General features: G+C 70.4%; 41 protein-coding genes, 1 tRNA gene and 3 pseudogenes (1 of these 45 cut by a window edge). 31 read left to right on the top strand and 14 right to left on the bottom strand.

Annotated features, from left to right (window positions below; genetic code table 11):
* Window positions 1–79: 79 nt before the first annotated feature.
* A complete protein-coding gene (locus ACFYZY_RS23330; RefSeq protein WP_388697292.1) occupies window positions 80–922 on the bottom strand; it encodes a helix-turn-helix domain-containing protein in 843 nt (280 codons plus the stop codon).
* A gap of 287 nt (window positions 923–1,209) precedes the next feature.
* Here ACFYZY_RS23330 and ACFYZY_RS23325 point away from each other — a divergent pair, with 287 nt between their 5' ends.
* The 15 genes from ACFYZY_RS23325 to ACFYZY_RS23255 all read left to right on the top strand — a co-directional run bounded on the left by ACFYZY_RS23325 (window position 1,210) and on the right by ACFYZY_RS23255 (window position 15,375).
* Window positions 1,210–1,695, top strand: a complete 486-nt coding sequence (locus tag ACFYZY_RS23325; protein ID WP_388697289.1) for an ATP-binding protein — start codon at window positions 1,210–1,212, stop codon at window positions 1,693–1,695.
* Between the two features lie 22 nt (window positions 1,696–1,717).
* Complete coding sequence (locus ACFYZY_RS23320; protein ID WP_388697287.1) at window positions 1,718–2,386, top strand: HAD family hydrolase; 669 nt, start codon at window positions 1,718–1,720, stop codon at window positions 2,384–2,386.
* Window positions 2,383–4,194 (top strand): hypothetical protein, encoded by a 1,812-nt coding sequence (locus ACFYZY_RS23315; RefSeq protein WP_388697284.1) that lies wholly within the window; start codon window positions 2,383–2,385, stop codon window positions 4,192–4,194. Before ACFYZY_RS23320 ends, ACFYZY_RS23315 begins: the two co-directional genes overlap by 4 nt.
* Complete coding sequence (locus tag ACFYZY_RS23310) at window positions 4,191–5,147, top strand: thymidylate synthase (RefSeq protein WP_388697281.1); 957 nt, start codon at window positions 4,191–4,193, stop codon at window positions 5,145–5,147. Before ACFYZY_RS23315 ends, ACFYZY_RS23310 begins: the two co-directional genes overlap by 4 nt.
* A gap of 8 nt (window positions 5,148–5,155) precedes the next feature.
* Window positions 5,156–6,874 carry a carbamoyltransferase gene (locus tag ACFYZY_RS23305; protein ID WP_388697278.1) on the top strand — a complete coding sequence of 573 codons (1,719 nt, stop codon included), beginning with the start codon at window positions 5,156–5,158 and terminating at the stop codon, window positions 6,872–6,874.
* Window positions 6,875–6,955: 81 nt separating this feature from the next.
* On the top strand, window positions 6,956–7,927 hold the full coding sequence (locus tag ACFYZY_RS23300) for a hypothetical protein (RefSeq protein WP_388697276.1): 972 nt from the start codon (window positions 6,956–6,958) through the stop codon (window positions 7,925–7,927).
* Between the two features lie 96 nt (window positions 7,928–8,023).
* Window positions 8,024–8,536 carry a topology modulation protein gene (locus ACFYZY_RS23295; protein ID WP_388697274.1) on the top strand — a complete coding sequence of 171 codons (513 nt, stop codon included), beginning with the start codon at window positions 8,024–8,026 and terminating at the stop codon, window positions 8,534–8,536.
* A 31-nt stretch (window positions 8,537–8,567) separates the two neighbouring features.
* Entirely contained in the window at window positions 8,568–9,413 is an 846-nt protein-coding gene (locus ACFYZY_RS23290) for a class I SAM-dependent methyltransferase (protein WP_388697271.1), read from the top strand.
* A complete protein-coding gene (locus ACFYZY_RS23285) occupies window positions 9,410–10,171 on the top strand; it encodes a phosphotransferase (protein WP_388697268.1) in 762 nt (253 codons plus the stop codon). Before ACFYZY_RS23290 ends, ACFYZY_RS23285 begins: the two co-directional genes overlap by 4 nt.
* Window positions 10,168–10,824, top strand: a complete 657-nt coding sequence (locus ACFYZY_RS23280) for a histidine phosphatase family protein (RefSeq protein ID WP_388697266.1) — start codon at window positions 10,168–10,170, stop codon at window positions 10,822–10,824. The genes ACFYZY_RS23285 and ACFYZY_RS23280 overlap by 4 nt, the downstream gene beginning before the upstream one ends.
* Entirely contained in the window at window positions 10,821–11,657 is an 837-nt protein-coding gene (locus ACFYZY_RS23275) for a phosphotransferase (RefSeq protein WP_388697263.1), read from the top strand. The genes ACFYZY_RS23280 and ACFYZY_RS23275 overlap by 4 nt, the downstream gene beginning before the upstream one ends.
* Window positions 11,658–11,710: 53 nt before the next feature.
* Entirely contained in the window at window positions 11,711–12,691 is a 981-nt protein-coding gene (locus ACFYZY_RS23270; protein ID WP_388697261.1) for an NAD-dependent epimerase/dehydratase family protein, read from the top strand.
* 54 nt (window positions 12,692–12,745) lie between these two features.
* Window positions 12,746–13,510: a 3-deoxy-manno-octulosonate cytidylyltransferase gene (locus ACFYZY_RS23265; protein ID WP_388697259.1), complete on the top strand. Its 765-nt coding sequence runs from the start codon at window positions 12,746–12,748 to the stop codon at window positions 13,508–13,510.
* A 60-nt stretch (window positions 13,511–13,570) separates the two neighbouring features.
* Window positions 13,571–14,149 (top strand): class I SAM-dependent methyltransferase, encoded by a 579-nt coding sequence (locus tag ACFYZY_RS23260; RefSeq protein WP_388697257.1) that lies wholly within the window; start codon window positions 13,571–13,573, stop codon window positions 14,147–14,149.
* A gap of 56 nt (window positions 14,150–14,205) precedes the next feature.
* Complete coding sequence (locus ACFYZY_RS23255) at window positions 14,206–15,375, top strand: NUDIX domain-containing protein (RefSeq protein ID WP_388697255.1); 1,170 nt, start codon at window positions 14,206–14,208, stop codon at window positions 15,373–15,375.
* A 64-nt stretch (window positions 15,376–15,439) separates the two neighbouring features.
* Here the strand turns inward: ACFYZY_RS23255 and ACFYZY_RS23250 are convergent, their stop codons facing one another.
* Both ACFYZY_RS23250 and ACFYZY_RS23245 read right to left on the bottom strand, forming a co-directional pair.
* Window positions 15,440–15,778, bottom strand: coding sequence for a hypothetical protein (locus ACFYZY_RS23250; RefSeq protein WP_388697253.1), 339 nt, complete (start codon window positions 15,776–15,778; stop codon window positions 15,440–15,442).
* Between the two features lie 22 nt (window positions 15,779–15,800).
* On the bottom strand, window positions 15,801–16,208 hold the full coding sequence (locus ACFYZY_RS23245; protein WP_388697250.1) for an IclR family transcriptional regulator C-terminal domain-containing protein: 408 nt from the start codon (window positions 16,206–16,208) through the stop codon (window positions 15,801–15,803).
* A 134-nt stretch (window positions 16,209–16,342) separates the two neighbouring features.
* Here ACFYZY_RS23245 and ACFYZY_RS23240 point away from each other — a divergent pair.
* Both ACFYZY_RS23240 and ACFYZY_RS23235 read left to right on the top strand, forming a co-directional pair.
* A pseudogene (locus tag ACFYZY_RS23240) lies at window positions 16,343–17,096 on the top strand (transposase family protein).
* Between the two features lie 16 nt (window positions 17,097–17,112).
* Window positions 17,113–17,760: pseudogene (locus ACFYZY_RS23235) on the top strand (tyrosine-type recombinase/integrase); the annotation flags it as partial.
* Window positions 17,761–17,859: 99 nt separating this feature from the next.
* Here the strand turns inward: ACFYZY_RS23235 and ACFYZY_RS23230 are convergent.
* Window positions 17,860–17,933 (bottom strand) — tRNA-Pro (locus ACFYZY_RS23230).
* Between the two features lie 571 nt (window positions 17,934–18,504).
* On the opposite strand from ACFYZY_RS23230, the gene ACFYZY_RS23225 reads away from it, so the two are divergent.
* Entirely contained in the window at window positions 18,505–19,713 is a 1,209-nt protein-coding gene (locus tag ACFYZY_RS23225; RefSeq protein ID WP_388697247.1) for an acyl-CoA dehydrogenase family protein, read from the top strand.
* A gap of 142 nt (window positions 19,714–19,855) precedes the next feature.
* Here the strand turns inward: ACFYZY_RS23225 and ACFYZY_RS23220 are convergent, their stop codons facing one another.
* The 7 genes from ACFYZY_RS23220 to ACFYZY_RS23190 all read right to left on the bottom strand — a co-directional run bounded on the left by ACFYZY_RS23220 (window position 19,856) and on the right by ACFYZY_RS23190 (window position 26,342).
* Window positions 19,856–20,428, bottom strand: a complete 573-nt coding sequence (locus tag ACFYZY_RS23220; RefSeq protein ID WP_388697244.1) for a GAF domain-containing protein — start codon at window positions 20,426–20,428, stop codon at window positions 19,856–19,858.
* Entirely contained in the window at window positions 20,425–21,048 is a 624-nt protein-coding gene (locus ACFYZY_RS23215) for an ATP/GTP-binding protein (RefSeq protein WP_388697242.1), read from the bottom strand. The genes ACFYZY_RS23220 and ACFYZY_RS23215 overlap by 4 nt, the downstream gene beginning before the upstream one ends.
* On the bottom strand, window positions 21,026–21,397 hold the full coding sequence (locus ACFYZY_RS23210; RefSeq protein ID WP_388697240.1) for a DUF742 domain-containing protein: 372 nt from the start codon (window positions 21,395–21,397) through the stop codon (window positions 21,026–21,028). Before ACFYZY_RS23210 ends, ACFYZY_RS23215 begins: the two co-directional genes overlap by 23 nt.
* A gap of 2 nt (window positions 21,398–21,399) precedes the next feature.
* Entirely contained in the window at window positions 21,400–21,834 is a 435-nt protein-coding gene (locus ACFYZY_RS23205; RefSeq protein WP_388697238.1) for a roadblock/LC7 domain-containing protein, read from the bottom strand.
* A gap of 7 nt (window positions 21,835–21,841) precedes the next feature.
* Window positions 21,842–23,761, bottom strand: a complete 1,920-nt coding sequence (locus ACFYZY_RS23200) for a sensor histidine kinase (protein WP_388697236.1) — start codon at window positions 23,759–23,761, stop codon at window positions 21,842–21,844.
* 760 nt (window positions 23,762–24,521) lie between these two features.
* On the bottom strand, window positions 24,522–25,772 hold the full coding sequence (locus ACFYZY_RS23195; protein ID WP_388697233.1) for a peptidoglycan recognition protein: 1,251 nt from the start codon (window positions 25,770–25,772) through the stop codon (window positions 24,522–24,524).
* A 231-nt stretch (window positions 25,773–26,003) separates the two neighbouring features.
* Window positions 26,004–26,342 (bottom strand): MmpS family transport accessory protein, encoded by a 339-nt coding sequence (locus tag ACFYZY_RS23190; protein WP_388697231.1) that lies wholly within the window; start codon window positions 26,340–26,342, stop codon window positions 26,004–26,006.
* A gap of 476 nt (window positions 26,343–26,818) precedes the next feature.
* Here ACFYZY_RS23190 and ACFYZY_RS23185 point away from each other — a divergent pair, with 476 nt between their 5' ends.
* The 5 genes from ACFYZY_RS23185 to ACFYZY_RS23165 all read left to right on the top strand — a co-directional run bounded on the left by ACFYZY_RS23185 (window position 26,819) and on the right by ACFYZY_RS23165 (window position 38,341).
* Entirely contained in the window at window positions 26,819–35,521 is an 8,703-nt protein-coding gene (locus ACFYZY_RS23185) for a DNRLRE domain-containing protein (protein ID WP_388697309.1), read from the top strand.
* Between the two features lie 30 nt (window positions 35,522–35,551).
* Window positions 35,552–36,130: a hypothetical protein gene (locus ACFYZY_RS23180; RefSeq protein WP_388697228.1), complete on the top strand. Its 579-nt coding sequence runs from the start codon at window positions 35,552–35,554 to the stop codon at window positions 36,128–36,130.
* 389 nt (window positions 36,131–36,519) lie between these two features.
* Window positions 36,520–36,984 carry a hypothetical protein gene (locus ACFYZY_RS23175; protein ID WP_388697226.1) on the top strand — a complete coding sequence of 155 codons (465 nt, stop codon included), beginning with the start codon at window positions 36,520–36,522 and terminating at the stop codon, window positions 36,982–36,984.
* Between the two features lie 47 nt (window positions 36,985–37,031).
* Window positions 37,032–37,577 carry an RNA polymerase sigma factor gene (locus ACFYZY_RS23170; protein ID WP_388697224.1) on the top strand — a complete coding sequence of 182 codons (546 nt, stop codon included), beginning with the start codon at window positions 37,032–37,034 and terminating at the stop codon, window positions 37,575–37,577.
* Window positions 37,574–38,341 carry a hypothetical protein gene (locus tag ACFYZY_RS23165; RefSeq protein WP_388697222.1) on the top strand — a complete coding sequence of 256 codons (768 nt, stop codon included), beginning with the start codon at window positions 37,574–37,576 and terminating at the stop codon, window positions 38,339–38,341. Before ACFYZY_RS23170 ends, ACFYZY_RS23165 begins: the two co-directional genes overlap by 4 nt.
* 219 nt (window positions 38,342–38,560) lie before the next feature.
* Here ACFYZY_RS23165 and ACFYZY_RS23160 read toward each other — a convergent pair.
* Window positions 38,561–39,163 (bottom strand): annotated as a pseudogene (locus tag ACFYZY_RS23160) (transcriptional regulator); the annotation flags it as partial.
* A gap of 342 nt (window positions 39,164–39,505) precedes the next feature.
* On the opposite strand from ACFYZY_RS23160, the gene ureA reads away from it, so the two are divergent.
* From ureA to ACFYZY_RS23125, 7 genes are all read left to right on the top strand, one after another.
* Window positions 39,506–39,892 carry an urease subunit gamma gene (gene ureA, locus ACFYZY_RS23155; protein WP_388697220.1) on the top strand — a complete coding sequence of 129 codons (387 nt, stop codon included), beginning with the start codon at window positions 39,506–39,508 and terminating at the stop codon, window positions 39,890–39,892.
* 10 nt (window positions 39,893–39,902) lie between these two features.
* Window positions 39,903–40,481, top strand: coding sequence for an urease subunit beta (locus ACFYZY_RS23150; protein WP_388697217.1), 579 nt, complete (start codon window positions 39,903–39,905; stop codon window positions 40,479–40,481).
* 33 nt (window positions 40,482–40,514) lie between these two features.
* Window positions 40,515–42,389 carry an urease subunit alpha gene (gene ureC / locus ACFYZY_RS23145; RefSeq protein ID WP_388697216.1) on the top strand — a complete coding sequence of 625 codons (1,875 nt, stop codon included), beginning with the start codon at window positions 40,515–40,517 and terminating at the stop codon, window positions 42,387–42,389.
* Window positions 42,390–42,397: 8 nt separating this feature from the next.
* Entirely contained in the window at window positions 42,398–43,051 is a 654-nt protein-coding gene (locus ACFYZY_RS23140) for an urease accessory protein UreF (protein WP_388697213.1), read from the top strand.
* 22 nt (window positions 43,052–43,073) lie between these two features.
* The gene (gene ureG, locus ACFYZY_RS23135; RefSeq protein WP_388697307.1) at window positions 43,074–43,817 is read left to right on the top strand and encodes an urease accessory protein UreG; all 744 of its coding nucleotides are present in this window, start codon (window positions 43,074–43,076) and stop codon (window positions 43,815–43,817) included.
* An 83-nt stretch (window positions 43,818–43,900) separates the two neighbouring features.
* Window positions 43,901–44,689 carry an urease accessory protein UreD gene (locus ACFYZY_RS23130; RefSeq protein ID WP_388697210.1) on the top strand — a complete coding sequence of 263 codons (789 nt, stop codon included), beginning with the start codon at window positions 43,901–43,903 and terminating at the stop codon, window positions 44,687–44,689.
* A gap of 47 nt (window positions 44,690–44,736) precedes the next feature.
* On the top strand, window positions 44,737–44,868 hold the full coding sequence (locus tag ACFYZY_RS23125; RefSeq protein WP_388697208.1) for a hypothetical protein: 132 nt from the start codon (window positions 44,737–44,739) through the stop codon (window positions 44,866–44,868).
* A gap of 95 nt (window positions 44,869–44,963) precedes the next feature.
* Here ACFYZY_RS23125 and ACFYZY_RS23120 read toward each other — a convergent pair whose 3' ends face one another.
* Entirely contained in the window at window positions 44,964–46,163 is a 1,200-nt protein-coding gene (locus ACFYZY_RS23120; protein ID WP_388697206.1) for an MBL fold metallo-hydrolase, read from the bottom strand.
* A gap of 205 nt (window positions 46,164–46,368) precedes the next feature.
* Window positions 46,369–47,145 (bottom strand): SIMPL domain-containing protein, encoded by a 777-nt coding sequence (locus ACFYZY_RS23115; protein ID WP_388697204.1) that lies wholly within the window; start codon window positions 47,143–47,145, stop codon window positions 46,369–46,371.
* A gap of 251 nt (window positions 47,146–47,396) precedes the next feature.
* Between ACFYZY_RS23115 and ACFYZY_RS23110 the strand changes: the two genes are divergently transcribed.
* Window positions 47,397–48,132, top strand: the 5' portion of a protein-coding gene (locus ACFYZY_RS23110) for an STM4015 family protein (protein ID WP_388697202.1). The gene runs 224 nt beyond the window's last position; the window shows 736 of its 960 coding nt (coding positions 1–736); it begins with the start codon at window positions 47,397–47,399; its stop codon lies beyond the right edge, outside the window.

The following is a 48,132-nucleotide window of genomic DNA, read 5'->3' as shown; positions in this document are numbered from 1 at the left end:
AGGGCACTGGCCTCATGGGTGAGCTGGTTCTCCATAGGGCCACAGCTTAGAAGTCGAGCAACGTCACTCTACGGACCCATCAGACAGGCCCTAGGTCGGAATCGCCAGTGATATGGGAGGCGTCGAGCGCCTTCGCCGTATGGCCGTACGCAGCGCGATCGTCACCGATGTCCTGGGCGAACCAGCCGGCCAGCTCCTCGTACCGCGTCTCCAGGGCCAGAAGGTCGGCCGCGTCAGCACCACGGGCTGCCCGACGCCGAGCGGCAAGCGCGACAAGCTGCTGCTCCAGCGCGGGCAGCACGTGCCGGGGCCCGATGAGGTTGTCGGCTTGGATCATCACGCGGCGAAGGCGTGCGAAGTGCTCGACGGGGGATCCCATGTCGGCGACCTCGGCCGCGGTCGCCACTGTCGGGGCCGGGAGCGCGGTTGCGGCAAGGCCGGCGAGCCCAGAAGCGAGAACGACACGACGAGGAACGGGCACGAAGAGGATCCTTCCGTGGATTCGGGCCGGGACGACGACCGTGTCCGTCTCGTCGTCGACTGAGCCTGCCTGCCCGAACGCGCCGAAGGCCAGGACCTCTGGGGCGCTGGCCCCATGGCTCCGTGCATTGGCCCCATGGACCTGTGTCACGGTTCTGGACACGGGGGCGGGACGCACCTGGGGCTGTGCGCCCTCGGCCCAGTCCCAGAGGCGGGCCAACGCCCCTGCAGCGTCGAGGGCCTCGTCGAGCGCAACTGCGGCTTGGCGGGGGACGGGGCGTTCGGCACGTTCAAACCGCCCCAGATGAGAGCGGTCGATCAGGGCCTTGCGGGCGAGTGCCTGCTGCGACAGGCCGCGAGCTTCCCGGAACTGGCGTAATTCGTAGCCCCATCGGTGCCACGGGCCGGCGTCCGGCGTCAGCTCGCTCGGCTGCTGCCCCATGCCTCCCCCTCGTGAACTCCTGCCCGCCTTGCGGGTACTTCCGACGGCTCCGCCTGCAGCTGGATGGGGCCAGAGGGGCCAGCGCACGGGGCCCCATGCGAAGTCTCCCGGCGAGGCCGCCCGGCCGTTTTCATCGTCGGTACGAGCTGATCACACCGTATCCGAACGACGCATGCCGAGGCCCTCATTCGCTCATTGCGGAGAAGCGGGCGGCTGGTTCGCGCGCTGCGACGCAACAACCGGGCGCTTCCCTCAAGGGCTGAGGTACGACCTGTGAGAAGGCGATCATGGAACGAATCGGAAACCTGGGCAGCGTGATCGACGCCCCCGAGCATCGGACGAGTCTCACGCTGCCCGCTGACGAGCTGGCGCCGAGTCGCGCCCGCTCCTTCACCCGCGCGGCCCTGATTGCCTGGGGAGTCGAAGACCTCCTGGACGAAATCGTGCTGATCGTCAGCGAGCTCACGACGAACGCCGAGCAGCACGGTCGCCGGCCTGCCGAACCTGACAACTGGCCGAGTGCGGCGGACAGGAACCTTGACGAGATCACGCTGACGCTCGCCTTCCAGGCGGACGTCGTGGGGATCGAGGTGGAGGACAACTCCCCCGAGCCCCCCGTCCCGCGGGTCGCCTCCCCCTTCGCGACTGGCGGACGCGGCCTGTTCCTCGTATCCGCCGTGGCCGACGCCTGGACCGCCTGTCCCAAGCAGGACGGCAGCGGCAAGCGGGTGATCGCCTTCGTGAAGCGTCCCGAGAGCTCCATCGCCCCCTGATCCCGTTCACCGGAGATACCTCATGTCCACCCTGCTCCCGCCTTCGCCTTTACCTCCGAACGCGCTGTTCCTCGACCTCGACGGCGTACTCCTCGACACCCGCCCGGTTATGGAGCGCGCATGGCATCAAGTCCTGACCGAGCACGGTCTCGACGTACCTTTCGAGGAGTACGAGCGCCACCTCGGCCGGCCTTTTGCCGACATCGTGGAACGGCTCGGACTCACCGAGTCCGAGCGGCTTCACCGCACGTACGAAGCGGCGTCGATCGCGGCGACTCACCTCGCCCGCGAGTTCGACGGCGCCGCTGAGGTCCTGCACGCCTTCGTCGCCGCCGGCTGGCTTCTCGGCATCGTCACGTCCAAGCCCCTGGAGCGGGCGGCCCCGCTCCTGACCAACCTCGGCTGCCCGTTCTCCACGGTGCGCACGCCGAACGGAAGTGGTCGCGGCAAGCCCGCGCCGGACCCGGTCCTGCTCGCCCTGACCGACCTGGGTGTCGATCCCGCCGACGCCGTGTACGTGGGCGACATGGCGGTCGACCAGGAAGCCGCCCGCCGCGCCGGAGTCCCGTACGTCCACGCCGGCTGGGGGTACGGCTGCCCGGATGCCCCCTCCCCCGTGGTCGCCGAGTCCCCGAAGGACCTGCTGAGGCTCCTCTCCCCGGGACCCTTCCTCGAAGGGAGCCTGCTGTGACCACGCCCTCCCGCCACGTCCACGGTCTGACGCGCGCCGACATCAACGGACAGCCCGCGTGGGCACTGGTCGGTGAAGGCGCGTTCGCGACTCTGGCATCCGACCGGATCACGGCCAGCGAGCTGGAGGCTCTGCCTCTGGATGCGCAGGAGCACGAAGCGCTCGTCGAGCGTGTCATGGACGCACTCCAGTGGTACGGGGCGTATCTCAGGACGACGCCGGGCGGGGCCGGGTGGCTGTACGTGCAGCACGTACCGGTCCGTCGCCTGGTGGCTCACGTCGTACGCAAGCTGATGGCCCTCAGCGCCTGGGAACCGTTCAGGAATGCGCCCGGCCCACTGAAGATCGCTCCGCACGAGGGACTCGTCGGGCTTCGCGAGAGCAGTTCCCGGGAGTACCGCGCCTACACCGTCACGTGGTCCGGCATCGCGTATCTGCTTGGGGCAACCGCCTTGTACAACCCGTTCCGTACCGCGCAGCTGAGCAACCTGCAGCCGGTGCGCGTCGACACCCGGGTGCCGAGCCCTGTCCCGTCGGCGCTGCCACGCACCGGCGTCGTCGCGCTCTCGTGGTCGTCCCGCCATGCGGCCACTCTGCTTCCGGTGCTCGAAGACCTGGCACGCAGTGGCCGGACGAGCCTCCTCGTCGATCTCGCCACGGACCCGGCGCAACGCTGCGACACCCCAGCCGTCGAGGGCATCAGGCTCGTTACGCCTCCTCCTGGCCTCTTCGCTCTGTCCGGAGCCGTGGAGCGCCTGCAGCTGCGGGACGACGAGCACGTCGTCCAGGTGGAGGAACACGTCGTCCGGCTCTCGCGTCTGGTCCGTCTCCTGGCCGTCCTGTTGGAGACGAGCGGGGGATGCACCCAGCCGTCCTGGCGCTCCGTGGTCCGTCTGGAGACGTGGCTGAGGGGTGTCCTGCAGGCGTCTCGCCCACGCACGCTGCTCGTCAGCAACGACACCAGCCCCGTCGGCGCGCTCGCCGTCCACCTGGCCGATCTCAACGGCGTGAACACGGTCCATGTGCAGCACGGGGCCTGGACTGCGGAGTCGGTCGCGTGGCCCGCGCTGCACAGCAGGGACATCGTCGTCATGGGCGATCGCGATGCCCCGCTCGCCAAGGCGTGGGCGCGGCGCCCGCAGGCCGAGGTCCACGTGCTGGGGCAGCCCCGCTTCGACATCCTCGCCGGCCTCGGGCGGGAAGCCCAGAGGCAGTACCTGGAGAAGCTGCTGGTCCCCGGATCCGGGCGGAGCCCGGACCGGATCATGGTCTGGGCCTGCCAGCCCTTCGGTCCCGTCCGGCTCAAGGCCCACGCCGACCTCCTCCTGGACGGGCTGTGGAAGGCCGAGGGCGAATGGGGACTGGTCATCGCCCCGCACCCGGCACAGAGCCCCGAAGTCTTCGCCTCACTCATGCAGCGGGACGGAAGGCCCCTCGTGGCCCTCGCCGATCCGCAGGTAGGGGCGCGGGGTTGTCTCGCCGGCGCCGACGTCGTCGCGAGCGCCTATTCGACGTGCGGCATCGAGGCCGCCCTCCTGGGCGTGCCGGTCCTGGAGATCGGCACCGCCAACGAACACACGCTCGGGCTCGCCGCTCACGGCCTCGCGCGACGCTGCACCACCGCCGGGGACGTCGCCGACGCGCTCTCCGCACCCCTCATGCCGCTCAAGGCTGCCGGACCCGCCTCGACCGACGCGGTGTGCCGCTGGGGCGGCGACAGCGCCGCCCTGGTCGCGCGACTCATCGTCAGCCGCGCATCCGGCACTCAGCTCGAACACCTCCGAAACGAAGGAGTCTCCGCCCGATGACATCCCTGACCGCCGACAGCATCGCCGAGCTCTTCGTCGGTGCCGCCGCCCTGGCCAAGTCCGGCGAGAGCGTCAGCCCGCGCGGCATGGCCACGCGTGAGGTCCTCGACGTCCACATGCGGCTCACCCGTCCGCGGGCCCGCCTGCTGTACGCGCCGCCGACCAGGATCCTCAATCCCGCGTTCGCGGTGGCCGAGACCGTCTGGATCCTCTCCGGCTCGGACGAGCCGTGGATCTTCGACTACAACGCGAAGCTCCGGCAGTACGCCGACGACGGAGTCCTGCGCGGTGCCTACGGCCCGCGGATGCGGAAGTGGGCGGGCACGGTGGACCAGCTGGCCCGCGTCGTGGAGATCCTCAAGCAGGACCCGGATTCCCGCCGGGCTCTGATCCAGCTCTACGACCCGGCCCGGGACGCTGCCGGCCACAAGGACGTGCCCTGCACGCTGGGCTTCCGTTTCTACCTGCGTGCCGGGCGCCTGCACATGTCGACGACGATGCGCGGTCAGGACGTGTGGATCGGCATGCCGTACGACTTGTTCTTCTACACGGTCCTGCACGAGCTGGTGGCCGGGTGGATCGGCGCCGAGCTAGGCGACTTCCACCACCACGTCGGGTCCCTGCACATCTACGAGAACCACCTCGACCAGGCTGAGGAGTTGACCTCGATCGTCGCGAGCTCCGATATGCCGGACCTCACCACGTCGTGGGAGGGCTTCGACGACCTCCTCCATCAGGTCAGGGGGCGGGACGTGACCGGGCACGCCGGCTGGGACACCATGTCCGAGACCCTGCGCAACTACCAGCTCTGGAAGGGCGACCAGCGGGAGCAGGCGACTGACCTGGCCGGCAAGATCGACGGGCCGCTCGGCCAGGCCATGACCGCCTGGTACGACGAGCTGAACCGTCGTACCAGGACCTCGTCCGCGCATGCCTCGGCCGGTACGCGGTGACTGCGGCCGTGGAGCAGGCGCCCTCGATCATTCTCGGCCTGTGCTCGTACACCCACGACTCCGCCGCCGCACTGCTCGTCGACGGGCAGCTCGTGGGGTTCGTCGAGGAGGAGCGGCTGTCGCAGAAGAAGCACACCAAGGACTACCCGCGCCACGCCGTCGAGTGGCTGCTCGGCGAGGCGGGGCTTTCCGCCACCGACGTCGACGCCGTGGCCTACAACTTCCAACCCGCTCGCTACCTGCTCGAATCCCCGGCCGCGCTGCGTCTGGCGCTGTCACCGACCACACGCGACCGGGCGGTGCCGCGGGCCCGGGGCTTCGCCAAGGTGGCGTTGCGGACCCGGATCCGGGTTCGCGACATCGGCCGGCGGTTCCCCGCCGCACGCGTCACCCCCGTCCTGCACCACCGAGCCCACCAGCTGGCCGCCTTCGCCGTCTCCGGGTGGAACGAGTCCGCTGTGCTCGTCGTCGACAGCCTCGGGGAGCGGCAGACCACGACCATCGCCCACGGGCACGACGCACTCCGACCACGCACCCGCACCCTGGAGGCGATCAACGATCCCGCCTCCCTCGGGTATGTGTACGGCGCGGTGACCGAGCACCTGGGATGGCGTCGCGGTGACGAGGAAGGCACCGTGATGGCGCTCGCCGCGCTCGGTGACCCCGGGCGATTCCGGGAACTCTTTGTCCGAGCCGTCCGCCTCACTCCCACCGGCTTCGTCGTCGACCCGCTCTACTTTCCTCCGCGGGTCCTTACTTCGGGCTACCCGAGGACAGCCCGGCGGTTCATCGACGCGACGTGCCCCGAGCGCCACCCGAGCGAACCGCTGTGCGACGTCCATCGGGACCTGGCGGCGGCCCTCCAGGAGCGCACCGAGCAGGTGATGCTGCACCTGGCCCGCCGAGCGCGGACCGTCACCGGCTCCCGCCGCCTGTGCGTCGGAGGCGGCGTCGCCACGAACTGCGTGAGCATCGGCCGCATCATCGAGGCCGGTGTGTTCGACGAGGTCTTCGTGCCGCCCGCCCCGGGAGACGCCGGCACCGCGATCGGTGCGGCCATCGCCGTACACCACGATGGCCACGCCCGACAGCCCCTGTCTGGCGTCACCCGGGCGTGCTACCTCGGCCCGTCCTTCGAGGGAACGGTCCTCGACCTCACTTCGTGGCCCGGCCTCCAGGAGAAGGCGCTGGGCAGCGAGGCCGCCGAGTTCCTCGCCGAGCAGCTCGCCAACGGTTTGATCGTCGGGCTCTTCCAGGGCCGCGTCGAGGCCGGGCCCCGCGCCCTGGGCAACCGTTCGATCCTGGCCTCTCCTCGAGAGCCGGGCGTCGTCGAGCGGCTGAACGCCACGGTGAAGTTCCGGGAGCCGTTCCGTCCCTTCGCCCCCATGGTGCTGGCTGAGCGGGCTTCGGAGTTCTTCACCCTCGGCCAGGAGGCGCCATACATGTCGATGGCGTCCGGTGTGACCGACAAGGCGCGCGAGCTGGTGCCGGCCATCGTGCACGCCAACGGCACCTCCCGCCTGCAGACCGTCACGCGCCCACAGAACCCGTTCATGCACGAGGTCCTCAGCGCCTTCGCCCGGCACACGGGCGTGCCAGTGCTGATCAACACCTCGCTCAACGTGAAGGGCAAACCGATCTGCGGAACACCCGCGATGGCGCTCGACTGCCTGGCCAACTCGGGACTGGACGCCCTCCTGCTGGAGGGGCGGTGGATCACCAAATGAAGATCGGGTACAGCTTCTGGGGCTTCCTTGGCAGCGGGATCACGGACACCCCGGACGGGGGGGCGCAGCCACCGCCGCCCCTTGATCGACACTCTCCTCGACCGCGGCCACGAGATCGTCTTCCTCCAGGCCAACCGCGACCTGATCGAGGCCCTCGACGACCTGGGCAACGCCTACACCTTCCACAGCGGCAGCCCGGACATCGACGCCCTGTTCCTGGAGTGGCGCTGGGCGATCGACGGACGCAACACCACCCCGTGCGACGCCCAAGGCCACACGTGCGACCTGCACCGTCAGGCCGAACTGATCACCCGGTACACCGTGCGCAGGAAGACGCCGACCGTGATCTGGGACAAGGACCGCAAGCTCCGAGCGGAAAGCGTGTGGCGGCGCGTCCCCCATGCCACCGTCTGCGAGGCCGCTCTCGAACCGACGCCTGGGGCTCACCGCCTGCTCTTCCCCGTCGACGACCGCCTGCTCGACGAGGCGGACCCGGTCGCGCTCGCCAAGCAGCCCCGGGACCTCGCCCTCGGATACCTCGGCAACCAGTACGACCGCGACGAGCACTTCGACCGCTTCTTCGCACCGGCCGCCGCACGCTTCGACCACCTCGTCGGAGGCAAGTGGACCAGGGCCGGCCGCTGGCCCCATGTCCGGTTCCTCGGCAGGCTGCCCTTCGAGGCGGTCCACGGCGTGTACGGCAGATCTCTGGCGACCGTGCTTATGTTGCCGGAGCGGTACGCCGCCGTCGGGCAGATGACGCAGCGGATCTTCGAGGCCGTGCTCGCCGGCTGCCTCCCGCTCGCTCCTGCGGACATCGCGCACGCCGACCGCTTCGTACCCGAGGAGCTGATCGTCCGCTCTGGTGGCGAGGTGATCGAGCAGCTGAGCCACCTCCAGCGGATCGCCGGCACCCAGCAGCACGCGGACCTGATCGCGACCTGCCTGGACCGCCTGGACCTGTTCCGCCTGAGCCGACAGGTCGACACGCTGGAAGCAGTCCTAGACACGGCCGTCGGCCCCGTCGTCGCGCTGGAACGCGGAGCAGCCTGATGCAGCTAAGCAGCCAGGCCGCCGCATCTGGATCATCCGAACGTGCCCAGGCGGCCGGTCCGACCGGGCACCCGAGCACCTCTACGCTGGAGCACCATGAAGAAGGTCGCCATCGTCGGCTGCGGAGGCAGCGGCAAGTCGTACCTGGCGCGGGAGCTGGGCAGGATCCTCGACGCCCCGGTGACGCACCTGGACGCCGCGTTCTACGACGACGAGTGGAACGAGCTGCCCATGGAGAAGTTCGCCGATCTGCAGCGGGAGCTGGTCGCGCAGCCGAGGTGGGTGATCGACGGGAACTACAACTCGACGCTGCAGATCCGGCTCGAAGCCTGCGACACGGTGGTCCTGATGGACGTCTCAACCGTGGCCGCGCTGTACGGGATGCTCTCCCGGCAGATCCGGCACGGGGCCGGACACAAGGGCAACGGGGTGCACAACCGCATCCACTGGGGCGTGATCAAGTACGTGGCGACGTACCGCCGCAGGATGCGCCCGCGGGTCATGGCCAAGATCGGCGAGTTCGCGTCTGGCCGTGCCGACGTGATGCTGCTGTCCAGCCGGCGTCAGACGCGCCGCTGGCTGCGGAAGGTCGCCGTCGAGCACCGCTGAGCGCACCGCTCCCCCAAGGGGAGGGTGCGGCATGAGCGGCACCAACCCCTTCCTGGACCCCGCGCGGCAGGCGGAGCTGTACGGCCACGCCTCTCGGCTGGCCGACCGGTCCAGCGCCCTGATGCGGGCGAAGACCTCCGGGCGCCCTGTACCGGACACCATCGTCGCGCTGGTCCGCGACCACCACGAGCGACCGGATCACCTCGGATTGGTCCTGGACCTCGGCTGCGGTCGCGGAACGAGCAGCCTGACCCTCACCAAGGAACTCCGCCCCCGGCGCGTCATCGGCCTCGACGCCGCGCCGGCCCTACTTGAGCAAGCTCGCCTGCGAGCCCGGCAACTGCACGGTCTCTCGGTGATCTTCCACCAGGGCGACTTCCACCGTCTCCCCATGTCCGCCGGGTCGTGCGATGTCGTCGTCGCCGCGTTCTGCCTCTACCACTCGCCGCGCCCGCAGGCTGTGGTCGCAGAGATCGGCCGGGCACTCGCTCCCAGCGGTCTGGCCGTGCTCGTCACGAAGAGCCTCGACAGCTACCGGGAGATCGACCAGCTGGTGGCCGCCGCCGGCCTCGACCCGCGAGCCGAACAACACGAGAGCCTCTACGTCTCGGCGCACAGCGGCAACCTCGCCGACCTGGCCGCCGTGTCGCTCGACGTACTCGCCGTGGAGCACGAGGAACACAGCTTCACCTTCGACGGCCACGACCACGTCGCCGAGTACCTCGCCACCAACCCGAAGTACGACCTCGCCCCCGGCCTCTACGGCAACGCCGACGCGCTCGCGGCGACCCTGCACGAGCTCCTGCCGGACCGGCCCCTCACCACCAAGTCCGTCGTCACCTTCGTCGTGGCCCAGTCGAAGGAAGGACGGCAATGATGCTCCGGTATTTCACCAAGCGCTACGGGGCTCCTGAACGGGTGGCGTCGGCAGCCCGCCATCACGCTTGGCTCGCCGAGCACGCTCGGCCCCTGCGGCTGCCGGCGCTGACGGTCGTCGGGCCGACGAGCCTGACGTACGAGTGGATCGACGGCCGCCCCGCCCAGCCCGAGGATCTGCTGGCCCTGGCCGCGCTGTTGGGCGACGCCCACGGAGCCGCCTGGACCACGGACCTCCAGCCAGCCTCTCTGAACACGCCGCACCGTTTCCGGGATGGCATCGCGTTCGGCGACTACCTCGGTCCTCGCCAGACCGCGCTCCGAAGAAGACTGGAGCAGGGGTACCTGGCGGACCGGGGCGCCCTCCACGCGATGCTGACCCTGTTGGAGAAGACCGCCGAGGGGCCGACCGCCTTCTACAAGGACAGCAACCCCCGGAACTTCATCATCACCGAGGCCGGCGACGTCTACACGGTCGACACCGACGACCTCACGCTGGCGCCGATGGGGTACGACCTAGCGAAGCTGATCGCGACGCTTGCCCTGACGCACGGGCATCTGCCGGCCCCTGCCATCGACTCCGCCCTGCGCGCCTACAACGAGGCAGCCGAGCGCCACGACCCCCGACTCGCCACCACGGATCGCGAGCGGCTCGACGACTTCCTCTCCCTGCACGCCGTCCTGACCGCTCCATACGCCGGGCGCAACGGCTACCGCTACAGCTGGCCGCCCCGACCGCGCACCCAAGGATCCGCATGATCACCACCGAACTCGTCTTCGTCCGCCACGGCGAGGCCCAGTGCAACGTCGACGGCCTGGTCGGCGGCCCACGCACTTGCACTGGGCTGACCAACCGCGGATACGACCAGGTCGAACGGGTCGCGTTCCGACTGGCCGCCGAGCACCGCGACAAGCCCTTCGACGCGCTGTACGCAGGCCCGCGCATCCGCCTGCGCCAGACCGCCGAGATCATCAGCCAGGCTCTCCGAATCCGCATGTCCACCGACGGCCGCCTCGACGGTCCCGTCCACGGCGCCGCCGACGGTCTGCCCTGGACCGAGGTGAAGACCGCCGCCGACGGCGGGCCGCACGCTCATCCCGACAAACCCTGGGCAGCCGGATCCGACACCTGGAACGGATACCTGGAACGCGCCGGCCGCTTCCTGCAGGAACTCATTGAGCAGCACGAAGGCGAACGCGTCCTGTTCGCCGCGCACGGCGAGACCGTGATCGCCGCGCACACCCAGCTCCTGGGGATCCCGCCCGGCTCTTCGGCCGGATTCACGGTCTCCCACGGCTCCATCACCCGCTGGCAGCACCACCTCAACCGCCTCGGACAGAGAAGGTGGATGCTCGACCGCCACAACGACACCGAGCACCTGGTCGCCTTATCGCAGGAGGCCGCCTCGTGATCACGATCTACGACGATCCGCGCCTGAAGCTGGCCCGAGGCGCGCTCGGAGCGGTCCGTGTCGTGCACGATCCGGCTCTCCCGCCCCGCGTCCTGCGCCTGGTCAACGCCGACGGCAACGAGTTCTTCGCCAAGCAGCACAGCGAGCGCGACCGGTACGCCCGCGAGCTGCACGCCTATCTCGCCTGGGGGACCCACCTGATCGGCCACGTCCCCCACGTGGTCGGCCGACAGGACGCAACATGCACCCTGCTTCTCACCGCTGTCCCCGGCGTACGGGCGGACACAGTCACACCGGGGTCACCCGAGGAGGAGCAGGCCCACTACGAGGCCGGACGCGTGCTGGGCAAGCTGCACCACTCCACTGCGGTGCCGCGTACCGGCGCCGTCGGCACCGAACTCGCCCAGCGGCTGCGCGGCTGGATCGCCCGCGCAGACCGGGCCGACCTCATCTCCAAGGTCGAACGCCATCGCCTGAACCGCAACGCGGACGTCCTGGCGAACACGCTCATGGACAGCGCCGTATGCCACCTCGACTACCAGCCGCGGAACTGGCTCCTCGGCGACGCTTTCGGGCTGTGCGACTTCGAGCACATGCGCCGCGACGCCCGCATTCGCGACTTCGCCCGGCTCGAGTTCCGCCGCTGGCAGGCTGTTCCGAACCTCCGAACGGCGTTCTTCGCCGGATACGGACAGCCGCTGAACGACACCGAGCAGCGGCTGTTGGAGTCCTTCGGCGCGATCGAGGCCGTCACCGCCCTGGTGCGTGGACACAAGCAGGACGATCTCGCCCTCAAGACCCACGGCCGCACCGTGCTGGCCCGCCTCACCTAAGCCGCCTCCTCCCCCGATTCATGGAGATTCCCGTGCCGCAGCATCCATCCCACTTGACCACCGCTGTCCCCCGCCGGGCGGTCGTGACCGGTGCCGCCGGCTTCATCGGCTCCCACCTCGCGCACGCCCTCGTCCAGGCTGGCGCCATTGTCGTCGGCGTCGACCGACGCGACCCGGCCACCAACCCCACGGCCGCGGCCAACCTCGCCGTCCTGCAGGGGCTTCCGGGGTACATGCACGTCACCGCCGATCTCCTCAGCTGCGCGATCGAGCCGCTTCTCGTCGACGCGAACGTCATCTTCCACTTGGCGGGCATCCCCGGGGTACGCCCGTCGTGGGGACCGCGGTTCAGCGAGTACGTGGCCTCCAACGTCCTCGCCACCCACCGCGTCATGGACGCCGTCTCGCGGATGGGCGTTCCCCGGCTCGTGGTGGCCTCCTCCTCCAGCGTGTACGGCCCCACCGACGGCGGTGCGAGCGTCGAGACCGATCGGCCCCAGCCGGCATCCCCGTATGCGGTAACCAAGCTCGCCGAGGAGCAGCTCTGCCTCGCGCACTCCACCCAGGCCCTCTGCCCCACCAGCGTCGTCGCCCTGCGGTACTTCACCGTCTACGGTCCTCGGCAGCGTCCCGACATGTTCACCCACCGCGCCCTCACGTCCGCCCTGGGCGGACGGCCGCTGCGCCTGTACAGGGACGGTCACCAGCGCCGGGACTTCACATACATCGACGACGCGGTGGCCGCCACCATCGCCGCGGCCACCATCCCGACGGCCAACGGGGTGATCAACGTCGGAGGAGGCTCGAGCGCCTCCCTGCTCGACGTGATCAACATCGCGAACAGCCTCGCCGGGCGCGAGATCCAGGTTCACCAGGAGCACCCGCGCAGCGGCGACGTCCTCACCACCCGCGCCAACCCCAGCCGCGCCCACGAGGTCCTCGGCTGGCGGCCCCAGGTCGACCTCCACACCGGCATGCGAGCCCACATGCAGGCGCTGGCCACCGGTTCCGCCGCGTACGGCCACGCGGCATAACGGGCTGACCACGGCCTCGCACCCACGCTTGATACTCACGGACAGGAGCACCCCGTGGCTGCCACCGCTTCACCACGCACCCCCATACGTCGACACATAGCGGTCATCCCCTGCCGCTGGGGCGCCTCCCGGTTTCCCGGCAAGCCCCTGGCTCAGCTCGGGAACAGGCCGCTGTTTTGGCACGTTCACCAGCGCTGCATGGAGGCCCAGCGTCTCGACGGCGTGGTGGTCGCCACTGACGACGAGCGCATCGAGGCGGCGTGCCGCGAACTGGGCATCGAGCGCATGCGCACTGGGGCCCACCCCACCGGGACCGACCGCGTCGCGGAGTGCGCGCAGCGCCTGCACGCCGACGCGTACATCAACGTGCAGGGCGACGAACCGTTCATCTCCCCCGCCGCGATCGATGCGGTCTCCGAAGCCCTGGAGCACCTGGCGCCGGGCACACTCGCGGTGAACGCGTATACGGAGTTGAAAGACGTCGGCGCGGTCCTGGACCACAACGTCGTGAAGGTCGTCGTCGATGCAGATCACAACGCCCTGATGTTCTCCCGCCAGCCCATCCCCTATCCGCGGGGCGACCGACCGAGATACCTGCGGCAGCTTGGGCTCTACGGCTTTACCGGAACGGCCCTCAGACTGTTCCGACAACTCCCGCACGGGCCGCTGGAGCGAACCGAGGGCGTGGAGATGCTGCGCTTCGTCGAACACGGGCACCGCGTACAGATGCTCTCCGTCGTGGACGACGGGCTCGCGGTCGACACACCAGAGGACCTTGCCAGGGCCAGCCGGTTCCTCCGTTCTCGGCAGCTTCCATGACTGACCCGGCTTCGGTCGCGGCAGTTATTGCACTGTGCCGCCCACACGCCAAGGAGTCCTATGACCGAGATGACCTCCACCGCCGCCTACTGGGAGCCGTTGTGGGCCCAGGGCCGGCGGTACCGGCAACTCGACGGCGCCGAGACCCAGCTACTGGACAGGCACCTCGGACCCGGTCGCGGACGCGCCGCCCTCGACGTCGGGAGCGGCGACGGCGCCTTGGCCCGCCACCTCCATGACCTCGGCTACCGCACCACGGGCATCGATTGCTCGCCCAGCGCCGTCGCCCTCGCCGCCTCCCGAAGCTCCGGGCCCGGGCTCGGGCCGGTGTGGCAGTGTCTGGACATCACCACTGGCGACCTCACGGGCCTGCCGGAGCCGGCATACGCGGTCATCACCTGCCGCCTGGTCTACCGGTGGATGGACGACAAACCTGCCTTCCTAGACCGCGTCCGCCGACTCCTCGCACCCGGCGGAACCTTCTGGGTGGTCACCGAGATCGCCGGCCGCCGCCAGCACGATCACCGCCTCCAGGACCTGGGCATCACGCTCTCGGAAGCCGAGACGCTCTCGGCCGGGTGGTCTCGCGTCCACACGGCCGATCTCGATGTCCTCCGCTGCTACGCCCTCCGTCCCTGACCACCTCGACCCGCTGGAGACGCTGAATGACGAACGCCGAGCAGCACAACAAGGAAGTGTGGACCACATACGGCGCACACCAGCTGGCTCGCGATGTCGATCTGCCGGAACTGGACGGGTGGGCATGGGACATCCCCGGCGCCGATCCCGGAGCCGAGGTATTCGGCGACCTGCAAGGGTTACGCGCACTCGACCTCGGCAGCGGCCTCGGCCGGCACGCCGCCTTCCTGGCTTCCCTGGGCGCGAAGGTCACCGCCCTCGAAGCCGCACCCACCCAGCACCAGCGCGCCCTCGCTCGGTACCCCGCCACGCCGGGCCTCCGACTGGTGTGCGCGGATGCCGTCGCCCACCTGCAACGCGCCGACCCATATAACCTGATCTACTCCATCGGCGGCGTCCCCTTCGTGGACCCAGACCGACTCCTGCCCGCACTGTCCAATGCCGTCCGGCCTGGAGGCCGCCTGCTGTTCAGCGCACTGCACACCAACTCGGCGGGCGTCGGCCCCTCGTCCATCGTCGCCCCGCGCCCGGAGCTCCTGCGACTGCCGGGCACCACCGAGGACCACACCGTCCACATGTGGGTCCTCGAACCCCAGCTGTGGGAGGACCTCCTCGTCGCACACGGGCTCACCATGGAGACGGTCTCGACCATCGACTCCCCCAAGGCCGGACAGCCGCTGTCATACCGGCTGTACACGGCCCGCCGACCCGCCCGAGTACCGAGCCGCCCCCGAACCACCGCGCCCCCGCCTCCGAACACCGCCCTCGGCGTCGGCGTCATCGTCCACGGGCCACGCGGCCTCCTGCTCGGACGCCACCGGCGCGGGACCTGGGAGCTGCCCGGCGGAACCGTCGAACCAGGTGAGACGCTGGCCGAGGCCGCGGTACGCGAGCTCGCCGAAGAGACCGGCCTCACGGCGGAGCCCAACGAAGTGCACCCGCTGGGCACCCTCCTCGACCACGTTGGCAACGTCGTCCGGATGACAGTGCCCGTCGTCGTTAAGACCTGGCGAGGCATCCCGCAACAGATCGAGGAGACCATCGGCTCCTGGCGGTTCTGGCCGCTCAAAGCGCTGCCCGCTCCCCTGTTCGTGCCCAGCAGCCAGTGCCTGACCGCATGGCGGCCAGGCCTCGCGCTCGACCATTCGCCGGTGTCGTTCCAGCCCTTCCACGACGCCGAGATCAGCTGGATCGACTCATGCGACGAGTCGGCAAGGCGGTGTTGAGCGCGCCGGGGCGGCCCTTGGACGCGACGGTCGACGTCGACCCGACACGCTCGACCATTCTGCATCAGGCCGAGCCACCCCTGTGCTCCACGAATCCGCCCGCGGGAAGGAGGGTATCGAGGATGCGCCGGTAGTCAGCACACGCCAGCGGCTCTGAAGTCCAGGCCGGGTCGGCATGTTCGCTGATCAGGTCGAGGAACCGGCCAGGTGTTGTTGACTCCACGGCCCACGCTTCACGGTCGAGCGCGGCCCACCAGACCTCCTTGCGTTCTGGATCGAGGCTGAGCCGGGCGGTGCCAAGGTGACGGCTCAGCGCGTCAAGGGGATAGAGGCCCTGGCCTGCGAGATCGGCGATCATGGCATCGGCTTCGTCAGCTGTCTGGACATGGGTGAAGAAGGGCACGGTATGGCTGCGCTTTCTCAGGTCAGGCAACGAGTTGCGGGTTCCGACCGCCCCGGGTTGCTGCCAGGCTGATGAGCTGGGCGGCACCAAGGACCTGGTCGATGTAGTCGGTGATGTCGTTCGGGATGTCGCTGAGGGGCTTGAGGAGCAGGACGACGCCGAGCGCTGTGTCGCCCCAAAGAGCCGGAGCCGCTACAGAGTCCCAGCCGGGCAGGCATTCCTGGCGTCCGACGGCGTAGCCCCGCATGCGGATTCCGTCGAGGGTCGCGAGGAGGTCGTCGTTGTTGAGTGCACCGGGCCCGGCAGTCTCGGGGATGGGTTCAGCGAGCGCGATTACTCGGAGGCTCGCGGGGACATAGGCGAGCAGCGTGCGCCCGGAGGCGCCGGTGCGGAGGGAGCAGCCGGCGGTGAAGATGTCGTACGCGGTCATGCCGAAGTCGTCCGGGCAGTGAGCCGTTTCCAACCTGACGGGTGGTTGGACCGGCAGCCCCGACGGCGGGCATGAAGAAAGCTCCTGGTAGACGGGTTCACGACCAAGATCACCAGTCCGCCAGGAGCTTTCGCGTGCTTGTCTACCCGTCCGGCATCGATCTGTCCAGCCGCACCCTGCGGCATCTCTCCAGTGTTCTCGCAGGTCACCGCCGTCGGATCGGCTCGCGCTGGCGGCGCCTGACCTGCGGCCGACAGGCCATGCTGGTCCTGGCCCACCTGCGCTGCGGTGACACCTACGCCCGTCTCGCCGCAGGCTTCCGCATCGGAATCGCCACGGCCTACCGCTACATACGCGAGGCCGTCGACCTCCTGGCCGCCCTCGCGCCCACGCTGGAACAGGCCATGACGTCCGTCCGGAAGAAAGGCGTACGTGATCCTCGACGGCACTGTGCTGCCGATCGACCGCATCGCCGCCGACCGGCCTTACTACTCCGGGAAGAAGAAGCACCACGGGATGAACGTGCAGGTCCTCGCGGCTCCAGCCGGACGTCTGATCTGGGTCTCGGACGCGCTGCCGGGAGCCACCCACGACCTGACCGCGGCGCGGGCCCACGGCATTCCCGCCGCCCTCGCCGCAGACGACATCAAGTGCTGGGCCGACAAGGCGTACCAGGGTGCCGGCCCTGCGATCCGTGTCCCGATCCGGGGCAGGAACCTGCGCGGCTGGCGCCGACGTCACAACCGGGACCACACGAAGATCCGCAGCCTCGGTGAACGCGCCATGGCGATCCTCAAGTCCTGGCGGCTCCTGCGGAAGCTCCGCTGCAGCACCACCCGCATCACAGCCGTCGTCGGAGCCGTCGTCGCCCTCGAACTCGCCAGCTGATCAAGATGGAAAAGGTTCATTGCCCGACTGGCAGGCGCTCATCCAGCTCGCCGACGCCCTTGTCGCGGCCTCCTACGGCGAGTACCGAGGCTGGGGCAATGTCGTCGTCTTCGCCGCGTGCACCGCCGCCCGCATCGGTGAGGTCTCCGGATGCCGAGTCGGGGACATCGACACCGCGAACTGGATCTGGACCGTCCGCCGGCAGACGACCCCAGCCCCCGGCGGTCTGGTCAACAAGGGAACCAAGGGCAAGCGCGCCCGCCAGGTGCCCATCATCGAGGAGATCCGGCCACTCGTCGCCGAGCGCGTCCTGGCCGCCGGCCCCGATCCCGACGCCCGCCTGTTCACCGGACCACGCGGCGGCCGTATCTCCACCGCGGTCCTCCGGGACGCCACCCACTGGGACGATGTCGTCACTAAACTCGGGTACGAGCAACTTCGCCGCCACGATCTCCGCCACACCGGACTCACCTGGTTCGCCGACGCCGGCGTGCCGGTGCATGTCCTTCGCAAGATCGCCGGGCACGGATCGCTCACTACCACCCAGCGATACCTGCACCCCGACGTCCGCCAGATCACCGCCGCCGGCGCCGCACTGACCGCCCACCTCAGCGTGCTCCGCGCACCCCGGTCCCTGCCGAGCCCGATCGTTGTGGCCCGCTGACGCGGTCAAGACGGGTTGGTCCCCAAGTGGTCCCCAGAAACGAGTCAGGGGCCGTTTCAGATTGCTCTGAAACGGCCCCTGACCTGCGACTCTTTCGAGTCGGGACGACAGGATTTGAACCTGCGACCCCTTGACCCCCAGTCAAGTGCGCTACCAAGCTGCGCCACGTCCCGTTGCCCGTCTGACCTGGGGTTTCCCCCGGCCGAACGCGCATGAGAACAATACCGCACTTTCCCCGGTGGTCACGAACACCTTTCCCGGCGGCCGGGCGAGTGTGCCCCGGAGGCGATCCGGTGACTCTCCGTGACGTCCCTCCGTGCCGGCCGACGTCCCTTCACGCCTCCCGGAGGGATGAAGGGAAAGCGACGGGCAGCGGCGGCGGCCCGGCCGGAGGGTGATCGAAAGGAGAACGACATGCCGCTCCTTTGTCGAGGAATGGGCTCATATGGTGAAGCCTCAGGGCTGGTGATCATATGACCCGGCATTTTTCGCCATGGTCACGTGGCAGAAAGACGCCTACCGGAAAAGGACGGTGGATCGGGTCGGGCAGGCCAGGACCACGCAAAACACAATCAGTTTCAATCGTCAACCGCTCCTGTTTCAGACAAACTTCCTGGCGATATTGCTCCATCCCGGAAAGATCAACACCATGAAGAGGTCGGCCTGTTCGGGACGGGACCACTGCCGATGCACCATCCGCTCGGCCGATCAGCCGAGCAGGCGTTTCGCAGGGGAGGGACTCGGATGGACAGCTACTTCAACAGCCGACTGCATCATGAGCTCAGGGACCGCGTCCGCGATTTCGCGGAGCGTGAGGTCCGCCCCCGCATAGCCGAGATGGAGGAGTCCCGGACCGTTCACCACGAACTGTCCCGGCTGATCGCCGCACAGGGCTGGCTGGGCGCGACGATCAACCAGGAATACGGCGGCATGGGCGCCGGCCACCTGGCCAAGACCATCATCATCGAGGAACTCTCCCGGGTCAGTGGCGCCATGGGCGCCATGGTCCAGGCGTCCCAGCTGGGCACCGCCAAGATCATCCACTTCGGCAGTGACGAGCAGCGCAAGACCTGGCTCCCCGCCATCGCCGCCGGCGACTGCCTGCCGACCATCGCGGTCACCGAGCCCGAGTCCGGCGGCCACGTCCTCGGCATGAGCGCCGACGCGGTCCGGGACGGCGACGACTACGTCCTCAACGGCAGCAAGGTCTACGTCGGCAACAGCCACGTCGGCGACCTGCACGGCGTCGTGGTCAGGACCGGTCCCGGCTCGAAGGGCCTCACGGCCTTCCTGGTCGAATCCGACCGTCCGGGCTTCAGGACCGGTCCGCAGCAGGCATCCATGGGCCTCCACGGCTTCAGCTTCGGCGAGCTGATCTTCGAGAACTGCCGCGTGCCGGCCGCCAACCGGCTCGGTGACGAGGGCGACGGCCTCTCCGTCGCGTACTCCTCCAGCGTGCTGTACGGGCGGGCCAACCTCACCGCCGTCTCCCTCGGCATCCACCAGGCGATCCTGGAGGAGACCACCCGGTTCGCCTCCGAGCGCATCCGCTACGGCAAGCCGCTCCACGACCTGCCCACGGTCAAGCTGAAGCTGGGGCAGATGCAGTCCCGGCTGATGATCGCCCGGCTGGCCGCGTACCACGCCGTGCACCTGCTCGACCAGGGCCTCTCCTGCGACGCCGAGCTGATGAACGCCAAGCTGGTCAACGTCGAGTCGGCGATCGACTCGGGCCGCAACGCCATGGAGATCCACGCGGCCGCCGGCCTCTTCACGGACCGGAACCTCGAACGGTACCTGCGGGACGCGTACCACATCTTCGCCCCGGCCGGCACCTCCGACATCCAGCTCCTGCGGCTGGGCGAGATGGCCCTCGGCCTGGGCAAGGGCAGCTGGTCGGAGCGGCTGTCCGAGGTGGTCCGCACCCCGGAGCCGGAGCCGGTGCACGCCTGATCCACCACGGTCCGGGGCCCGCGCCGCCGGTCCTCCCTCCCCCGGTACGGGACCCCCGCGACCGGGTCCCGCCCGGCACGCCGCGGGGCCCCGGTACGGTCGTCTCCGTATCGGGGCCCCGTCGCGCGCCGGGCGCCGGCGGTCAGAGCATGCCGTCCTCGCGGCGGTGGATCTGCTCCACCAGCTCCGCCGCCATCGTCTTGATCGTCTCCAGACCGGCGCGCCCCCACGGGTGCACGTCGGTGTCGACCACGCAGATGGTGCCGAGCGCCACGCCGGTGCGGTCGATCAGCGGCGCCCCCATGTAGGAGCGGATGCCGATCTCGTCCACGACCGGGTTCCCCGCGAAGCGCGGGTAGTCGCAGACGTCCTCCAGGACGAGCGCCTTGCGCCGCACCACCACGTGCGGGCAGTAGCCGTGGTCGCGGGCCATGAAGCGGCCGACCCCTCCCCCGCCCGCGGCGGCGGCGCCCAGGTCGCTGCCGGAGTGGGTGCCCTCGGGGGTGTGGAGCCCCGCGAAGAACTGCCGGTTCTCGTCGATGAAGTTGACCATCGAGAACGGGGCTCCGGTGACCTCGGCGAGCCGCTGGGCGAAGTCGTCGAACGCCGGGTCCGGTCGTTCCCCGAGACCCAGCTCGCGCAGCCGCCGCACACGGGTCTGCACGTCCTTGTCGTGCGGGGTCAGCAGGAGGTGACCGGTCGGGTCGTAGGTCATGGTGTGGCTCCGTAGCTCGGCACGGTGTCCGGGATGGTGGTGAGCAGATGCTGGACGAGGGTCAGCAGGGTGCGGATGCCGGCGCTGGAGATGCGGGCGTCGCAGAGGACGACCGGCACCTCCGGCCTGAGGTCGAGCGCGGCCCGCACCTCGTCCGGCTCGTAGCGGTGGGCGCCGTCGAACTCGTTGATCGCGACGACGAAGCGGATGCCCCGCCGCTCGAAGAAGTCGACGGCGGCGAAGCAGTCCTGGAGCCTGCGGGTGTCGGCGAGGACGACGGCCCCGAGCGCCCCCTCGGAGAGTTCGTCCCACATGAACCAGAAGCGTTCCTGGCCCGGGGTGCCGAAGAGGTACAGCACGTGGCGGTCGTCGAGCGTGATGCGGCCGAAGTCCATGGCGACGGTGGTCGTGGTCTTGGACTCCACGCCCTCCAGGCTGTCGGTGGCCGCGCTGACCGAGGTCAGCAGCTCTTCGGTGCTCAGCGGTTCGATCTCGCTGACGGCGCCCACGAAGGTCGTCTTGCCGACGCCGAATCCGCCCGCCACCAGGATCTTGAGCGCGGTGGGGAAGGGGTCGGACGAGAAGCTCTCGTGGCGCTCAGAGCCGTTGTCGTAGGCCATCGAGCACTGCCTCCAGCAAGGAACGGTCGGTGGGATTGGCGTGGAAGCGGGGCGCGCGGGCGGTGAGCGCCCCGCAGTCCACGAGATCGGAGAGCAGGACCTTGGTGACGACGGCCGGGAGCCGTAAGTGCGCCGCGACCTCGGCCACCGAGGTGGGTCCGTCGCACAGCCCGAGGGCGAGGGTGTGCTCGGGGCCCATGTGCGTCTGGGGGGACGAACCGGTCGCCATCACCATCGACAGCAGGTCGAGGGCGGTGGTGGGCCTGGTCCGGCCGCCGCTGACCGTGTACGGGCGGATCAGGCGCCCGGCCGCGTCGTCGAGCCAGGGGCCGTCCTGGGAGGACGTCACGGTCACCGCCCGAGGCCGCCGACCACACCGGCGGCCTGCCGGGCGGGGGTGACCAGATAGGGCCGGACGCTCTTGACGAGCATCGCCATCTCGTAACCGAGGACCGCGGCGTCCGCCTCGCGTCCGGCGAGGACGGCCAGGCAGGTGCCGGAGCCCGCGGTGGAGACGAACAGGAGGGTGGAGTCGAGCTCCACGACCACCTGGCGCACCTCGCCCCCGTCGCCGAACCGGGCGCCCGCGCTCCGGCCGAGCGAGTAGAGCCCGGAGGCGAGGGCCGCCATGTGGTCGGCCGCGTCGGGGTCGAGTCCGTGGACGGATTTCACGAGGCCGTCGGAGGAGAGCAGAACGGCGTTGCGGGTGTACGGGACCCGCTGGACCAGTCCGCTCAGCAGCCAGTCGAGATCCGAGGAATGGCCGGTCGGCACATTGCTCGCCATGGTGCATCTACTCCTTGTGCGCGTCGCCGGGACGCAGCGGTTCGTGGGGGAAGGGCTGGGATTCGGCGAGGCCGATGCCGCGCTGGAAGGCGGCCATCAGACCCGGGTCGTGCAGGGTGTGCTCCTCGGTCTTGCGGGCCACGGGCTCGTCGCGCAGTTGCGGGACGAGGTGCTCCTGGGCGCGCCGTTTGGGCAGCAGGGGCCTGCCGTCGGTCTCGGCGGGGGGCGCCGGGGGGAGCGGCGCGGTCAGGGAGGCGGGCGGGCCCCGGTGCCCGGCGGCGGCGGGCCCGTCCGGTGCGGTGGGAACGCGGCCGGTGTCCCCGTATCCGCTCGGCCGCTCGTCCGTACGGAGGTACGCGTGCGCGCCGGTGCCGGTGGTCTCCTCGGTGCGGACGGGCCGCTCGGGGGAGGGCGCGGGCGCCGGTGCGGAGACGGGGGCGGGGACCGGCACGGGGGCCGTCCCGGTCACGGGCGGGGGCGCCTGCGGGTGGGACCGGACCTGGGCCGGTACGGGGGCCGGCGCCTGGTACGGGAGCGGCGCCGGGGCCGCGACGGCGGGCTGGGACGGGGCCGCGACGGCGGGCCGGGAGGGCGGCTGGGGCTGCGTCCGCACCTGGCCGGTCGGGACCGCCGGGGAGCCGGCGGCCGCGGCGGCCTGGCGCTCGTGCTGGGCCAGGCCCTCCGGGTCGGCGCCGAGCAGGCCCTGCGGGAGGACGAGCACGGCCTGTACGCCGCCGTAGATGTTGGACTGGAGGCGTACGGCGATGCCGTGCCGCCGGGCGAGGGCCGAGACGACGAAGAGCCCGATGCGGCCGTCCTGGAGCAGGTGCGCGACGTTGACCTGGTCGGGGTCGGCGAGCAGGGCGTTCATCTTGTTCTGCTCGGCGACGGGCATGCCGAGTCCCCGGTCCTCGACCTCGATCGCGAGGCCCGCCGTGACGTACTGGGCGCGCAGCAGCACCGTGGTGTTCGGCGCGGAGAACAGCGTCGCGTTCTCGACCAGTTCGGCGAGGAGGTGGATGACGTCGGCCACGGCATGGCCCCGGAGCGTACCGTCGATCGGGGGCACGAGCTTCACGCGCGGGTACTGCTCGACCTCGGCGATGGAGGAGCGGAGCACCTCGGTCATGGTGACCGGGCTCGACCACTGGCGGCGGGAGATGGCGCCGCCGAGCACGGCGAGGTTCTCGGCGTGGCGGCGGATGCGGGTGGCCAGGTGGTCGACGTGGAACAGGCCCTTGAGCAGCTCCGGGTCCTCGACCTCGTTCTCCAGCTCGTCGAGGAGCTGGATCTCGCGGTGGACCAGGGACTGGAGGCGCCGGGCGAGGTTGACGAAGACCTCGACCTTCTGTTCGTTGCCGACGCTGCTGGAGAGCCGGGACGCCTGGACGACGGCCGCCACGGCCGCCTCGTGAGAACGCGTCAGCTCCTGGGAGAGCAGCTCGAATTCGTCACCTGTGGCGGAGGGTTCGGGCGGCGCGGGCCGGGACGGGACGCCTTCTCCCTTGCGCAGTTGTTCGACGATGGCGTGCAGTTCGCCCTGGTGGTGGGCGCTCGCACGGCGCAGGGCGTCGCAGCGTTCGAGTACGGCCCCGGCCGCGCGGTCCGCGCCGAGCGCGGCGGCCGCCACGGAGGCGACCGTGAGGGCGGCGGCTCCGGCGAGCGCGGCCCAGAGGCCGGGCGTGAGGACGGCTCCCGTGGAGCGGATGGTGAAGAGGACGGCCGCCGCGCCGCCCAGGGCCACCGCGACGGCGGGGAGTACGGAGGTGCGCAGGATCTGGGGCCGTATGCGGGTTTCCGCCGCGATCCGCGCGGGGGGCTGCGCGGTGGGGTGGTTGCCGTTGCCGGAGGAGCGGGCGCCCGGCCGGCCGTGCCGCCCGCCCTCACGTCGGTCGGAACGCGAGACGGGTGCGCGAAGTTGAGACATGAGTGTCCTTGGTACGTGCCCGGGATCGGCGTACTGCGGGGGTGTACTGGGGGGTGTGCTGAGAGTCTGCGGGGGTCTGCTGGGGGGGGTGGACTACAAGGGTGCGGTCAGCCTACCGATGATCATCAGCCACACACTGTAGTCGCCAACCATTCACCCGTGGTGCGCAGTTGGCAAACTTACCCGCAGAACGGGCCTCTCTGGTATTGCACTTCGCGCGGCAGGCCGAGAAGCATTGGCCGAAAGTCGTTGTCATGGCGCGGAGTGATCGGGGGGGGCGGGAACGGAAGAGGGCGGAGACGCCTTCGCGCCTCCGCCCTCTACGGAAATCGTTCCCGACCGGAATCCGCCGGCCGAGGAGGCGGACCGACCGGTCCGCCCGGACGCCACCGGCCGTCCGCACCCTCCGGGCCGCCCGCCCGGCGTCCGGACCGGGTCCTCCGGGCACCCGCCCGGCCTCCGGAGCGGCGGGCGGAGCTCCGCCCGGACGCGCGTGCGAACGATTCGGGGACCGGGGGGTCGTGACGTTCGGTGAGCGTGAAACTTTTCCGGATCGTTCCGGGGCACGGGGCGGGGCCGGGACCGCCGGCACCCCCGGGACGCCGACGGCGTCACCGCGGCCGGCGTCACCGGTCGCCCGTCGGGCCCGGATCACCGCCCCGCGCCCCGGCCGCGTGCCCGGCGGGCGGGGAGCGGCGCCGAGGGGGGCGGGGGCTCCTCGGCGGAGTCCCGCCCCTGCCGCCCATGACGGTCGCGCTCGTCAGTTCCCCGTGGCATACGGGGAGGCGCCCGCGGCCGTGCGGATCTCCGGGAGCGCCGAGTAGAGGCTCGCGCCGGGGCAGAGCGTGGCGTAGCCGTCCCGGTGGCCGGAGACGGTGTTCAGCGTGGCGGCCTGGCCCTTCTTCCACACGCCGGTGTCGGCGGCGGCGGTGAGCGTCACCTTCGCCTCCGGGTCGACGCCGTGCAGGCCGAGCTTCCAGGCGGCGAGGTCGGCGACGGCCTGCTTGGCCGCGGCCGTCGGCGTGCCGCCGTTCTCGTAGTCGCCGAGCAGGGAGATGCCGGAGGAGTAGCCGTTGAACCCGTAGGTGTGCGCGCCGAGGACGGGGCGGTCCACACCGCCCGCACGCCCCTCGAAGACCGTGCCGCACTTGTCGACGAAGAAGTTGTAGCCGACGTCGTTCCAGCCGTTCGTCCGGACGTGGTACGTGAGGATCGCGCGGATGACGGCCGGGGAGTCGGCGCAGGCGTAGTCGTTCGTCCCGGCGGTGTGGTGGACGAAGACCGCGTCGACCTTGCTCAGGTACGAGGGCGGGTCCTGGACGAGCGATTCGTCCGCGCCCCAGTCGGCACGGCTGACGACGGCGGGAGCGGTCGGAGCGGTCGGGGCCGGTCCGCCGGACTCCTCCGCGAGGGTGGTCCGGGTGGCGTCGGGAGAGGCGGTGGGTCCGCTCCTCCCCTTTCCGCCGGCCTCCCGGCCCCCCTTGCCCCCGACGGTCACGCCGGGGTCGATCATGTCGAGGCGGAGCGCGTCGGGCACCGCGGCCTCCCCTCCGTCCGCGACGACCCGGGCCTCGACCCCGTCCGACGGGCCGACCCACAACGGTTCCGAAGCGCCCCGCGCGTCCGACGCCCCGCCCTCGGCGGTTTCCGGTGCCCGTACGCCGAAGTCGAGGTCGCGCCATGCGCTCCACTCGCCCGTGGCCGCCCCACGGGTACGTATCCGGGCGGTGCCCTCGAAGGTGTCGCCGCCGTTCTCCCACGAAACGCCGACGAGCGAGAACGTCTGCGTATCGGTGCGCGGGAGCGTACGCCTCTTGGCGTCCTTGCCGTCCAGAGGCAGCGCATGCGCCTTCGGCGGCCGTGTCCCGTCACCGGGCCCGGCGCCGGCGCCGCGTGCCGGGGCCGCGACGGCGGTCACGCCCGTGCCTCCCAGGACGACGACTCCCGCCGCGAGCCACACCATGTGCTTCTTGCCGGTCGCCCGCCTGGCGCGGGTCCCTCTCGGACTCATGTCCCATCCCTCGTACGCGGTTGGTCGGATGCGCGGCCATGCGCCGACGGCCGGCCGTGCCGCGGGCAGGAGAGAGGGGGGCCGCACGGATTTCGGGTGACTCCCGGGTTTCCAGGGCATTCACCTCGGACGCCTCTCCCCATTCCCGCCACGCAGCGGTTATACATGACGATCCCGCCGGGGTGCATCCGGGCGGTCAAAAGGGACAGCACACACTTCGGAGAACGACGTTCATCCGTTTGCTCCGCCGGAAAGCGGTTCACCGGAACACGTGGCGCGGCCAAACGCTCCCGAGGCGGTGGCGCGCTGGACGTACACGCCGCGGACCGTCAACGTGCAAGCCGCCTGCCCGCCCTTTCCGTCGAGGACGAGAGCGATGGTCGGCGCCTTGCCGAGGGGAGCCCGGACGGACCTCTTCCAGGGAAGCGCGACATTCTTCTCGACCGTGGCCGTGCCGTCCTCACTGCGGGCGAGATAGGAGATCTCGGCGGTTCCCGACCCTGTGAACTCGTACGTCACCTCGGCCGTCGGCGCAGTTCGCGGCCGGGGCCGCTCGTCGGTGTCGAGCACGCCGCAGCAGACGAGCCCGAGGCAGGCGAGCAGGACGGTTCCGGCGGCCAGGAGTCCTCCCCGGTCCGGCAAGCCCCCACCGCCCCCCTGTCCGCTCCTCCGCCGGGCAGAGTTTTCCGCGATTTCACTGGACGACATGCAAGGCCCCGGCTTTCGGTGAACCGACAGATGAACCGGGCGGTTTTACATCATGACACCGGCTTCGTGCGAGCAGGAGGAAAATTCGGGCGAACAACCCCACCCCGGAGCCCCCTTCCGCCCCTTATGTCACCGGGGTTGACCGGGCATCGGAAGGCTGGCTAGAAATCCCACCGCGACTCCGCGGTCTCAATTTTCCCGCTTCCCGCGGTCGGGTCGCACTGCTCCAAGCCGGGCGGAAACATTCGCTCCGGCTCGTTCGGCGTGCCCATTTCGCGTGCAACGATGCGGGTACGCCGATACCGAAAGGTATCGTGGTGAAATTCCCACACAGGAGAATGCTCTCCTGTCTGGTCGTATCGGCGGTGGCGGGCACACTCCTGCCTCAGGCCGCCCATGCGGCTCAACCGTCGTCGTCCACGGACGGCGGCACCGGTGTCTTCGACACGATCGCCGGCTGGTTCTCGGACGACGGCGAGAAGGCGAAGAGACCCCCGGTCGGCGGGGCGCTGGAGATCCCCAGCCGGGAGAAGCTGCCCGAGGGCGAGAAGCTTCCGAAGGCGAAGCGGGTCAAGGAGCTGACCGACCGGCGCACGTCGCGGGCGCGTTTCTGGCAGCTGTCGGACGGCCGGATCGAGGCCGAGCTGACGGCCAGGCCCACGTCGTACCGGTCGGGGAACTCCTGGAAGCCCGTCGACACGACGGTGCGTGCCACCCGGGACAAGGGCTTCGACTTCGCCAACACGGCGAACGCCGGCAAGAGCTGGTTCGGTTCCGACGCCGGCGGGTTCATGCGGTTCGAGGCGGAGGGCGGCGGGGCGGTCACGTTCGGCCTGACCGGCGCAGGTGCCGGCGCGCTCAAGCCGGAGGCGAAGGGCGACCGGGTCGTCTACAAGGGCGCCGTCTCCGGGGCGGACCTGTCGTACCGGGTCGGCAACGGCCAGGTGAAGGAGGACATCGTCCTGGCCGAGCGCCCGGCCGGACCGGTGTCGTTCACCTTCACCCTGGACACCGAGGGCGGTCTGACGCCGAAGACCCGCGAGGACGGCTCGATCGCCTTCTTCGGCGAGGCCCCGGGGACTCCCGTGATGGTGATTCCGGCTCCGTACATGACGGATGCCGGGAAGGACCCGCAGTCGGTCACCGGCGGCACGTACAGCACCGCGGTCACCCAGAAGCTGAGCCGTGACACGGACGGCAAGGGCTGGAAGCTGACCGTCACGCCGGACGCGAAGTGGCTCGCGGCCAAGGAGCGGCAGTACCCGGTCGTCATCGACCCGACGATCACGATCACGCCGATCGCCTCGGTCTCCGAGGACACGATGGTCCTCTCCGACCAGCCCGGGGTGAACTTCAACAACACCTGGAAGCTGTCGGTCGGCAAGACCGACACCGGCATCGCCCGCTCGCTGGTCAAGTTCCCGCTGAACGAGATCCCGGCCGGGGTGAAGGTCGACGCGGCCCGCCTCAGTCTGTACTACGACCAGTCGCACACCACCAACGCCAACACGGTCGCCCTCGAAGCACACCGGGCCACCGGCGCCTGGAGCGAGGCGGGGGCCACACCCGCGACCTGGTCCAACACCAGCGCGCTGGTGGGTGAGCTGTCCGGCACCACGGTGCAGCTGGACGACGGTGACGCCGGTACGGCGGCGGTCGGCGAGTGGCCGCGGGGCACCACGACCGGCGGTGCGGCGACCAACGACGACTACGCGTTCAACAAGAACGCGCTCACGGGTGAGTCGTACGCCTGGCAGCCGAGGGTTCCGGAGACCGACACCTACCGGGTGGACGTGCACTACCCGGCGGCGGCGGACGCGGCCACGGCCGCCCCGTACACCGTCACCCACAACGGCGGCACCAAGAGCTACACGGTCAACCAGACCGGCTCCGGCGGCGTCTGGAAGACCCTGGACGCGGCGGAGCTGAGCTTCGCCAAGGGCAACGCCGGCAAGATCGTCCTGGGTGACACCGGCTCGGCCACGACCCGGGCGCTGGCCGACTCGGTGCGCCTGGTGAACCCCGCCGAGATCACCAAGGCCGCCTGGGACTACAACAAGTGGCACGACTTCCCGGTCGCCGACACCGTCCAGAAGTGGGTCTCGGGCACGGCCGTCAACCACGGCTTCGTGCTCAAGGCCAAGGACGAGACGGCCACCGCCCCGACCGGAGGCCCCCGCTACGAGGCCGCCGACGGCAACGCCTACGGCGACGAGACCTCCACGTACCCGCGCCTCACGGTGACCTACGGCGCCGTCGGCACGTCGCTGAACTCGCCGACCGTGGTCCACTCCACCGGCCCGGAACTCTCCTGGCCGGCGTACGCCAACACCAGCGGCGACACGGGCCTGGACATCGTGGAGTACCAGCTGCACCGTTCCACGCAGCAGGTCTTCACCCCCTCCGCCGCGACGCTGATCGCCCCGATCGCGTCGGGCACGACGGCGTACACGGACACCACGGCGGTGCCGACCCCCGACTCCAGCTCCAGCGAGATCGGGAAGTCGTACTACTACCAGCTCGCGGTCAAGACGCAGAACGGGCAGCTGCTCGGCTCGCCGACCCGGATCGTGGGCATCCCCAAGGCCGGCCGGACGATGAGGATCATCCAAGCGGGTCAGGTCGACACCACGCTCTCCTCGCAGCAGCCGACCGTGAACCACGACGGCCTGGTCTCCGGCAAGGCGCAGACCTGGCTGAGCGTCGGCAACAACTCCGGCACCTACGGCAAGACCCGCGCGGCCCTGAAGTTCCCCACCACATCCATCCCCACCACCGCCACGGTGCTGGAGAACAAGATGTACCTGTGGGGCGCCGAGACCACCAGCACCACCAACGGCGCGATCTACGAACTCCACTCCCTCACGCGGGACTTCACCGAGACCCAGGCCACCTGGAACAACGCCGCCTCCACCACCCCGTGGACCACGGCGGGCGGTGACTTCTCGGCCGCCGTCTCCGACACCGTCCCGCAGATCACCGACGAGGTCGGCCGCCACTGGTGGGACGCCACCGGACTGATGCAGTCCTGGGTCAGGACACCCGCCGACAACAAGGGCGTCCTGGTCAAGCTGAAGGACGAGACCACCACCGGCCCGCAGGAACGCACCCTGTTCCTGTCCGCCGAGGCATCCGACCCGCAGCTGCGCCCGTACATGCAGGTCATCTACGTCGACTCGACCACCGAGGACACGTACTACGCGCCGACCACCCCGGCCCGGATGACCCCGAACACCACCTACACGGTGGAGTTCACGGTCACCAACACCACGTCCACGGCGTGGGCCGCGGGTGAGCGCGAGCTGTCCTACACCTGGAAGCTCCCCGACGGCACGGATGTGACGACGGGCGGCAACCAGCTCAAGACCGCGATCCCGGCCCTGCTGCCGGGCAAGTCCGCCACGGTCCAGGCCAAGGTCGCCACCCCGATCAACTCGGACTCGGGCAACAAGCGCAACGAGTACGTCCTCGGCTGGGACGTCCGCAAGATCTCCGACGGCACCTGGCTGTCCGCGGGCACCGGCGCCATCCCGTCGCTGAAGCAGAACGTCGCCATCGAGGACCCCACGTCCAACAGCCTCGGCACGGAGAAGTTCTACAGCTACACCGGCAAGAACACCGGTGCCGGATCCACGGTCATGAACAACCTGGCCTCCGGCAACAGCGTCTGGCAGTACAACGCCTTCACCAACCCCGGCCGGGGCCTGAGCACCTTCGTCCGGTTCGCCTACAACTCGCAGGACACCTCGGACACGGTGGCCGGCCACGGCTGGTCGGTGCAGGCCGCGGGGCCGATCCGGCTCGGCGCGCCGCTCGACTTCCACCCCAACCCGAACCCGACGGAGATCCGTCTCCCGGACGGCGACGGCACCACACACGTCTTCCGCAAGGAGGCGGACGGCACGTGGAAGGCCCCGGCGGGCGTCCACTACAAGGTCACCATGAAGGCCGGTCTGGACTGCAAGCCGACCAAGGACCCGGTCCCCGACGCCTGGACGCTCACGCGTCCGGACGGCACCCGGTTCCTCTTCGGCTGCGACGGCTACATGACCTCGACCGTCGACAAGAACGGCAACACCCAGACGTTCACCTACGAGGAGCGCAAGTCCAACAACAAGCCGACCAAGTTCCTGACCTACATCACGGACCCGGCCGGCCGCCAGACGCTCACCGTCGACTACTTCAAGAAGGGTGACGCGTCCTACGAGTACATCGACGGCTCGGGCGCGAAGGTCACCGGCTCGAACCTGACCAACTCCAGGATCTACGACCACGTGAAGTCCATGAAGGACGTCTCGGGCCGCACGATCACCTTCCACTACACGGACAAGGGTCTCCTCGGCCGCATCACCGACGGCGCCGGCTCCACCCAGCCCAAGGTCTTCTCGTTCGCCTACGACGCCACCCAGGGGAACAAGAACGTCAAGCTGGTCAGGGCGACCGACCCGCGCGGCAACGCCACCTCCCTCGGGTACCACTTCCCGAAGGAGGGCGACGACCCGAAGTACCACTGGTGGACGCAGACGATCACCGACCGCCTGAACGGCGCCACGGGCTTCACGTACGCGGTGGACGCCGCGAACGCGAAGTTCACGAGCACGAAGGTCACCGACGCCGAGTCCCGTGCCACGGTCTACGTGACGGACGACTTCGGCCGCCCGGTCCGGACGACCAACGCCAAGTCGCAGACCACGAAGATGGCGTGGGACGCCGACAACAACGTCACGTATCTGGAGGAGGCCAACGGCGCCAAGACCGCGTACTGCTACGACCAGAAGACCGGCTACCCGCTCTGGAAGCGCGACGCGGAGAACAACAAGGGCGGCGTGCCCGCGGCCGCGGAATGCGCACCCGGCACCTACCCGGCGGACTCCTCCCGCTACAGCTACCAGACGCGCCTGGACGGCTTCTCGGCCGACCTCTCCACCAAGGCGTCCCCCGAGGGCCGCACGTGGCAGTTCGGCTACGACACGTTCGGCAACCTGAAGACGGTCACCGACCCGAAGGGCGTCGCCACCGCGACGGCGGGTGACTACACCACGACGTACGAGTACGACGCGTACGGCCAGCTGACCAGGGCGACCGACGCCAACGGCAACCCGACGACCAACAGCGGCTTCACGCCCACCGGGTACCCGGCCACCATCACGGACGCGCTGGGCGAGTCCACGTCGTACGTCTACGACGAACGCGGCCGGGTCACGGAGGTCACGGACGCGCTGGGGACGAAGACCACGCAGGCGTACGACACCTTCGGGCGCCCGCTGGCCTCCACCGTGCCGAAGGACCGGGCCGCGGGCGATCTGATCACCACTCCCGCACCGGTCTACGACGCCAACGACAACGTCACGACCGTCACGGCGCCGCACGGCGCGGTGTCCACGGCCGTCTACGACGCCGCCGACCAGATCACTTCGGGCACGGCCCCGAAGGACTCGCCGACGGCACCGGCGCGGACGACGACCTACGCCTACGACAAGGCGGGGCACCTCCGGGCGACGACCGAGCCGAAGGGCCTCGCGACCCCGGCGGACCCGTCCGACTACACGACCACACACACCTACGACGAGATCTACCAGCTCGTCTCCGTGATCAACGGAGCGGGAGACAGGATCTCCTACACCTACGACGACGTCGGCAACGTCGTCACGGTCGTCGACCCGAAGAAGAACGCCACCGTCGACACCGCGGACTACACCACCAGGACGGTCTTCGACCTGGACCACCGGCCGGTCGAGGTCGTCGACGCCCTCGGCAAGTCCAGCAAGCGCACGTACGACAAGGACTCGCTGCTGCTGTCCACGACGGACGCCGAGAACAACACGTCGTACATCACCTATGACGAGCGCGGCCGGCAGACCGAGGTCAGGGCGCCGCACTCCGGCACCGGCGCGGACATCACGTACCGCACGACCCGCTACGAGTACGACCAGGTCGGCAACGCCACCAAGGTGATCTCGCCGCGGGGCGCCGCCACCACCACGGCCGACGACTTCACCTCCCGTACCGAGTACGACGCGCTGAACCGTCCGGTCAAGCAGTTCCAGCCGTACGACCCGGCCGACACCCGCTACAACAGGCCGAACGTCTACACGCAGACGTTCTACGACGAGGTCGGCCGTGTGGCCAGGACCTCGATGCCGCCGTCGGAGGGCCAGACGGTCCGCAACGACACGGTCTTCGAGTACTTCGACAACGGCTGGACGAAGACGTCCACCGATCCGTGGTCCATCGTCACCTCCTACGACTACAACGCCATCGGCCAGCAGACCTCGCGGACGCTGACCTCGGCGGGCGGCTCCTCCAGCCGCACCATGGGCTGGTCGTACTACCCGAACGGCAGGCTGAAGTCCAAGACGGACGACGGCGTTCCGGTGGGCAGCGCGGTCGTGCTCGTCGACAACTCCGACACCCAGCACACGTCTTCCACCGGCACCTGGACCGCGGGCAGCGCCGCGGGCCAGACCGGGTACGACCACCGGTCGCACGTAGCGGGTTCCGGAACCGACGCCTGGACCTGGACGCTCAACATTCCGAAGGACGGCACGTACACCGCGTACGTGAAGTACCCGAAGGTCACGGGCGCGACGACGGCCGCGAAGTACACGATCACCCACAGCGGCGGCACGGCCGACATCACCAAGGACCAGAACGCGGAGACCGGCACCTGGGTCCGGCTCGGCTCCTACGCCTTCACCCGGGGCAACACGGCGAAGCTCCGGCTCGCCCAGAGCGGCGACGGGACCGTCGTCGCCGACGGCGTCAAGCTCGTGCGCGACACGTCGTCCGAGTCCGACACGGAGAAGCACACCTTCTCCTACGCCTACGACCTCAACGGCAACCTGACCTCGATCGACGACACCTCGTCGGGGGCGAAGGTCGACGCCTACACGATCTCCTACACGGGCCTCAACCAGGTCCGGCAGGTCACCGAGGCGCTCGCGGGCCAGGAGAAGAAGTCCAGCACCTACACCTACGACGCCAACAGCCAGCCGGAGACCGTCACCCACAACGACCAGTTCTCCCGGTACACCTACGACGCCCGTGAGCTCGTCAAGACGGTGTCGGTCGGCACGAGCCCGGCGGACCCGTCCCCGAAGGTGTCGTCGTACGCCTACACCGACCGCGGCCAGGTGTCGCGGGAGACCAAGGCCAACGGCAACACCGTCGACACGGCCTACTTCCTGGACGGTGCGATCCGCACCACCACGGAGAAGAAGGGCAACGGCACCCTCGTCGCCTCGCACACCTACGCCTACGACGCCAACGGCAACAAGGCGCAGGACGCGGTGAGGAAGATGAACGCCGACAACCACGCGGCGTACCTCGACTCCACCACGGCCTACTCGTACGATCCGGCCGACCGTCTCGCCAAGGCGGTCAAGACGGGCAACGGCGCGGGCACCGAGACGTACGTCCACGACGACAACGCCAATGTGGTCAGCCAGAACGTGAAGGGCACGTCCACCGTCTTCGCGTACGACCGCAACCGGCTGCAGACGTCGACCACCGGCGGCACCACGTCCACGTTCGCCTACGACCCCTTCGGCCGGACGGAGTCCGTCACGCAGGGCGGGCAGATCGTCTCCCGGAACGTCTACGACGGTTTCGACCACGTCGTGGAGTCCCAGCAGCGGGACGGCTCCGGCGCGATGAAGTCGACGACCTACGCCTTCGACCCGCTGGACCGCACCACGTCGAAGACGGCCGACGGCAAGACCACTCAGTACACGTACCTCGGACTGTCGGGCGAGGTGCTGAACGAGGAGGTCGCCGGCAAGCTCACCAAGTCGTACCAGTACTCGCCGTGGGGCGAGCGGCTCTCCCAGATCAAGCACAACGGTGACGGGACGACCGAGGACGGCTTCTACGGCTACAACAGCCACACCGACGTCGACACGCTGACCGACAGGAACGGCGACACCAGGGCCACCTACGGCTACACCGCCTACGGCAGCAACGACACGTCCGAGTTCACCGGTATCGACAAGCCCGACGTCGGCGACCCGACGAAGGGGGAGTACAACTCCTACCGTTACAACGCCAAGCGGTGGGACGCCCAGTCCGGCACCTACGACATGGGCTTCCGCGACTACGACCCGGGGCTCAACCGCTTCACCACCCGGGACATGTACAACGGCGCCCTCGCCGACATGGGGCTCGGCAGCGACCCCTTCACCGGCAACCGCTACGCCTTCACCGGTGGCAACCCGACCAGCAACGTCGAGGTCGACGGGCACTTCGCCATCGCGATCCCCATCGTCATCGCCCTCGTCGCGGTCGCGGTCGTCGCCACCGACGAAGTGGTCGCCGAACAGCAGGGCCGACCGAGCCTCGCGGACAGCCTCGGCGACGCGCTGGTCTCCACCGCCCGTGGCATCAACGACGCCATCGACCGGGCCAGGCAGCCGAAGCCGAAGCCCAGGCCCGCACCCGACGGCGAGGACGACGACGGCAACAAGTGCGGGTCCGGCTGGGTCCGGTACGGCGACGTGGACAAGAAGAACGGCGGCCGCGCCACCGGCATGACCTCCTGCCTCACCAAGGACTACGTGGACTCGCACTCGGGTTCGGAGACGGACACCCAGGTGTTCACCCCTCCGGGGTACCGGTGGGCACAGCGCACCGCCGGCTTCCTCGGCGCGCGTCCGATCCAGCAGAACATCAACGCCTGCCACCTCCTCGCCAACCAGCTGACCGGCTCGGGCACGGACCCGCGGAACCTCGCCACGTGCGCCCGCGGAGCCAACGCCAAGCAGCTCGGATCCCAGCAGGGCGACGGCAACATGGCCAAGTACGAGGCGGACATCGCCGCGGCCGTGCAGGCGGGACAGGACGTCTACTACTCGGTGACCCCCCGCTACAGTGGCCGCCGTACGGTGCCCACCGGGTTCGCGATCCACGCGCAGGGGACGAACCCGGACGGAAGTGCCGGGATATCGATCAACACGTTCATCTCCAACACCCTGGCGGGACGCAATCTCGGCATGTTCAACGACCCGGCCACCGGCCGACAGGTACCGACGGGATCGATGGGTTGATGGCGACCGGAAGGAGAAGGAGGCACCGCGATGACTGATCCGGAGACGCTGCGACAGCTCATGCCGCCGAGGACGGCGCCCGGGGCGCCCGTCGACTGGGCTGCCATGGAAGCGTCGTGGGGTACGGAGTTCCCGCCCGACTACCGCGCCTTCATGGAGGTGTGGGGCCCCGGGGCGATCGGCAACTTCTTCGTGGTCCAGGCGCCCGAGCCGAAGGCGGAGCAGCCGACGTCGCCCTACGGCGGCATGCTCGTGGAGACCCTCACCGCCGAGGATGCCTGGGGGGCCTTCGGCAAGGAGCCCGCACTGGAGGGGACGCGGCCGCGGCTCATCGCGTGGGGTTCCGACGCGGCGGCGGACATCGTCTGCTGGGACGCCTCCGGCGACGACCCGTCCGCGTGGCCGGTGCTCGTGTACCACCGGGGCAAGGGCGTCTGGCAGCGCCACGACTGCGGGATGGTCGAGTTCCTCGTCCGCGTCCTGCGGGCGGAGTTCCCGGCGAACCCTCTGAGCGACCTCTCGCTCTGGGGCAGGCACCCCGCGCGCTTCCTGAGCGAGAGCGAGGAGGAGCACCTGCTGGAACAGGGGCTCGACCCGTGGGCGGAGTGACCGTCGGCACCGGGCCGGCCGGCTGACCGCCGAGCCGGGCCGCACCGCCGGGCACCCGCGGGTGCCCGGCGGTGCGGTGCGGGGCGCTCCGGTGACACGGGGGGCTCCGGTCCCGTCACGGCCCGCCGGCCCGTCCGGCGGGCCGTGACGTCCCGGTGCCGTCTCCTCGGAACGGACTTCGGGGGCGTTCCCCCGGCTCCCCCCGGCGGAGGTTCGGCACTCCCCCGCCGACCCCTCCCGCCCGGGTGTGGCGATGATCACAGGGCCGCCCCGTGACGATCGGGCGCCCGTCTCCGCTTGATCATCGGGAGGCGCGGAGAACGCGCACCCTCCCGATGGCCTTGGAGAACCGGGGAGCCGCACCGGTTCGCGCACGAAGGGTGGAACCGATGGACCACGTCAGCCGTACGCTGCGGGCCGCCGACATGAGTCGCTGTGCCTCCGCGTTCGCCTCCCGCACGGCCTCGCGGACACGGCTCCCCCTCGACTTCTCCGCGGCCAGTCTCCGGATCGTCGATCGCGTGGTGGACGGGCTGCGGAGCGGAGCCGGCGATCCGGATGCCGTCGCACCGGTCCTCCACGAACTCGGCGCGTACGTCGGCGAGGTGATCGTCCGTCGGGCGCACGCCCTCTGGGTCGACTTCGACGGGGCGACGTCCGAGCTGTTCCGGCAGCCGGTCGGCGTCCGGACACCTGACGGACGGGCATGGAATCCGCTCGGCAAGGTGGTCAATCGCTTCGAGGCCGGTTCCGGTGAATCCGCCTACGCGTTCTTCCTGTTGATTCCGCGACAGGCGCGGGTCCCGCCCTCGTCGCGGCACACCGCCGACGGCCGCCCGCCGGCAGCCGCGTAAGGTGATCCGCCGGACAGCGTGACACCGGAAAACCAGAGGAAGATCATTTGAGGGCGGACGACGCCGCTCTGCAGCGTGCGGTGGAGCGTGCGCAGGCCGGTGACGACGAGGCGTTCGCCGATGCCTACCGGATCGTGCAGCCCGGGATGCTCGGCTACCTGCGGGGGCTCGTCGAGGACGCCGCCGAGGACGTGGCCTCCGATGCCTGGCTCGAGATAGCCCGTGACCTGGGGCGGTTCCGCGGGGACGGAGCGGGGTTCCGCGGCTGGACCGCGACCATCGCCCGTCACCGCGCGCTCGACCACCTGCGGCGCCTGCGCTCCCGGCCGTCGACCACCCCGCTCGAACAGGGCGTGCTCGATCTTCCCGCCCCGCGGGAGACGGCGGGCGAAGCCCTGGAGGCGATGTCCACCGCCGAGGCCCTGGCCCTGGTCGCCGGCCTGCCCAGGGACCAGGCCGAGGCGGTGCTGCTGCGGGTCGTCGTCGGGCTGGACGGGCCCGCGGCGGCCCGAGTACTGGGCAAACGGGTCGGAGCGGTACGCTCCGCCGCGCACCGCGGACTGAGGCGGCTCGCGAAGGAACTCAAGGGATGAGGAGGTGGAAGCGGATGCGGAAGCACGACGAGATCGCGGCGGCCCTGGCCGACGCCCTGCGGCCCGCCGATGTGGACGACGCCTCGACCCGAGCGGCCGTGGCCGCGTTCCGCGCGGCCCGCGACGCCGGTCTGCACACGTCCCGGCACACCGGGCGCCGCGAGGACTGGCGTCCCGTGCCGGAACGCCGCACGGGACGTTCGCTGAGGGCCACGCTCTCGGCCCTGGCCGCGAGCCTGACCCTGGGTGGTGTGGCCATCGCCGCGTCCGTCCCGCTCGGCCCCGTCGACGACACCGAGACCCGCGAGCCCGAACCCCGCCCCAGCACCGCCGTTCCCCTCCCTTCGGAGGAGCCCACGGGGCCGTTGCCCGGGCCCCCGCCGCCCTACGAGCCGCCGTCTCCCCGCGCCACCGCCGCACCGCTCGTTCCCCGGGCCTCCGTACAGCCTCCGTGGAAGGGCGAGCCACCCTGTCGCCCCCGTCAGGAGAAGACCCCGGGCAGGGATGGAGCCGTGGAGGCCCCGGGCCGGGAGGGTTCCGCCGGCGCGGCACGGGACAGGCACTCCTGGACGCCCTGCGACCCCCGGCCGGCGGCTCCGGCCCCGCCCTCGGCCCCGGACTTCGGCAACAGGCACTCCGGTGCCCCGCCGAAAGCCCCTTCGGCGCCGGCGCCGGACCGGAAGCGCGCCGCGCCGTCGCACACCCCCGGTGCCCCCGCCGGGGACACGAAGGCCGGTGGGCGCGGAGCCGGCGACCGTACGTAGACGCGCTTCGCCATGACCGGGCGGGGCGACCGCACCCCTCCGCCCCGGCCGGCGCTTCACGGCGCGCGCCCGGACGCCCCTCGGGGACGACCCCGACCCGGTCGGCCGGGGTACGGCCCTGCCCGCTCGTCCTCGCCCGACGTCAGCGATCGCCCGCCGGGTCCGGATCCTGTTCGGGGGCCCGGGCGTGAGTCCGCTCCGGCCCTCGACGGCGCCCGTTCAGCGGGCTGTCGACTCCGTCGCGGAAGCGGACTGTGTGGCCGCCCGGGAGGCGGGGAGGCGCAGGCCCTCGTCGGAGGGCGAGCCGGGTTCGGCGGTGCAGACGGTGAGGACGGGTCCGGGTTCGGCCGTCAGCTCCAGCCCCTCGTAGGCGAGGGTGAGGTCGCCGACCGCCGCGTGGTGGAAACGCTTCGTACCCGTGCCGTGGAGGCGGACGTCATGGGCGCCCCGGCGGGTGCGGAAGGCGTCGCTGCGGGTCGACAGCTCACCGACGAGATCGTGCAGGTCCTTGCCGCGCGGGTTGCGGCCGGCCTCGGTGCGCAGGATGGCGACGCAGATGTCCGCGGCCAGGTCCCAGTCGGGGGAGAAGCGGCGCGAGACGGGGTCGAGGAACTGGAAGCGGGCGAAGTTCCCCTGGTTGTGCGGGTTGGCGTAGAGGTCGTGGTGGAAGGCGCGGGCCAGGCTGTTGACGGCCAGGAGGTCCACGCGGCCGTTGCGGACGAAGGCGGGGCGTTCGGTGACCGCGTCCAGGGTCCACCGCGGGCTCGGGTGCGGCTTCCACTGCTTGGTGGCGCGGCGCCGGGCGGCGCCACCGTCGAGCGCGAGCTCATCGAACCAGCGCCCTTCTCGTGACTGCCGGCTTCGTTCAAACGCTCGTGTCGACATCCGTCCGAGGGATTCGGGGCGTTTATGTGGAAGCACTCCGGCTGACCGCAGGATGATCAACTACGGCCCAGTACGGCTCGGCCGACGGACCCGGTGGTCCCCCTCTGGCCGCGGACTCGCATTCATCGCCGGATCCGGGAAGGCGGCAGGCATTCCACTCCCCGAGCACGCGTGGGCTCGCTCGCCTTACGGATGCCGGTCCGGAGGCGTCCTGGCCGCTTTCCCCGAGCCGAGGTCACCAGGGGCCGGACACACCATCACCACTACCAAGGAGCACGGATGCACCTGGTTCCGTCAGAGCAGGAAAAGCTGCTTCTGAGCATGGCGGGGATGCTCGCCAGCTACCGCAAAGAGCGCGGCATCAAGCTGAACTACCCCGAGGCTGTGGCCTACATCAGCTGTTGGGTCATCGAGGAGGCCCGGGCCGGCACCTACACCGTCGACCAGATGATGAGCGACGCCGGCGTTCCCCTGGATCAGCGGAAGGGCGACACCCGGGGCGAGGGCGAAAGCATCCTCACAACGGCCGACGTCATGGAGGGCGTCGCCGAGATGCTCGACATCCTCCAGATCGAGGCGACCTTCCCCGACGGACGCAAGCTCGTGACCCTCTACGACCCGATCCGCGCCCCGAAGACCACGCCCACGGCTACCCCGATCCGCTGAGGACGAGCCCATGCCCTACTTCCAATCACCGGCAGCGAAGCCCACGCCGATCGCGCGTCCGAAGACGCGGCCCGACCACGTCGTTCCTCCCGAATCCCTGCCGCCCTCCGATCTGGATCCGGGCCAGGTCCACAGCTTCTCCCGGTACAAGGTGGGCGGAGTGTGGGTCAAGGACCCTACCGCGGAGCACGTCCTCAACTCCGGCGAGGGCAAGGCCACTGTCTATGTGGTCAACGTCGGTGACCGCGACATCCAGGTCGGCTCGCACACCCACCTGGCCGACGTCAACGAGGACCTGCTGTTCTTCAGCGACCTGGACGCCGCCACCGCTGCCGAGACGGCGCTGACCGACCCCGAGCGCGCGCGGTCCGAGCAGATCGCCGCCGCACGGGAGTTGGCGCACCCACGGTCGAAGACACCGGGAGTGGCCCCCTGGGGCCACCGCCTCGACATCGCCCCGGGGGACTCCATGCGGTTCAGTCCCGAGAACGCGCCCAGCGACGCGATCGAGGTCGTTCCGATCGGCGGGAGGCGCCATGTGCCGGGCTTGCGCAAGGACAAGCAGGCCGACGACGTCGATCTGGACTGACCGGACCCCCGTACACCCAGCTGGAGGAAAGCAATGGCGAAGATCACCCGCGAGCAGTACGCGAAATCCTATGGCCCAACCGTGGGCGACCAGGTCCGTCTGGGCGACACCAACCTCTGGATCGAGATCACCGAAGACCTGACCTTCGGTGGTGACGAGGCGATCTTCGGTGGCGGCAAGACCATCCGGGAGTCAATGCTGCAAGGCACCACCACCAGTACTCAGGGCGCCCCCGACACCGTGATCACCAATGTGATCATCCTGGATGTCGCTCCCGCCCAGGAGCGGGGAAACAGCAACGCCATCGTGCGCGCCGACATCGGAATCAAGGACGGCAAGGTCGTCGCGATCGGCAAGGCCGGCAACAGCGATGTCATGGACGGGGTCACGCCCGGGCTGGAGATCGGTCCCTCCACGGACGTGATCTCCGGCGAGGGCAAGATCCTCACCGCCGGCACCGTCGACACCCATGTGCACTTCATCTCCCCCTCGGCCGTGAGGGAGGCCGTGGCCACCGGGACCACCACGCTGATCGGCGGTGGTGTCGGCCCTTCCGAAGGTTCCAAAGCGACCACCGTGACGCCTGGTCCGCAGCACCTGGTCAATCTGCACCGCGGCTTCGACGACCTGCCGGTCAATGTGATGCTGCTGGGCAAGGGCAACACGGTCAGCAAGGACGGCCTGGACGAGCAGGCGCTGGCGGGCGCCGGCGGTTACAAGATCCACGAGGACTGGGGGGCCACTCCGGCGGCCCTGGACGCCGCGCTGAAGGCCGGAGAGGAGTGGGGCCTGCAGGTCACCCTGCATGCCGACTCCCTCAATGAGGCCGGCTTCGTCGAGACCACCCTCGATGCCATTGACGGGCGTGGCGTTCACGTCTTCCACGCCGAGGGCGCCGGCGGCGGGCACGCCCCCGACATCCTGAAGGTGGCCGCCGAGGAGAACGTTCTGCCCGCCTCGACGAACCCGACGCTGCCGTACACCCGGAACACCGTGGCCGAGCACATCGACATGCTGGCCTCCGCCCACCACCTCGACCTCGGAAACAAGAACGACCAGGCGTTCGCCGACTCCCGCATCCGCTCCACGACCATGTTCGCCGAGGACGTGCTGCACGACATGGGTGCGATGTCCATCACCTCCTCCGACGCTCAGGCCATGGGCCGCATCGGTGAGGTGGTGACCCGCACCTGGCAGGTCGCCCACGTCATGAAGGAGTGGAGCCACAAGACCTTCGAGGACGCGAACTTCTTCTACCGGGCCGAGCGGGGAGCGGGCGACAATGCCCGCGCACTGCGCTATGTGGCCAAATACACCATCAATCCCGCCATCGCCCATGGCATTGACGAGTACGTCGGTTCGGTGGCGGTGGGCAAGCTGGCCGACCTGGTGCTGTGGGACCCGCGGTTCTTCGCCGTACGGCCCGAATTGGTCATCAAGGGCGGCGCCATGGTGCTGGGCAACCTGGGCGACCCCAACGGTTCGGTATCGACGCCGCAGCCGACCTTCCTGCGCCCGGCGATGGCCGACGCACTCGCTCCCCGGCTGTCCTACTCGTTCGTTTCGGACAAGGTCCTCAACCCGCCTTCCGGCACCGACCCATACGGCGCGGTGAGGGGTCGGGGCATCTTCAAGGAATCCTTGAAGGCCACCCTCGGCCTGCGGCGCGAGCTGAAGGGCGCCAAGCCCGTCAAGGACGTCAAGAAGGCGGACATGGTCTTCAACAGCGGGCGGTTCGGCATCGACATCGACCCCAGTACCTTCAAGATCGCGGTGGAGATCCCCGGTCTCGCCGCATCACGGAATCACAGCCTCGTCAAGCACACGAGCCGTGACGGTTTCTGGTATCTCGACCAGCCGAATCCACCGAAGAACCTGCCGCTCACCCAGCGTTACCTCATGTTCTGAGGCGTCCGGTGAGTACTTCTTCGCTCCTGCTCGCCCTGCTGGGCGACGCGCGGCTCCCGGCCGGGGGACACACGCAGTCCGCCGGTCTGGAGCCGGCCCTGCGGGCCGGCACGACATCGGCCGAGGTTCCCGCCTATCTACGCGCCCGGCTCCATACGGTCACCCTCGTGGAAGCCGGAACCGCCGTGGTCGCCCGTGCGGTGGCAGCCGGTGGCGGCGACCTCGCCGAGGTCGAGGCCGCCTGGGCCGCCCGGACCCCCAGCCAGGCGCTGAGAGCCAACGGAAGGCGCCTGGGTCGCGGATACCTGCGTGTCCTGCAGGCGCTCTGGCCCGGCCCCCCTGACGCTCGCGCACGCGGCTGGTCGCGGCCCGTCGTCCTCGGCCTGCTCGCCCACCGGGCCGATATGGCCGCCTCCGACCTGGCCCGCCTGGTCGGGTACGACGACGTCCAGACCGTGACGGCGGCCCTGCTCAAACTCGAGCCTCAGGACCCGCTGCTCATCGCCGCGTGGGTGAAGGACCTGCTGCCCGACATCGACGAGATGGCCGCTCAGGTCGCCCACCTGCACACCCCCGAACAGATCCCGGCCCGCGGCGCCCCCCTCATCGAGCGCTGGGCCGAGACCCACGAAACCACCAAAGAAAGGCTCTTCAGTGCCTGAGAACACCAGCCCCACCCGCGCCATGCGTCTGGGCGTAGCCGGTCCCGTCGGCACCGGCAAGAGCTCGCTGATCGCGACGCTGTGCCAGGCGCTCTCCGGCGAACTGCGCCTGGGTGTCATCACGAACGACATCTACACCGACGAGGACGCCCGCTTCCTCAAGAGCGCCGGGGTGCTGGACCCCGAACGGATCCGCCCCGTGGAGACGGGCGCGTGCCCGCACACCGCGATCCGCGACGACGTGACCGCCAACCTGCTGGCGGCCGAGGACATGGAGGCCGACTTCGGGCCGCTTGACCTGGTCATCATCGAGTCCGGCGGCGACAACCTCACCGCGACCTTCTCCCCCGCCCTGGTGGACGCCCAGCTGTTCGTCCTGGACGTCGCCGGCGGCGGTGACGTCGTACGCAAGGGCGGCCCCGGCATCGCCCGCGCCGACCTACTCGTGATCAACAAGACCGACCTGGGCCAATACGTGGGCGTGGACGTCGAGCGCATGACCCGCGAGGGCCGCGAAGCCCGCCAAGGCTCCCCGGTGGTCGCGCTGTCCCGGCACGACGCAGCGTCCATCCGGATGTTGACCGGCTGGGTCCGGGACACCCTCGCCCGCTACCGCACCGGCGAGCACACCCCCGTCGACCCCGGCCCCATGGCCCCGCACTTCCACGCCGGCCAGGACGGTGAGGGCGGTCTCCCGCACACCCACGCCGACGGCACCAGCCACGCGCACCACCACGCGCCGGCGGATGCCGGGCAGAGCGCGTGACCCGCACAACCCGCCTGAGCGTCGCCCCCACGGGGAGCCGCAGCCGCGTCCACCACACGACTGGGCACCTGACGGTCCGGGTCATGGACCATGACGCGGGCGGAGCCAGGGTGGGGCTGCTCGCCACCCAGGCACTGCTGCTGTCCGGCGACGACGTCCGCATCGATGTGGACGTCGCTCCCGGCGCCTGGCTCGACGTCGTGGAGACAACCGGCACGGTCGCCTACGAAGGCGAGGCACCGTCATCCTGGACGGTCGACGTCACCGTGGGCGACGGAGCCCTCCTGACCTGGGCGGGCAAGCCGTTCGTGGTCTCGGACGAGATCGCCACCCACCGTCGCACCCGGATCCGTCTGCACGGCACCGGCAAGGCGCTGATGCAGGAGAAGATCGTACTGGGGCGTGCCGGGCAGTTGGGCGGGGACCTGAGCATGTGCCTGGAGGCGAGCGACGACACCGGGCCGGTGCAGGTGGAACACCTGAACCTGGGACAGCAGGCCCGTCAGATGCCGGGCGTCTTCGGAAACCTGCGTTCCATGGACACGGTCACCGCGCTGGGATGGACACCAGAACCAACCGGGGAACCAAAGGCAGGCACCACCGGCCCCGGGGAGACCTACTTCCCCCTGGACCGGTCCGGGGCCGTACTGCGCTGGATGGGAATCGGCCGATTCCGTGACCAGTTGTGCGACGCCACCTTCACCACCTGGCGCGAGGAAGCCATGCGCGACTACCGGCACCGACACGCCACACGAAACCCGGGTCACGCAAAGGAGGAAACCGGCCTCCGAGAAGTCGATCGTGAGCCGGCCGCGGACGGCTTGGCAGCCGCGGCCGGGCGGCCCCGTGCCGGGACGCGCCGCGCTCCGTAACCGGATGGCAGATCGACCCACACGCGGCCCCTGCCGGAGCGGACGAGATGGTCGTCTCGCTGTCCGCGAAGGGCCTGACCACCGGCGAGGTCCAGGCCCGCTGGACCCTGCGCCGGAAGACAGCGCTGAACGCCCTCGACGTCACCTTCGACGGCCGCCTCTCCGCAGCCCGCCAGTAACCCTGAACGCCCTGGTTACACCGTTCAATTGACGGACCTCGTCCAGAGGCGAGCCAGCAGGGCCACGACCCTGCCCGGCTCGTCCTCGCCCGACGTCAGCGATCGCCCGCCAGGTCGAGATCATGCGCGGGCGCCCCGGCAGGGGTCTGGGCCGGCTTCGGCCGGCGCCACGGATGAGCGATCGGCTGAGACACACCACGCCACCAAGCCTCCGCGGGCAGCTTCCCCGCCGGCTCGAACGGCTCACCAGGGCGAGGAAACGCCACCGCCTGCCCCGCCTCCTCGGCCGCGTCCTTCGTCCACTCCCCCGGCTCCGCCCAGGCGTGCGGCGCCAGGTTGAAGGTGCCCCAGTGGATCGGCAGCAGCACACCGGCCGGACCGCCGCCCTGGAGGTCCAGGTGGGCCCGCAGGCCCTCCGCCGGGGTCATGTGGATGTCGGTCCAGAACTCGGAGTAGGCACCGAGCTGGATCATGGTGGCGTCGAAGGGGCCGTGGTCCGCGCCGATCTCCCGGAAGCCGGAGAAGTAACCGGTGTCGCCGCTGTGGAAGATCCGGTGCCCGGCTCCCCGCACGACCCAGGAGGCCCAGAGCGTGTGCTGCTTGTTGCGCAGTCCCCGGCCGCAGAAGTGCCGGGCCGGGGTGGCCGTCAGCCGCAGCCCGTCCACCTCGGTGGACTCGTTCCAGTCCAGTTCCCGCAGCCGGGAGGCGGGCACGCCCCAGCGCTCCAGGTGCGCCCCGACGCCGAGCGGCACCGCGAAGAGCGTGTCGGTGGTGGCGAGTTCCTTGATCGTCGGCAGGTCGAGGTGGTCGTAGTGGTCGTGCGAGATCACGACCACGTCGACGGGGCCGAGCGCGGAGAGCGGCGCGGGCACCGGGTGGAGCCGCTTGGGACCGGCGAACGGGAACGGGGAGCAGCGGTCTCCCCAGACCGGGTCGAAGAGGACCCGGTGGCCGTCGATCTCGGCGAGGACGCCGGAGTGTCCCATCCAGGTGAGGCGCAGACCGGTGGCGGGGGGCCGGGCCAGGTCGGCCACGGTGGTGGGATGGACGGGGATCGCGCCGGCGGGGGCCCGGCGGGCGCGCCCCTCCTTCTCGAAGTAGGTCCTGGCGAGTGCGACGGTCGACCCGGAGGGGCCCCGCCGGGTCGGCTCGGGGTTCTGGAAGGTACCGTTCCCGAAGTTCGGCGAGCGGTGGACGCGGGCGAGGCGCTCGCCCTCGGGGTCCGCTCCGAAGGACTCGGGGCGCAGCGAGCGCAGCCGGGCCCGCGACGAACGGTCTGAACCGGTACCGGTCACAGGAGCTCCTGGTCTCTGGGGGTCGCTCCATTATGGGCGGCCCCGCGCCCCGGGGGCCGGGACGGTCCCCGCCCGTCGGAGGGCCGGGGCGGGGGCAGTCCGTACCCGGAGGGCCAGGGCCGGGACGATCCGCGTCCGGAGGACCGGGGCGGGGGCGGCCGGGAGCGGGGCGGGGAGCGGCGTGACCGGTCCGGGGTCCGGTCCGTCAGAGCAGCTCGAAGACCGCCGAGACGGTGACCTGCTCCTCGATCTCCCCGGGGGCGAGGGGGACGCCCGTCTCCTCGGCGGCGACGCCGGCCGCCCCCGAGCCGGGGCGCACGGACTCCCCCTCGCTCAGCGAGACCAGCCGGCCGAGCCGGTGGCCGCTGAGCCGGGCGTGCTGGGTCGCCTTGTCGTACGCGTCCCGGAAGGCGGCCTCCCGCGCCCTGGCGCGCAGCGCCGACGGGTCGGCCACGTCGAACACGACGCCGTTGATGCGGGCCGCGTCCCGGGTGGCCTCGTTGACGGCGCCGACGACCTGCCCGGTCCTGTCGATGTCGCGGACCTTCACGGAGAACGCCTGCCCGGCCTGGTACCCGGTCACCTTGCTCTCGCCCTGGGCGTTCTGGGTGTAGACCGGGGCCAGGGAGAGGCTGTCGGTGCGGACGTCCCGTTCCGCGATCCGCTGTTCGCGCAGCACGTCCAGGAGGGTCTTGGCCGCGGCGCTCTGCGCCGCCATCGCCTCCTTCGCCGTGGCCCGGGTGGCCTCGACGCCGATGGACAGGATCGCCAGGTCGGGCGCGGAGGACGCGCGCCCGGTCCCGCTGACGGTGACCGTCGCGGCCTCCTGGTCGGCGGCGGACGGTGCCGTCCGCGCGAACGCGGCGGCGGGGGCGGCGGCCAGGGCCGGGGCGGCGGTGCCGGTGGCCAGGAGGCCGCCGAGCACGGCGGTGGCGGCGAGCAGACGGACGGTGCGGGTGGCGCTGGGCCGGCGGGTCGTCACGGGCGGTCCCTTCGGAGGTGGGTGCCGGGGCTTCGGCAGGCACATCCCAGCACCCGGCGCCGCCGCGTCCCGCGCGCCACTCCTGACCGGCCTCCCCCTTCACCTCTCCATACCAGCCGGACCAGGTTCCGGCGCGCGCCCGGGTCCGGCGCGCGCCGACGGGCGACCCTGCGCACGACGTTGTCGGTGCCGCTTGGTAGAACTCTTGGCACCAGCGGCCCACGCCGTCCGCCCTCCCCTGGAGCACCCTCATGACCATCGGCCACCACCTGCAGGAGTTCCACGGTCTCCCCGTGTTCGAGTTCCCGGACGCGGCCGCTCCGGTCGGGCTGCCCGACGCGTCCGGGGTCGCCTGGCGGATCTCGGCGCCGACGTACTCCGACCCCGGTGACGAGCGGTGGGCCCCCCGCTTCGAGCGGTTCCTGAAGGCCGTCGACGCCTCGCGGGTCCGCGCGATCGTCGTCGGCGGCTGGGACGAGCCCTACGAGACCTCGTCCGCCGGCATCGTCACCGCCCTGATGGCCGCCAACAACCGGCTCACCGGCCTGGAGGCGGTCTTCCTCGGCGACATGACCTTCGAGGACTGCGAGATCTCCTGGATCATCCAGTCCGACGTGACACCGCTGCTCGCCGCCTACCCGGCACTGCGGGAGCTGGGGGTGCGCGGCGGCACGGGCCTGGCGTTCCCGTCGGTCCGGCACGCCTCCCTGGAGACCCTGGTGGTGGAGGCCGGCGGCCTCGGCGCCGAGGTCGTGCGCGGGATCGCCGGCAGCGACCTGCCCGCCCTGGAGAAGCTGGAACTCTGGCTCGGCACCGACGAGTACGGCGGCGACAGCACCCCCGGGGACCTGGCCCCGCTGCTCGCCGGCACGGCCTTCCCCGCCCTGCGCCGCCTGGGCCTGCGCAACAGCGTGATCGAGGACGCCGTCGCCGCCGCCGTGGCGGACGCGCCCGTCACCGCCCGGCTCGACCGGCTCGACCTGTCCA

Origin of the sequence: Streptomyces sp. NPDC001744, from assembly GCF_042892575.1 — a bacterium.
Taxonomy (GTDB): domain Bacteria; phylum Actinomycetota; class Actinomycetes; order Streptomycetales; family Streptomycetaceae; genus Streptomyces.
This window is presented reverse-complemented; position numbering and strand designations above follow the sequence as displayed.

Excerpts from the sequence above, each read along its gene's own strand:
- ACFYZY_RS23320 (WP_388697287.1), top strand. The coding sequence starts at position 1,718 with ATGTCCACCCTGCTCCCGCCTTCGCCTTTACCTCCGAACGCGCTGTTC.
- ACFYZY_RS23280 (WP_388697266.1), top strand. The coding sequence starts at position 10,168 with ATGATCACCACCGAACTCGTCTTCGTCCGCCACGGCGAGGCCCAGTGC.
- ureG (WP_388697307.1), top strand. The coding sequence starts at position 43,074 with ATGCGTCTGGGCGTAGCCGGTCCCGTCGGCACCGGCAAGAGCTCGCTG.
- ACFYZY_RS23330 (WP_388697292.1), bottom strand. The coding sequence starts at position 922 with ATGGGGCAGCAGCCGAGCGAGCTGACGCCGGACGCCGGCCCGTGGCAC.
- ACFYZY_RS23185 (WP_388697309.1), top strand. The coding sequence starts at position 26,819 with ATGCTCTCCTGTCTGGTCGTATCGGCGGTGGCGGGCACACTCCTGCCT.
- ACFYZY_RS23215 (WP_388697242.1), bottom strand. The coding sequence starts at position 21,048 with ATGGCCTACGACAACGGCTCTGAGCGCCACGAGAGCTTCTCGTCCGAC.
- ACFYZY_RS23130 (WP_388697210.1), top strand. The coding sequence starts at position 43,901 with ATGGACCATGACGCGGGCGGAGCCAGGGTGGGGCTGCTCGCCACCCAG.
- ACFYZY_RS23310 (WP_388697281.1), top strand. The coding sequence starts at position 4,191 with ATGACATCCCTGACCGCCGACAGCATCGCCGAGCTCTTCGTCGGTGCC.
- ACFYZY_RS23150 (WP_388697217.1), top strand. The coding sequence starts at position 39,903 with ATGCCCTACTTCCAATCACCGGCAGCGAAGCCCACGCCGATCGCGCGT.
- ureC (WP_388697216.1), top strand. The coding sequence starts at position 40,515 with ATGGCGAAGATCACCCGCGAGCAGTACGCGAAATCCTATGGCCCAACC.
- ACFYZY_RS23205 (WP_388697238.1), bottom strand. The coding sequence starts at position 21,834 with ATGGCGAGCAATGTGCCGACCGGCCATTCCTCGGATCTCGACTGGCTG.
- ACFYZY_RS23195 (WP_388697233.1), bottom strand. The coding sequence starts at position 25,772 with ATGAGTCCGAGAGGGACCCGCGCCAGGCGGGCGACCGGCAAGAAGCAC.
- ACFYZY_RS23180 (WP_388697228.1), top strand. The coding sequence starts at position 35,552 with ATGACTGATCCGGAGACGCTGCGACAGCTCATGCCGCCGAGGACGGCG.
- ACFYZY_RS23295 (WP_388697274.1), top strand. The coding sequence starts at position 8,024 with ATGAAGAAGGTCGCCATCGTCGGCTGCGGAGGCAGCGGCAAGTCGTAC.
- ACFYZY_RS23260 (WP_388697257.1), top strand. The coding sequence starts at position 13,571 with ATGACCGAGATGACCTCCACCGCCGCCTACTGGGAGCCGTTGTGGGCC.
- ureA (WP_388697220.1), top strand. The coding sequence starts at position 39,506 with ATGCACCTGGTTCCGTCAGAGCAGGAAAAGCTGCTTCTGAGCATGGCG.
- ACFYZY_RS23175 (WP_388697226.1), top strand. The coding sequence starts at position 36,520 with ATGGACCACGTCAGCCGTACGCTGCGGGCCGCCGACATGAGTCGCTGT.
- ACFYZY_RS23220 (WP_388697244.1), bottom strand. The coding sequence starts at position 20,428 with ATGACCTACGACCCGACCGGTCACCTCCTGCTGACCCCGCACGACAAG.
- ACFYZY_RS23285 (WP_388697268.1), top strand. The coding sequence starts at position 9,410 with ATGATGCTCCGGTATTTCACCAAGCGCTACGGGGCTCCTGAACGGGTG.
- ACFYZY_RS23125 (WP_388697208.1), top strand. The coding sequence starts at position 44,737 with ATGGTCGTCTCGCTGTCCGCGAAGGGCCTGACCACCGGCGAGGTCCAG.
- ACFYZY_RS23325 (WP_388697289.1), top strand. The coding sequence starts at position 1,210 with ATGGAACGAATCGGAAACCTGGGCAGCGTGATCGACGCCCCCGAGCAT.
- ACFYZY_RS23245 (WP_388697250.1), bottom strand. The coding sequence starts at position 16,208 with ATGACCGCGTACGACATCTTCACCGCCGGCTGCTCCCTCCGCACCGGC.
- ACFYZY_RS23290 (WP_388697271.1), top strand. The coding sequence starts at position 8,568 with ATGAGCGGCACCAACCCCTTCCTGGACCCCGCGCGGCAGGCGGAGCTG.
- ACFYZY_RS23165 (WP_388697222.1), top strand. The coding sequence starts at position 37,574 with ATGAGGAGGTGGAAGCGGATGCGGAAGCACGACGAGATCGCGGCGGCC.
- ACFYZY_RS23225 (WP_388697247.1), top strand. The coding sequence starts at position 18,505 with ATGGACAGCTACTTCAACAGCCGACTGCATCATGAGCTCAGGGACCGC.
- ACFYZY_RS23200 (WP_388697236.1), bottom strand. The coding sequence starts at position 23,761 with ATGTCTCAACTTCGCGCACCCGTCTCGCGTTCCGACCGACGTGAGGGC.